This is a genomic window from Pseudomonas sp. Ag1, assembly GCF_000278565.1.
Classification (GTDB): Bacteria; Pseudomonadota; Gammaproteobacteria; order Pseudomonadales; family Pseudomonadaceae; genus Aquipseudomonas.
In genome coordinates, this window is sequence record NZ_AKVH01000080.1 from 1 (window position 1) to 57,671 (window position 57,671).

The 57,671-nt window shown below is 62.0% G+C and carries 37 protein-coding genes and 1 riboswitch (1 of these 38 running past the window's edge); of the genes, 17 read left to right on the forward strand and 20 right to left on the reverse strand.

Annotation, left to right across the window (positions count from 1 at the left end; genetic code table 11):
* Positions 1-223 precede the first annotated feature (223 nt).
* From gspE to A462_RS25000, 4 genes are all read left to right on the forward strand, one after another.
* The gene (gene gspE, locus A462_RS25015) at positions 224-1,642 is read left to right on the forward strand and encodes a type II secretion system ATPase GspE (protein WP_008432561.1); all 1,419 of its coding nucleotides are present in this window, start codon (positions 224-226) and stop codon (positions 1,640-1,642) included.
* Entirely contained in the window at positions 1,642-2,853 is a 1,212-nt protein-coding gene (gene gspF, locus A462_RS25010) for a type II secretion system inner membrane protein GspF (RefSeq protein ID WP_008432563.1), read from the forward strand. The genes gspE and gspF overlap by 1 nt, the downstream gene beginning before the upstream one ends.
* 483 nt (positions 2,854-3,336) lie before the next feature.
* Complete coding sequence (locus A462_RS25005) at positions 3,337-4,500, forward strand: substrate-binding domain-containing protein (RefSeq protein WP_008432565.1); 1,164 nt, start codon at positions 3,337-3,339, stop codon at positions 4,498-4,500.
* 201 nt (positions 4,501-4,701) lie between these two features.
* Positions 4,702-17,265: a filamentous hemagglutinin family protein gene (locus A462_RS25000; RefSeq protein ID WP_008432567.1), complete on the forward strand. Its 12,564-nt coding sequence runs from the start codon at positions 4,702-4,704 to the stop codon at positions 17,263-17,265.
* Between the two features lie 293 nt (positions 17,266-17,558).
* Here A462_RS25000 and A462_RS24995 read toward each other — a convergent pair whose 3' ends face one another.
* The 3 genes from A462_RS24995 to A462_RS24985 are packed head-to-tail and all read right to left on the reverse strand — an operon-like array spanning position 17,559 to position 20,754.
* Positions 17,559-18,479: an ABC transporter substrate-binding protein gene (locus A462_RS24995; RefSeq protein ID WP_008432569.1), complete on the reverse strand. Its 921-nt coding sequence runs from the start codon at positions 18,477-18,479 to the stop codon at positions 17,559-17,561.
* Positions 18,476-18,808 (reverse strand): (2Fe-2S) ferredoxin domain-containing protein, encoded by a 333-nt coding sequence (locus A462_RS24990; RefSeq protein WP_008432571.1) that lies wholly within the window; start codon positions 18,806-18,808, stop codon positions 18,476-18,478. The genes A462_RS24995 and A462_RS24990 overlap by 4 nt, the downstream gene beginning before the upstream one ends.
* Positions 18,809-18,819: 11 nt before the next feature.
* Positions 18,820-20,754 carry a TonB-dependent receptor plug domain-containing protein gene (locus tag A462_RS24985; protein ID WP_008432572.1) on the reverse strand — a complete coding sequence of 645 codons (1,935 nt, stop codon included), beginning with the start codon at positions 20,752-20,754 and terminating at the stop codon, positions 18,820-18,822.
* 94 nt (positions 20,755-20,848) lie between these two features.
* Positions 20,849-21,055: riboswitch (cobalamin riboswitch) on the reverse strand.
* A gap of 101 nt (positions 21,056-21,156) precedes the next feature.
* Between A462_RS24985 and lexA the strand changes: the two genes are divergently transcribed.
* From lexA to A462_RS33125, 7 genes are all read left to right on the forward strand, one after another.
* Positions 21,157-21,774 carry a transcriptional repressor LexA gene (gene lexA, locus A462_RS24980; protein WP_003210482.1) on the forward strand — a complete coding sequence of 206 codons (618 nt, stop codon included), beginning with the start codon at positions 21,157-21,159 and terminating at the stop codon, positions 21,772-21,774.
* On the forward strand, positions 21,774-22,385 hold the full coding sequence (imuA, locus tag A462_RS24975) for a translesion DNA synthesis-associated protein ImuA (RefSeq protein WP_008432576.1): 612 nt from the start codon (positions 21,774-21,776) through the stop codon (positions 22,383-22,385). The genes lexA and imuA overlap by 1 nt, the downstream gene beginning before the upstream one ends.
* A gap of 7 nt (positions 22,386-22,392) precedes the next feature.
* A complete protein-coding gene (locus A462_RS24970; protein WP_008432578.1) occupies positions 22,393-23,808 on the forward strand; it encodes a Y-family DNA polymerase in 1,416 nt (471 codons plus the stop codon).
* Complete coding sequence (locus A462_RS24965; protein ID WP_202948674.1) at positions 23,784-26,873, forward strand: error-prone DNA polymerase; 3,090 nt, start codon at positions 23,784-23,786, stop codon at positions 26,871-26,873. The genes A462_RS24970 and A462_RS24965 overlap by 25 nt, the downstream gene beginning before the upstream one ends.
* Positions 26,874-26,986: 113 nt before the next feature.
* Positions 26,987-28,696, forward strand: coding sequence for an ATP-binding protein (locus A462_RS24960; protein WP_032899010.1), 1,710 nt, complete (start codon positions 26,987-26,989; stop codon positions 28,694-28,696).
* A 165-nt stretch (positions 28,697-28,861) separates the two neighbouring features.
* Complete coding sequence (gene uvrA, locus A462_RS24955; RefSeq protein ID WP_008432583.1) at positions 28,862-31,390, forward strand: excinuclease ABC subunit UvrA; 2,529 nt, start codon at positions 28,862-28,864, stop codon at positions 31,388-31,390.
* 236 nt (positions 31,391-31,626) lie between these two features.
* Positions 31,627-31,890 (forward strand): hypothetical protein, encoded by a 264-nt coding sequence (locus tag A462_RS33125; protein WP_083853185.1) that lies wholly within the window; start codon positions 31,627-31,629, stop codon positions 31,888-31,890.
* A 68-nt stretch (positions 31,891-31,958) separates the two neighbouring features.
* Here the strand turns inward: A462_RS33125 and A462_RS24950 are convergent, their stop codons facing one another.
* Positions 31,959-32,705: a BPL-N domain-containing protein gene (locus A462_RS24950; protein WP_008432585.1), complete on the reverse strand. Its 747-nt coding sequence runs from the start codon at positions 32,703-32,705 to the stop codon at positions 31,959-31,961.
* Between the two features lie 335 nt (positions 32,706-33,040).
* Between A462_RS24950 and A462_RS24945 the strand changes: the two genes are divergently transcribed.
* A complete protein-coding gene (locus tag A462_RS24945) occupies positions 33,041-33,772 on the forward strand; it encodes a hypothetical protein (RefSeq protein ID WP_008432586.1) in 732 nt (243 codons plus the stop codon).
* A 250-nt stretch (positions 33,773-34,022) separates the two neighbouring features.
* On the opposite strand, the gene pdxR is transcribed toward A462_RS24945, so the two are convergent.
* Positions 34,023-35,624, reverse strand: coding sequence for a MocR-like pyridoxine biosynthesis transcription factor PdxR (gene pdxR / locus A462_RS24940; protein WP_008432589.1), 1,602 nt, complete (start codon positions 35,622-35,624; stop codon positions 34,023-34,025).
* Here pdxR and A462_RS24935 point away from each other — a divergent pair.
* Together A462_RS24935 and A462_RS24930 are read left to right on the forward strand one after the other, a co-directional pair.
* Positions 35,623-36,285 (forward strand): FMN-binding negative transcriptional regulator, encoded by a 663-nt coding sequence (locus A462_RS24935; protein ID WP_008432591.1) that lies wholly within the window; start codon positions 35,623-35,625, stop codon positions 36,283-36,285. The two genes, pdxR and A462_RS24935, sit on opposite strands and share 2 nt — an antisense overlap.
* A complete protein-coding gene (locus tag A462_RS24930) occupies positions 36,270-37,034 on the forward strand; it encodes a sulfite exporter TauE/SafE family protein (RefSeq protein ID WP_003210527.1) in 765 nt (254 codons plus the stop codon). Before A462_RS24935 ends, A462_RS24930 begins: the two co-directional genes overlap by 16 nt.
* Before the next feature lie 435 nt (positions 37,035-37,469).
* On the opposite strand, the gene A462_RS24925 is transcribed toward A462_RS24930, so the two are convergent.
* The gene (locus A462_RS24925; protein ID WP_008432594.1) at positions 37,470-38,669 is read right to left on the reverse strand and encodes an MFS transporter; all 1,200 of its coding nucleotides are present in this window, start codon (positions 38,667-38,669) and stop codon (positions 37,470-37,472) included.
* Positions 38,670-38,767: 98 nt separating this feature from the next.
* Between A462_RS24925 and A462_RS24920 the strand changes: the two genes are divergently transcribed.
* Positions 38,768-39,709, forward strand: a complete 942-nt coding sequence (locus A462_RS24920; RefSeq protein WP_008432596.1) for a LysR family transcriptional regulator — start codon at positions 38,768-38,770, stop codon at positions 39,707-39,709.
* Positions 39,710-39,811: 102 nt separating this feature from the next.
* Here A462_RS24920 and A462_RS24915 read toward each other — a convergent pair whose 3' ends face one another.
* The 10 genes from A462_RS24915 to A462_RS24870 all read right to left on the reverse strand — a co-directional run bounded on the left by A462_RS24915 (position 39,812) and on the right by A462_RS24870 (position 50,045).
* On the reverse strand, positions 39,812-40,612 hold the full coding sequence (locus A462_RS24915) for a GNAT family N-acetyltransferase (RefSeq protein WP_008432598.1): 801 nt from the start codon (positions 40,610-40,612) through the stop codon (positions 39,812-39,814).
* A gap of 385 nt (positions 40,613-40,997) precedes the next feature.
* A complete protein-coding gene (locus A462_RS24910) occupies positions 40,998-42,494 on the reverse strand; it encodes a methyl-accepting chemotaxis protein (RefSeq protein WP_008432600.1) in 1,497 nt (498 codons plus the stop codon).
* 283 nt (positions 42,495-42,777) lie between these two features.
* Positions 42,778-43,671, reverse strand: a complete 894-nt coding sequence (locus A462_RS24905; protein ID WP_003209726.1) for a LysR family transcriptional regulator — start codon at positions 43,669-43,671, stop codon at positions 42,778-42,780.
* Between the two features lie 81 nt (positions 43,672-43,752).
* Positions 43,753-44,805, reverse strand: coding sequence for an alpha/beta hydrolase (locus A462_RS24900; RefSeq protein ID WP_008432604.1), 1,053 nt, complete (start codon positions 44,803-44,805; stop codon positions 43,753-43,755).
* A 48-nt stretch (positions 44,806-44,853) separates the two neighbouring features.
* On the reverse strand, positions 44,854-45,798 hold the full coding sequence (locus A462_RS24895) for an alpha/beta hydrolase (RefSeq protein WP_173406085.1): 945 nt from the start codon (positions 45,796-45,798) through the stop codon (positions 44,854-44,856).
* Between the two features lie 121 nt (positions 45,799-45,919).
* On the reverse strand, positions 45,920-46,693 hold the full coding sequence (locus tag A462_RS24890) for a carboxymuconolactone decarboxylase family protein (protein ID WP_008432608.1): 774 nt from the start codon (positions 46,691-46,693) through the stop codon (positions 45,920-45,922).
* A gap of 228 nt (positions 46,694-46,921) precedes the next feature.
* Positions 46,922-47,389 carry a (R)-mandelonitrile lyase gene (locus tag A462_RS24885; protein WP_008432610.1) on the reverse strand — a complete coding sequence of 156 codons (468 nt, stop codon included), beginning with the start codon at positions 47,387-47,389 and terminating at the stop codon, positions 46,922-46,924.
* 62 nt (positions 47,390-47,451) lie between these two features.
* Entirely contained in the window at positions 47,452-48,444 is a 993-nt protein-coding gene (locus A462_RS24880) for an aldo/keto reductase (protein WP_008432612.1), read from the reverse strand.
* Positions 48,445-48,468: 24 nt separating this feature from the next.
* Positions 48,469-49,059 (reverse strand): flavodoxin, encoded by a 591-nt coding sequence (locus A462_RS24875; protein WP_008432614.1) that lies wholly within the window; start codon positions 49,057-49,059, stop codon positions 48,469-48,471.
* The gene (locus A462_RS24870) at positions 49,056-50,045 is read right to left on the reverse strand and encodes an aldo/keto reductase (protein WP_003209745.1); all 990 of its coding nucleotides are present in this window, start codon (positions 50,043-50,045) and stop codon (positions 49,056-49,058) included. The genes A462_RS24875 and A462_RS24870 overlap by 4 nt, the downstream gene beginning before the upstream one ends.
* 316 nt (positions 50,046-50,361) lie before the next feature.
* Between A462_RS24870 and A462_RS24865 the strand changes: the two genes are divergently transcribed.
* Complete coding sequence (locus A462_RS24865) at positions 50,362-51,675, forward strand: phospholipase D family protein (protein ID WP_008432617.1); 1,314 nt, start codon at positions 50,362-50,364, stop codon at positions 51,673-51,675.
* Between the two features lie 217 nt (positions 51,676-51,892).
* Here the strand turns inward: A462_RS24865 and A462_RS24860 are convergent, their stop codons facing one another.
* Positions 51,893-52,222, reverse strand: a complete 330-nt coding sequence (locus A462_RS24860) for a DUF6124 family protein (RefSeq protein ID WP_032899015.1) — start codon at positions 52,220-52,222, stop codon at positions 51,893-51,895.
* A gap of 358 nt (positions 52,223-52,580) precedes the next feature.
* Positions 52,581-53,807, reverse strand: a complete 1,227-nt coding sequence (locus A462_RS24855) for an MFS transporter (protein WP_008432619.1) — start codon at positions 53,805-53,807, stop codon at positions 52,581-52,583.
* 320 nt (positions 53,808-54,127) lie between these two features.
* On the opposite strand from A462_RS24855, the gene A462_RS24850 reads away from it, so the two are divergent.
* On the forward strand, positions 54,128-55,387 hold the full coding sequence (locus A462_RS24850; protein WP_008432621.1) for a serine hydrolase domain-containing protein: 1,260 nt from the start codon (positions 54,128-54,130) through the stop codon (positions 55,385-55,387).
* Between the two features lie 110 nt (positions 55,388-55,497).
* On the opposite strand, the gene pyk is transcribed toward A462_RS24850, so the two are convergent.
* Both pyk and A462_RS24840 read right to left on the reverse strand, forming a co-directional pair.
* Entirely contained in the window at positions 55,498-56,913 is a 1,416-nt protein-coding gene (gene pyk / locus A462_RS24845; RefSeq protein WP_003210597.1) for a pyruvate kinase, read from the reverse strand.
* On the reverse strand, positions 56,903-57,671 hold the 3' portion of the coding sequence (locus A462_RS24840) for a glycerate kinase type-2 family protein (protein ID WP_003210596.1). It continues 527 nt past the right edge of the window; 769 of the gene's 1,296 nt are visible here — the last part of the coding sequence; its start codon lies off the right edge, out of view; its stop codon occupies positions 56,903-56,905. The genes pyk and A462_RS24840 overlap by 11 nt, the downstream gene beginning before the upstream one ends.

Consider the following 57,671-nt stretch of genomic DNA (forward strand, 5'->3'; position numbering starts at 1 on the left):
GACGCCAGGTTAGCCGTCCTGGGCCAAGGATGGCCCATGACGGCGGCCCACGGTCCAAAGCCGGAGTGAGGGCACACCGAGCCCAGGCGAGGTGCCGAGTGGTGGGGCAAGAGCGTTTTGCTTACTTTTGCGCTTTTCAAAAGTGAGCCGCTGTAAGAGCGGAACCAATCGAAGCCGTAACCGAAGGAATGGATATGTACTCAACCAAACGAAGCGCAAAAGCATGAGCCTCCTGCCCTACGCCTGGGCCAAATCCCAACGCATCCTCCTCCACCCGGGAACCCAGGGCCCGACGCTGACCATCTGCCCCTCGACCCCCGGCTGGTCCATCAGCGAGGTCTACCGCCAGTTCGGCCAAACCCACCTGATCCAGGTGCGCGACGACGAACTCGACGGCCTCCTGGCCACTGCCTACGCCGACACCGGCAGCGCCGCCGCCGTCGTGGGCGCCGCCGAAAACGAAGTCGATCTCGACCGCCTCATGCAAGACATCCCCGAAATCACCGACCTGCTCGACACCCAGGACGGCGCCCCGGTGATCCGCATGATCAACGCCTTGCTCACCCAGGCCGCCCGCGACGAAGCCAGCGACATCCACATCGAACCCTACGAAACCCACTCCGTGGTGCGCTACCGCGTCGACGGCACGCTGCGTGACGTGGTGTCCCCGCGCAAGGCCCTGCACGGCGCCCTGGTCTCACGCATCAAGATCATGGCCCAACTCGATATCGCCGAAAAACGCCTGCCCCAGGACGGCCGCATCGCCCTGCGCGTGGCCGGTCGCCCCATCGATATCCGCGTCTCCACCGTGCCCACCGGCCATGGCGAGCGCGTAGTGATGCGCCTGCTGGACAAACAAGCCGGCCGCCTGCAGCTGGAAACCCTCGGCATGGACCCCGCCGTCCTGGCCAAACTCGACACCCTGATCCGCCAACCCCACGGCATCGTGCTGGTCACCGGCCCCACCGGCAGCGGCAAGACCACCAGCCTCTACGCCGCCCTGGCCCGGCTGGATGCGAGCACCAGCAATATCCTGACCGTCGAAGACCCGGTGGAATACGACCTGCCGGGCATCAGCCAGATCCAGGTCAACGCCAAGATCGACATGACCTTCGCCCTGGCCCTGCGGGCAATCCTGCGCCAGGACCCGGACATCATCATGATCGGCGAAATCCGCGACCTGGAGACCGCACAAATTGCCGTCCAGGCCTCGCTCACGGGCCATCTGGTGCTCGCCACCCTGCACACCAACGACGCCGTCTCGGCGGTCAACCGCTTGATCGACATGGGCGTCGAACCGTTCCTGCTGGCCTCGTCACTGCTCGGCGTATTGGCCCAGCGCCTGGTGCGTCGGCTGTGCCCGCACTGCAAACAGGAAGACCCGGCCGCGCCCGGCACCTGGCGGCCTGTCGGGTGCGCGCAGTGCAACCAGATCGGTTACAGCGGGCGTACCGGTATCCATGAATTGTTCTGCATCGACGACGAGCTGCGCGGGCTGATCCACCAGGGCGCCGGCGAGCAGGCCTTGAAAGCCGCCGCACGCCGCGCCGGCATGTTCAGCATGCGTGAAGATGGCGAACGCTGGGTACGCAGCGGCGCCACCGCCCCCGAAGAAATCCTGCGCGTAACACGGGACGCCTGATGAACCGATACCGCTACGAAGCCGCCGACGCCAGCGGCAAGCTGGAGTCCGGGCACCTTGAGGCAGACAGCCAGAGCGGCGCGTTTGCCCACCTGCGCAGCCGTGGCCTGACGGCCTTGCGGGTGCAGGTCGAGAACAACAACGAGCGTGCCGGCGGTGGCGGCCGGTTCAGCGCCAAACTCTCGGACAATGACCTGGCCTGGGCCACGCGCCAGCTGGCGAGCCTGCTCGGTGCGAGCCTGCCACTGGAGGCCGCGTTGAGCGCCACGGTGGAGCAAGCCGAGAAAAAACACATCGCCCAGACCTTGAGCGCGGTGCGCGCCGATGTGCGCAGCGGCATGCGCCTGGCCGATGCGTTGGCCGCGCGGCCCCGGGACTTTCCGTCGATCTATCGGGCGCTGATCGCGGCGGGGGAGGAGTCCGGCGACCTGGCCCAGGTCATGGAGCGCCTCGCCGACTACATCGAGGAGCGCAATAACCTGCGGGGCAAGATCCTCACGGCGTTTATCTACCCGGGCGTGGTGGGGCTGGTGTCCATCGGCATTGTGATTTTCCTGCTCAGCTACGTGGTGCCGCAGGTGGTCAGTGCGTTTTCCCAGGCTCGCCAGGACCTGCCGGGCCTGACGTTGGCGATGCTCAATGCGAGTGACTTTATCCGCGCCTGGGGCTGGCTGTGTTTTGCCGGGATCGTGGGTGGTTTCTGGAGCTGGCGCCTGTACCTGCGCAACCCCGTGGCACGGTTGAGCTGGCACAGCCGGGTGTTGCGCCTGCCGTTGATCGGGCGTTTTGTACTGGGCCTCAACACCGCGCGGTTTGCCTCGACCCTGGCGATTCTCGGCGGGGCGGGCGTGCCGTTGTTGCGCGCCCTGGAAGCGGCGCGCCAGACCTTGTCCAACGACCGCCTGAGCCAGTGTGTCAGCGACGCGACGGCCAAGGTGCGCGAGGGCGTCAACCTGGCTCCTGCGCTGGCGGTGGAAAAGGTCTTTCCGCCCGTGCTGATCCACCTGATCGCCAGCGGCGAAAAAACCGGCTCGCTGCCGCCGATGCTCGAACGCGCGGCGCAAACCCTGTCGCGGGATATCGAGCGTCGGGCGATGGGCATGACGGCGTTGCTTGAACCACTGATGATCGTGGTGATGGGCGCCGTGGTGTTGGTCATCGTCATGGCCGTGCTGCTGCCGATCATCGAAATCAACCAACTGGTGACCTGACTGCTGACGAAACACGATCAAAAATGTGGGAGCGGGCTTGCTCGCGAAAGCGGTGTGTCAATCAACACATGTCGCGCCTGATCCACCGCTTTCGCGAGCAAGCCCGCTCCCACATTTGAACTGCGTTTCTTCAAGACTATTTTCGCGCGCCCGACACGCGGGTCCCAACCTCGGGTTCCTCATTCTGTCATCTGCCCAACCCCACCACACGGCCCGTAACGCCTCCAGCCCGGTCCTCGAAATCCGCGCTGAAACCTCGCTGTCACCTCACCCCCAAATCGCTCAAAAGTGTGACCAAAACACCCGAGAATCTTTTTAAAAATCAAGCCGTTCCTCCCGAGGTTTTTTCCTTTAGCTGTCATCGGATGCTGCGAAATTTCATACCCATGGCCTCACCCCTGGGTACCCCCCGGAACACAGCCCGGGACCGAAGCCATAGCGTCATCTACCCCAACGTACAAACACGACGAAAGGAGCTTCTTCATGTTTAAGCGCAACGTTCTCGCGGTATCCATGACCCTCGCTGCACTGTGCTCGGCCCAGGCTGCCATGGCAGACATCAACGGCGGCGGCGCCACCCTGCCACAACCGCTGTACCAGACCTCCGGCGTATTGACCGCCGGTTTCGCCCCGTACATCGGCGTGGGCAGCGGCAAGGGCAAACTGGCGTTCCTGAACAATGACTACAGCCAGTTCGGCACCGGCACCAAGAACGTTCACTGGGCGGGCAGCGACTCGAAGCTGACCTCGACTGAACTGTCCACCTACGCCTCCACCAAACAAGCGACCTGGGGCAAGCTGATTCAAGTGCCTTCGGTCGCCACTTCGGTTGCCATTCCATTCAACAAGGCTGGTACCAACGCAGTTGACCTGAGCGTTGATCAACTGTGCGGCGTGTTCTCGGGCCGCATCACCACCTGGAACCAACTCCCGGCTACCGGTCGCACCGGTAATATCGTGGTGGTTTACCGTAACGAAGCCAGTGGCACCACCGAGCTGTTCACCCGTTTCCTGGCGGCCAAGTGCGTCAATGAGTCCAAGAAATTTGTGGTCACCACCAACTTCGCGGACAGCTTCGGCGTGCCACCAGGCGCCGTGCCTGCCGTGACCAGCCAAGGCGTGATGACCGCGCTGAACGCCGGTGATGGTCGCATCACCTACATGAGCCCGGACTATGCCGCGCCTACCTTGGCTGGCCTGGATGACGCCACCAAAGTGGCCAAGGTCGCCGGTGTTTCTCCAGCCCCTGATAACGTTTCCGCCGCCATCGCTGCTGTGCCCGTACCGGCTGCTGCCAACATCGCCAACCAGAACGCCTGGGTTCCGGTGTTTGCTGCCGCCGCCGATGCCAACGATCCAAGCGTCGTGCCTTACCCAAGCAGCGGTTATCCGATCCTGGGCTTCACCAACCTGATCTTCAGCCAGTGCTACGCCGACGCCACCCAGACCTCGCAAGTGCGTGCGTTCTTCACCCGTCACTTCGGTGCCAGCGCCTTGAACAGCAACGACAACGCGATCAAGGCCAACCGCTTCGTGCCACTGCCAGCTGCCTGGAAAGCCGCGATCACCAGCAACTTCGTTACCGCAACCAGCGCGCTGAGCATCGGCAAGTCTGATGTCTGCAACGCCATCGGTCGTCCGCTGTAACCCACGCTTTTACCGACCGGCAACACCCGATCAGCAACGGCCTGTGCCGTTGCTGATTTTTGCGTTTGCGGCTCGGCTATCAGCCTTACATGAACTTTCCATGACAGAAGTTCAGTCCCGCCCCTCGCCAACCGCCTAACTCCCATACGTGACGCACGTCGCCAGTTCCCCATGGGCAAAAACAAAGAAGGAAGCTTCCTGATGGTCCGCTGCAAACCACCGGTCAACCTGAATGCCCAAGGCCCTGGCGGCCAGACGATCCTGCGCCTCAAACCCCTGGCCCAGGCGATTGCCTTGTTCATGGTGGCAGGCAGCGCCCACGCGGCGACAGCGTTCAGCTCCGGCTGGTTTGCCGACAAGGGTGCCTCCCAGGCGGCGACAGCGGCCCGCCTCAACGGGGCGCAGGTGCCGGGGATTCCGTCGTTGAATCAGCAGGCGCGGGCGAACCAGCAGTTGTCACGTTCCATCAGCACGCTCAACAACAGTGTCGCGGCGATTGCGGCCCAGCAGGCCGCCCAGGCCGCTGGCCGGCAAGCGGCGCTCGGCCAGGTCTCGACGATTCCCGACGGCCTCGGCAAGGGCGGCTTGAAGGTGGACAACAGCCTGACCCAGGGCTGGACCAACGCCAAGGGCCCGACCCAGAGCCAGTCCGGTGGCAAGACCACGGTGACCATCGAGCAGACCGCCGACAAGGCGATCCTCAACTGGGAAACCTTCAACGTCGGACGCAACACCACGGTCGATTTCCAGCAGCAATCGAATTGGGCCGTGCTCAACCGTGTCAACGACCCCAACGCGCGCCCCAGCGAAATCCAGGGCCAGATCAACGCCCCTGGCACAGTGATGATCATGAACCGCAACGGGGTGATCTTCAGCGGCAGCAGCCAGGTCAATGTGCGCAACCTGGTGGCGGCCGCTGCCACCATCACCGATGACCAATTCACCCAACGCGGGATCTATGTGGATGCCAACGGCACCCAGCCGACTTTCACCGACGCGGCGGGCAAGGTCGAGGTGCAGCGCGGCGCGTTGATCCAGACTCACAACCCGGCCACCTCTACCGACGCCGGTGGCTACGCCTTGCTGCTCGGCTCGGAGGTCGAGAACGCCGGCAGCATCATCACCGCCAGGGGCCAGGCCACCCTGGCCGCCGGCGACAGTTTTTATATCCGCAAGGGCGTCGGCACCACCGGCAACGATCGCTCCACCACCCGTGGCAATGAAGTGGCCACCAGCCTCAAGGCCGGCAGCACGTCGGGCAAGGTCAGCAACAGCGGCCTGATCATGGCGTCGACCGGCGACATCACCCTCACCGGGCACCAGGTGCAGCAGAACGGCGTGGCCCTGGCCAGCACCTCGGTGGATACCCGTGGCACGATTCACTTGCTCAACGCCGCCAGCGACACCAGCGCCAGCGTGACCCTAGGCGAGGGCAGCACCACGGCGATCCTGCTGGACGCCAGCGGCAGCACCGCCCTCAACAGCCAGAAGGACAACGGCCTGATCAAGCTCGACGGCTTGCCTGCCAACCTGATCACCGGCCAGTTCAACAACCTCAGCGCGGTGGCCGACCGCACCGACCAGTCGCGGATCGAGATCGTCAGCGGCGGCACTGTGGATTTGCGCAAAGGCTCGATCACCCTGGCCACCGGCGGCCAGGTGGCGGTCAGTGCCGGCCAGCGCAGCCTGGTGCGTGACGGCGCGATGATCGACGTGTCCGGCGCGATTGGCGTCAAGGTGGCGATGGAAGCCAACAACATCAAGATCAACGTGCAGGGCAACGAACAGCGCGACGCGCCCGCCAACCGTGACGGCGGGCAATTGATCAACAACGATGTATGGGTCGACCTGCGGGACCTGGTGTTCGTCCCGGCCGGCACCAACGGCTATGCGACGGACCGCTGGTACACCGCCGGCGGGCTGCTGGAAGTCGGCGGTTACCTGGGCACCCAGGGCCACTCGGTCGGCGAGTGGATGGCCCAGGGCGGCACTGTGACGTTCACCGGCAAGGACGTGGTGACCCAGCAGGGTGCCCAGGTCAATCTGTCGGGCGGCACCGTCGATGTGCAGGCCGGCTACATCCGCCAGACCTGGCTCAAGGGGCCTGACGGCCAGCTCTATGAGCTGTCGAAAGCCCCCGGGGACATTCTATACGCGGGGATCTACAAGGGCTTTGAAGACACCAGCGTCCGCTGGGGCCGCAGCGATTTCTATTACAACCCGCTGGTGGCCCAGCAAAGCCGCTACGAGGCGGGCTACACCGTGGGCCGCGACGCCGGCAAGCTGGTGGTGGGCACCACCAACGCGGTGCTGGAAGGCCAGTTGATCAGCGATGTATTCCAGGGCGATCGCCAGACCCAGGCACCGAATATTAACCTTGATGGTTATCAGCAGTCACAGCAGGCCATGGCCCAGCGGGCGCAGTTGATCATTGGCCAGTACACGCCGGTGTACAACAAGGCCACCGGCACCTTGCGCTACGCCTTGACCCCGACCATCGACCAGGTGCTTATCGAGGGCAGCACGCAAAAAATCGCCGACGGCCTGGACCTGGCCACTGCGCTGCCGACCGAACGCCAGGGCAAACTGGTGCTCGACAGTGACCAGCTCAATGGCTACCGGTTGGGCGCGATCAAGGTCGGCGCAAAGCAGCAGATTGACGTCAATGGCGCACTCAAGGTGGCTGACGGCGGCGACATCACCCTGTTCGGCCCCGTGGTTTCAGTCAATGCCAACCTCACGGCCCACGGCGGCAGCATCAACGCGGGCAACCTGCTGAATCAGGTCGACCTCAATCGCTCCAATGTCGTTGGCGATGTGATTCTGCCGGGCATCGGCCGGCTCGATGTGGCCGCCGGAGTCAAGCTGGACAGTTCCGGGCGCTGGAATAATCTGGCGCTGGACCCTTCGGCCACTGATGGGGTGGCGTATATCAACGGTGGCAAGGTGTCGTTGCGCAGCTCCGGCGACGTGAACCTCGCGGCGGGCAGCCTGGTGGAAACGTCGTCCGGGGCAACCATCGGCCTGGATGGCAAAGTCCGGGGCGGCAAGGGCGGCGACGTGACCGTGGGCGCACTGGGGGCTTTGGGCCTGGGCGCCGAGATTCGCGGCTATGGCGTCAGCGCAGGCGGCACCCTGACCTTGCAGGCCAACAAGGTGCAGATCGGCCAGAGCCCGCAGGCGCCGGATGCCAAGACCTTGCAGTTGGCCGGGGATTTTTTCAACAAGGGTTTTTCGGCCTATGACATCACCGGCAACGAAGGATTGCTGGTCGCCGATGGTACTCAGGTGGATGTGAACGTGCCGGCCTACCGGCTCTCGGAGCAGGCCGCCACGACGCCGGGCGGCGGCGCTGCGGCCAGCGTGATGGAGCGCTGGACCCCGCCGCTTTACCAGGAAGACGCGAGCAAGGGCGTACTCGGCCAACGCCGTGGCGCCAGCCTGACCCTTTCCGCCGGCCACCTGGAGTCGCCTGCCGAGCAACTGCCGACAACCGCGCTGGTGGTCGGCAAGGGCGCGGTGATCAGCGTCGACCCGGGCCAGTCGATCAACCTGCGCAGCATCGGCCAACTGACGGTCGACGGCACGCTCAATGCCTGGGGTGGCAGCGTCAACCTGAACGGCCTGACCACGCGCGCGTTCGAGCCGGCCAACGCAGTTGGCCACGGCCGCTCCATCTGGCTGGGTGAAAATGCACTGATCGATGTCGCCGCCCGGGCCGCGACCGCCGTGGACAATCGCGGGAGCCAATACGGGTTGGTCCGTGACGGCGGCAAGATCAGCATCGGTGGCGAGATCAACCTGAGCACCGGCACGGTCACTGCCAGCGACCTGTTTGTGGTGGTACGCGAGGGCGCCCGGCTGGACGCGTCGGGCACGCAAGCGGTGTTGGATGTGCCGGGGCAGGGCGCAACCCGGGTGGCCAGCAATGGCGGCAGCATCAGCCTGGCGTCCAACAATGGCTTGTACCTCGACGGCAGTCTGGTAGCCCGGGCCGGCGGTGCCGGCGCAGCGGGCGGCAGCCTGAACGTAGCGCTGGACAGCCCGTATTACACCAAGAGCAGTGTCACGGATCGCGTGCTGAAGGTGCGTGAACTGGTGCTCGGCCAGACCCATCAGGCCCACACGCTCGCCGGCACCGCCGCCGACGCGGCCGACAGCCTGGAATACGGCCACGCTCGCCTGGGCGTCGACCAGGTCAGTGCGGGCGGCTTCGACAACCTGGCATTGATGAGCAACGGCCTGTTGAGTTTCGACGGCGATGTGTCCTTGAACATGGGCCAGAGCCTGCGCCTGTACAGCGGTGCCTTCAACCTCAGTGAGGGCGCGGCAGCCAATGCCCGGGTGAATCTGTCGGCACCGTCTCTGCTGCTGTCCGGCATGGATTCGCCGGCCCGGGAGTTCTACGTGAACCCGGTGTCGGTGTTGCCGTTACCCTCGCTGCGCGCCACCGAGGCGCAGTTCAATGCCAGCGGCAGCTTGATCGATGTGCGCGGCAGCGTGTTGTTTGGCAGCAAGGGCAAACTGCGCCAGGCCGACGACAGCCTGGTCGGCCTTGAGCGTCGCGGCTTTGATCAGGTCAACCTGACCAGCCAGGGCGATCTGCGCTTCCTGGCGGGTGCGAACCCGGACGGCGTGGCCTTGAGGGCCAGCACCCAGTTATTGACCCAGGGCGATATGACCTTGCGGGCGGCGCAGTTGTATCCGGCCACGGAGGTCGGTGCGCGGGTCATTGCCGGCTACCTGAGCGAATTCAACAGTCTCAACATCACGTTCGACCCGCTGCGCACCCTGACCATTGGCCGTACCGGCAACACGGATGCCGCGGTGCCTTACTCGGCATTCGGGCGCCTGCAACTGGGCGCCGCGACGGTGCGGCAGGGCGGTGTGGTGCGGGCGCCCCTGGGGTTGATCGATATCGGCAGCATGGGCAGCAGCCAGGTGCAATTGCTGCCGGGCAGCGTGACGTCGGTGAGCGGCAGGGGCCTGGTGCTGCCGTATGGCGGCACCCTGGACGGGCAGGTCTATAAGTACAACGGCAAGACCGTGACGTTTGTCGGCCAGGGCGGGCTGGTCAACCAGGACGCGGAACTCAGCGTCGGGGTGATTCTCGGCGGCCAGTCGGTGCAGGTGCAGCCTGAGGCTACCCTGGATCTGTCGGGCGGCGGCGAATTGCTGGGGGCCGGTTTCGTTTCCGGGCGCGGAGGCTCTACGGATGCGCGCTACAGCCCACTGGTGCAGTTTGGTGCCAATGGCGGTTTTGTGTTGCCGGGCCTGGGCACCAACCCGATTTACGCCATCGTGCCCGGGGTGCAGCCCGGCGCGGCACCGGTGGCGCCGGAGAAGGGCGCAGTCGATCCGTTGGTGGGCCAGCAGGTCACCATCGGCGCCGGAGTGCCGGGGCTGCCGGCGGGCACTTATACCCTGATGCCGTCCACCTACGCCTTGATGCCCGGCGCTTTCCGTGTCGAGATCAACGGCCTGGCCGGTCTCGGCAGTGATGCCGCCACCCAGCGCATGCGCAATGGCTCCTGGTCCACCGCCGGGCGCTTGTCCATCGCCAACACCGGGATCGGCAACAGCGTTGCCAGCCAGTTGATTCTGACCTCGGCCGATACCTTGCGTCGCTATTCCCAATACAACGAAACCAGCTACGCCCAGTTCGCCATGGCCGACGCTGCGAAACAGGGTGTGCCACGCCCGATGCTCGCCGTCGACGCCAAGACCCTGAAACTGGCCTTGCGGCCAGGGGGCGGCGCTGATGCGTTTTCGTTCCAGGGCATAGGCCGTTTTGAGGCCGCGGCGGGTGGCTATGGCGGCGCGGTGGCGGTGATTGATCCAGGCAAACTGGGTATTGAAGTCGTCGCGGCGGGCAGTTCCGCAACCAGCGGTTTTTCCGGCATTACCTTCAACGATGACAGCCTCAACGCCTTGGGAGCCTCGCGTTTGATGGTGGGGGGGATGACGGCAGTTACGTATGGCCAGTCCGGGAATTACATCGCCCTGGCGGGCGGTACGAGTCGGGCCAACAGCACCGTCACGCTTCGGGAAGGTGTGACGCTCGCAGCGCCGGAAGTCTTTTTGTTGAGTGACACCAACGCGATCGTCCTGGAGCAGGGCGCATCCATCAACACCATCGGCCGTGGCAAAGCCAGCTACGACGCTCGTGACGGTTTTATCTACAAAGTCACCAATATGCTGGCGGCGTCCAACGGCTTGCTCAATGTCATTGCATTCAATACGACGGTGCCCAGCGGCGGGATCAGCATCGGTGTGTGTGACACGGGCCTGTGCAGCGGGCAAACCGGGCTGTACTCCGAAGGCAGCATCGTGGCGTTGACCAACAATACCTTCCAGTTGGGCGACCAGGTGCGCTACGGCACCCGTCACCTCAACCTGGGGGTCAACACCATTAACCTCGGCAGCGCCCAAGCCCTGGCCGCTGCCGCTATGGCCAATCAGTTGCCGGCCGGCCTGACACTCACCCAGGCGCTTCTTGATCGCCTGCTCAAAGGTGATTCACAGTTCGGTGCGCCGGCCCTGGAAACCCTGCAGCTCTCGGCGCGGGACAGTTTCAACTTCTACGGCAGTACCTCCCTGGACACCTATGACCCACTGACGGGTAAGTCGCGGCTGAGCAACCTGATGCTCTCCACTCCGGCGATCTACGGTGCCGGTGGCGCTGGCGACGTGGCCAACATTCATACCGCCAACCTGATCTGGCAGGGCGCGACCACCCCACCGGGCTCGGTGATCGCCGGCGGGGCGGGCACTGGCAGCGGGCGCCTGGATATCAACGCCGAGCGTATTGAGTTCGGCTACGGCGCCTTTGCCCAGACCAACACCGTGAGCAGTTTCGATCGCCTGGCTTTGGGCTTTGCCAGCGTGAACCTCAATGCCAGCGAGCGCATTACCGCCAACCACAAGGGCAGCCTCTCGGTGTATCAGAGCCAGGGCGCCTATGACCCGGTGAAGGGCTTCCAGTACAGCGGCGGCGACCTGAATATCCTCACCCCGCTGATGACCGGCGAAGCCGGTTCGGTGAACCGCATGACCGCAGGTGGGGCGATTGATATTGCAGCGTCCGTGGGGGCGCGTGGCAAGGCCGACGGCCAGGGCGCCGAACTGTCCCTGCAAGGCGACAGCATTCGCCTGGCCACGGCGGTAGTGCTGCCCAGCGGTAAAATCAGCCTGGGCGCCCGGGGTGATGTGGTGCTGACGGATGCGGCGTTGATCGACGTGGCCGGTCGCGCCACTGTGTTCAACGATGTGACCCAGTACGGCGCGGGCGGCACGGTGCTGCTGGACAGCCGCAGCGGCAACATACTGCAGGCTGCCGGCTCGACCATCGACCTCTCGGCCAAAAACAACCAGGCCGGCAAACTGCGGGCGGTTGCGGTGGACGCGGCGGGCGGTATCGTCGACCTGCAAGGCACGATCCTCGCCGGCAGCAGTGGCTATTACGATGCGGGCGGGACCACGATGCCTTATGAGGCCGGTACCGTGGAAATCCAGGCCCAGCGCCTGGGCAGCAGCGGTTCACTGGACCAGCAGTTCGCCGACCTCAACCAGCGCCTGAATCAAGGCCAGGTGTTCGGCACACGCAGCTTCCAACTCAAGCAGGGCGACTTGACCATCGGCAATGGCCTCAAGGCCGGCACCGTCAACGTCTCCGTGGACAATGGCAGCCTGCGGGTCACCGGCCTGGTGGACGCCAGTGGCGAGCGCGTCGGCAGCATCAACCTGGCCGGCAAGCACGGCCTGACGCTGGACGGCGGCGCGGTACTCGACGCCCATGGCAGCAAGCTGCGGGTGGACAGCTACGGCAAGATCATCGACTCGCCCAACCGGGCCATGGTGGTGCTCGGCTCCGGCACCGGTCAACTGACCCTGGCCGATGGCGCACGCATCGACCTGCGCCACGGCACCGAGGCGGTCCAGGGCAATGACGGGCGCAACCGCGGCACCCTGGAACTGAATGCACCACGGCTGATCAACGTCGATGGCACCAGCAACGACATCAACATCGATGCCCATGGCCGCCTGACGATCCAGGGCGCGCGCTCGATCACCCTCAACGGCATGATCAGTTACGACGATGCGCCACTGGTCACCGATCCGACGGCCAGCGGGCGGCCTTACCAACAGATCGACCAGGCCTACCTGGATGGCAAGCATGTGCTGAGCACGGCCTTTATCAACGGTGCATTGTTCAACCAGAACCTGCTGCAAAACAAACTCGCCGGGCTTAACAATGCAACCTACGCCAATGCCTTCCACCTGCGCCCGGGCGTGGAAATCGTCAGCAAGACCGCGGACGGTGACCTGGTGGTGCAGGGCGATCTGGACCTGTCCGGCTACCGTTACGCCAGCCTCAACCCCAACAGCCAGAAAACCTCGGTGTATGGCTCCGGTGAGTCGGGCAGCCTGACCCTGCGCGCCGGTGGCGACCTGAATATTTACGGCAGCATCAACGACGGTTTTGCGCCGCCACCGCAGACCGTCGATGACAAGGGCTGGGTGTTGTTGCCGGGCATCGACTTTACCGGCGGCACGATCATCGTGCCGGGTAACGGCATCACCCTGGCGGACGGCACGACCTTCCCGGCGGGCACCGTGCTCAACTACGACCTGCCGATCAAGGCCGTGGGCGTGGCCGCCGGTACGCGCTTGCCGACCCGGGCGACGCTGAACCAGGACCTGACGCTGCCTGCCGGTACGGTATTGGCCGCAGCGGTGTTCGACAGCGCGGGCAATGTGCTGTTTGCCGCAGGCACGTTATTGAGCCAGGCACACACCCTGGCGGCCGGCTCACAGCTGGACGCCGGCAGCCTGCTGACCCAGGACACCCGGCTCGGGGCGCTGACCTGGCCCAAAGGGGTGCCGTTGCCGACGAACTACGAGGCGCTTAACCCGACGCAAAACCACGTGACCCTCAATGGCGACATACCGCTGCCGCGCGGCGCGTTGATTCCTTCCGGCACCAACGTCAAGTTGCCGGGCGGGGCTGAGTCGGTGGCGTTGCGCCCGGAAGTGGCGGGGCGCCAGGGCAAGCTGTGGGCCCTCTCGCCGATGCTGGCAGAAGGTTCGCAATCCTGGTCGCTGCGGTTGGTTGCAGGTGCTGACACCGAGGCGGCCGACAGCCGCATCCTGCAAGCCCATCCGCGCAGCGGCGACCTGCGTTTGGCTGACAGCCACTACGGCATGTTTGCCAAGGAGATGCCCGCCAAGGGCAAGTTGACCTGGACCGCCTTCGCGGTGGAGGACTTTGCGGCCAATGGGGTGGTGGTCAAGGAAGGCGACCCGATCGACCAAAAGATCCTCGATGATTTCGGGCTGGGTTCGATTGATGATTTCTGTGGGGGCAATCCGGCGTACTGCGCCGTGAAAGTTGGCTATGTCTGGACCGAATTCGGCGCCAAGGACCTGGCGGACAACGGGATTATCGTCACCGTCGGAACGCCGATCGAGCAAAGCATCCTGGACCAGTTCGGTATCCCGTCCATCGATGAGTTCTGTGCAAGCTCGCCCGCCTACTGCCAGGCCCAAAGCGGCAAAGAGTATGCGGCGACCCCCTCCAGCAGCCGTTTCAGTGTGATTCGCACCGGTACGGGCGACCTCGAACTGCTCAGCGCCGGCGACTTGAGCATGGACTCCCTGTACGGGGTCTACACCGCCGGTACATCGTCCACTGCAACCGGTGCCAGCGACCCCTACAACCAGCCCAAGGCGCTGAACAGCGCGAAGACGGTGCTGAACGATACCAACAGTTATTTTGAACAGTTCGTCAACGGCTCATCTGACAGCCTGTACCGTGCCTGGTACCCGGAGGCAGGGGGGAATTTGAGCGTGAACGTGGGGGGCAACCTGACGGGGAATATCCTGGGAGGCGTCTTCAACCCAAGTCGGCCCAACCCCCTGGATAACGGCATCGACTCCGCCGATGTGGCCAACTGGCTGTGGCGCCAGGGCAGCGGCACGGTGAACACCGGCGGGCAGGCGCAGCCGACGGCCTGGTGGATCAATTTCGGTAGCTATACCGCCAACGCCTCCAAGGCTGATGCGTTCGTCGGGTTTACCGGTTTCGGCACCCTCGGCGGCGGTGACGTGGATGTACAGGTAGGCGGGGATGCCGGTGTGCTTCGGCGCATGGACGGCAACCCAATGTCGGCCTCTGCCAACCCGCGCAGCCAGGGGCTGGTGCTGGCGGTCGGCAGTACCGGGCGGGTTGCCGGCGATGGCAGCCTGCAGTTGACGGGCGGTGGTGATCTGCGGGTGCGTATCGGTGGCGCCCTGAACCCTGGCAGCGTGGTTGATGTAAACGATCAGAACGGCCAGTTGGTGAATATCCGGGGCAATGTCCAACTGCAAAGTGCGACCACGGGCCGGATCGACCTGACCTACGGCAGCAACAGCTCTGAGCAGAGCCCGGGCGAAACCCGCGCATTCGATCCGTTCCAGGCGACCCGTGGTCGGGCAGTGGGGGGTATCACCCTGGTGCCGGGGGATGCCACATTCAACCTGACGACATTGGGTGACCTGGTGCTGCAGCAAGTGATTGACCCGGGCCGTGTCGTCCTGCTGAACAACTCATCGTTTACCCGTGGCGGGACGAGTGGGACCGGCGAAAGTTGGTTCTCGTTGTGGACCGGTCACACGGCAATCGACCTGTTTTCAGCGGGGGGCAACTTGACGCCATCTGTCTCCGCCGCAGCGTCCGACCTGGCAACTGTCTACCCATCGATCGTTCGAGCGACGGCGGCTGGCGGCAGTATTTATTACGGTAACGCCGTCCTGGGGTACCAAGCCGATACGAGTCCGATAAATGCCTTGGTGCTCGCCCCCGGTGCCAGCAGCCAGTTGCAATTCCTGGCCCATGACTCGATTTATGCGGGCGGTATGTTTGTCACGCCTTCCGGGGCCGACCCCAGCATCATGGCCACACCTTGGCGGCCGGCGTTCGTCGGGACCATTGATGGTCAGGTGGTTGTCGATGGCAACAATCTGTCGGAAAACGGTAGCTCGCCGGGTTCCCTTCCGCGGCCTCTGTTTGCCTTTGGCTCCGCCACGGCGTCGGCAGCCGCTTACGCGCCAACGGAACCGGCGCGGTTCTATGCCTTGACCGGCGATCTGGTGGGGGTCAGCAGCGGCCGGACCCTGACGTTCAATTCTTCCCCCTCGTTTTTGCATTCAGGGCAGACCTGGTACGAGGGTAACGGGCCAGTTTGGATGATGGCGGGGCGAGACATTGTCAGCAGTGGCAGCCGTTTTAATACGGCCCCTGGTGCGGTCAGCGAGCAGTCGACCGGCAACCTGTTCATCCACAACAACCCCACTGACATCTCCATCGTCTCCGCCGGGCGCGACATTCTGTACAGCAACTTCCAGGTTGCCGGTCCTGGCCTGCTGGAAGTGACGGCGGGCGGCAATATCCTGATGTCCGGGCGTGACCCGGCGAAGGGCGGCGAAGTCAGCATCACCAGCCTGGGCCCGGTGGTCGCGGGCGACAACCGCCCTGGCGCAGGCATCGTCATGCAAGCTGGCGTCGGCCCCAACGGCCCGGATTACCGGCGCTTTGTCGAGGCCTACCTGGACCCGGCCAACCTCGTCCAGCCAGGCGAAGCCCTGTCGATCCAGGGCGGCAAGGTCGCCAAGACCTATGAGAACGAACTGGTCACCTGGCTCGCCGAGCGCTTCGGTTTCGTCGGCACCCGCGAGCAGGCCCGCGCGGTTTACGCCGCACTGCCCGCTGAACAGCAACGGGTGTTCGCCCGTGATGTGTACTTCGCCGAACTCAAGGCTGCCGGCCGTGAGTACAACGCGGTGGGCGGTGTGCGCCAGGGCAGCTATGTACGGGGGCGTGCGGCGATTGCCGCGCTGTTCCCGGACAAGGACGTGGCCGGCAACCCGATCACCTACAAGGGCGATATCACGTTGTTCGGCGGCTCCGGTGTACACACCAATTTCGGTGGCTCGATCCAGATGCTCACCCCGGGCGGTGGGCAGACCTTCGGCATCGAAGGCGCGGCACCGCCGTCCACCGCCGGTGTGATCACCCAGGGCGCCGGCGATATCCAGCTGTATTCCATGGGCAGCATCCTGCTGGGCCAGAGCCGCATCATGACCACCTTCGGTGGCTCGATCATGGGCTGGTCCGGCGAGGGCGACATCAACGCCGGTCGCGGATCCAAGACCACCGTGGTGTACACGCCGCCCAAGCGTGTCTACGACAACTGGGGCAACGTGACCCTGTCGCCGGCGGTGCCGAGCACCGGGGCGGGGATTGCCACCTTGAACCCGATTCCCGAAGTGCCGGCCGGAGACATCGACCTGATCGCCCCGCTGGGCACCATCGATGCGGGTGAGGCGGGGATTCGGGTCTCGGGCAACATCAACATTGCCGCGTTGCGCGTCGTAAACGCCGCCAACATCCAGACCCAGGGCAAGTCGTCCGGGGTGCCGGTGTCGGCGGCGGTAAACACCGGGGCCATGACCTCGGCGAGCGCAGCCGGTGCGGCGGCGTCCCAGGCGGCGGAAGATGCCGCGCGTAGCCAGCAGGCGGCGGCCAAACAGGGCCGGGCGTCGATTGTCACAGTGGAAGTGTTGAGCTTTGGCAGCGAGCCAGTTGAGCGCAAGCCGGAGGACGGGCAGAAGACCTCGGGCTACAACCCCGACAGCCCGGTGCAGGTGCTCGGCGCCGGACCGTTGAGTGACCAGGCGCGGGCGCGGTTGACGGATGAGGAGCGCCAGCAGATCAGCTTGTAGTTTTAGAAAAGGACCTCTCGTTGTATTTGGGGCGATCATTGATCGCCCCTTTTTTTCGTCTTGGGGGCCCGGCTTTCCCAGGTGGGATGGTGGTGCGGTCGAGCCGGTAGTCACTGAGGCCGGGATGAGTGATATCTCGGCCACCAAGTGCGAGCTCTATCACCCTGATCTGTCAGGCCAGGAGCTGGAGGCGATTAAAAGTACGAAGCGCTCAGCATTGGAAACCTGCAGCGTTTCACAACTTTGGTCGGTGGCATGGACTGAGTAAATTGGTCAGGCGCTTCGCTCGTGAATTATTCAGCCAGTTGTTTGAATTGCCTCGCCAACTCCAACACGACTCGGCCGCTATTCGCGGTGGGCACCAAATGGGTAAAGGGAATATCGATCATCCGGTTCTCCCGCACCGCCCGCAAACGCGACAGCACCGGGTCGGTGGTCAGCAACTGACGTTTGCGGCTGGCCGGTGACCACAGAGCATCTGCCAGCAAAATCACATCCGGGTCACTCATCAGCAGGGTTTCGCTGCTCACGGTGACGCGGTATTGGTTGATCCCGGCAAATAAATTGCGCGCACCAGCAGCCGCCACCAACGTGGTGACAAAACCACGCCGACCCTCGCTGTCCAACCCGTTGACCTCACTGTCCAGGTAAAACACCGACAGCGGTTTACCCTCACCAGCCAGCGCCTGGGCACTGGCCAGGTCGGCGTCCATGGCATCGCTCAACGCCTGCGCCCGTGGCTGTTTATGCACCAGGGCGCCAAGGGTGAACAGGTCGTTGCGGATATGCCCGAAGTAATCCAGCGAATGCCCGTCGCACGCCGACTCCAGCAAGTACGACGCCACTCCGTTGCCTGCCAACCCTGTGCGGGAAGTAACGCCGGCGCCAAATGCAGTGGCGAATCCACCGACCACCAGATCCGGTTTCTGCGCATAGAGCACTTCGCTGGACGGGTACTTGGACGCAATCACCGGCACGCCGAAATACTCGCCGTGTCGGTGGGCCACACCGTTGTCATCCAGATAAGCCACGCCCACCAATGCGGGACCGACATCCAGCGCCAATAACAGGTCGGCTGCATGCTGGTTGAGGGCCATGATGCGCGAGGGCGGTGAGTGGGTGGCCGTCCAGTCCTGGTTGCAGTTGCGATAACGGTCCGCCAGCGCCAACGATGGGCAGAGCAGGGCGCCCAACAGCAACCACGAGGCTTTCATGGGCGCTCCTTGATCAGCAGATCCTCGACGACTTCGCCGCCCACCAGATGCACTTCCACCAGCCGTTGCACATCGTCTTTGTTGTGCACGCCGTACCAGCAAGTGTCCGGGTACACCGTCACGATTGGCCCCAGGTTGCACGGGAACTGGCAGTGGGTGCGTGTCAGCAGCACGCCGCCAGGCTTTTCGATGCAGTCGTGTTGCAGCAGGTGGCGGCGCAGGGTTTTCCACAGTTGCAGCGCGCCACGCTGGGTGCAGCGCGGGCCGGTGCACAGGAACACGTGACGGGCGTGGTCAGGCACATGGGACCAGTCCGGATGAGTTTCCACGGGCGTACTCATCAGAAGCGATACGTGTAGCGTACTTCGGAGGTGAACGGCCGCCCGAGGTTGTCGACGTTGCTGGCGCGGCTGGTGACGTAATCGCGGTCGAACAGGTTCTCTACCAGCAGGCTCACGCGGTGTTGGTGGGCGTTGTCGAGGTAGCGATAGGCGTCGGCATCCACCACGGTGTAGTTACCGTACTCGACCTTTTTCGAGCTGACGATATCGCCGATGTAACGCACGGCGGTACCGACGCCCCACAGGCGGTCCGCCGATTCATAGCCGACCCGCGAGCGGGCGAAGAAGCCCGGGATATCGTTGATGGTGACACCCGCACGGGACTCGGTGAGGTTGCGGGTCATGTCGGCCTGCACGCGCCATTGTTCATTGAGCTGCAGCTTGGCGTCGGCCTCGAAACCACGCATCTGGATCTGCCCCTGGCCGTTGACCCACTGGACATCGTCCAGGGTGATCAGGTCGGTGATCTTGCGTTTGAACAGCGTGACGCTGGCGCTGAAGTCCCGGGCCAGCAGGCTGCCCTTGTAGTCGACGCCCAGTTCGGCGTTGCGGCTCTTCTCCGGCTTGAGGTTGCGGTTGCCTTTTTCATCGTCTTCGTTGACGAACAGTTGCTCGGCATTCGGCAGTTTGTAGGCAGTGCCGTATTGGCCGCGCAGGGCCCAGTTGTCGTTGAGGTCGTAGAGCGAAGTGAGCATGCCGACGGTGGCGCTGTCGCCGCCGCTCATGGCTTCGTGGCGTACGCCGATGCTCGGGTGCCAGTTCGGCAGGGCTTCGATAGTCGGGCGCAGTTGGGTGTACAGCGCGTGGGCCTGGGCCTTGTTGTCGTCGATGATCAATACATCGTCCTGGCCCTTGAACCACTGGTTATCGGACCCGAATACCAGCACGTGCTCGCCGGGCAGCACGGCCTTGCCTTCGGCCTGCACGCCCCAGTCGGTGAAGCCCCAGTAGTCGTTGTGGTTGATGGCCCGGGTGCCGCCGCCTTCGATATTGTTGATGCGGGTATAGCGCGTGTCCCAATCGTTGATATGCCCTTTGACGAAGTAGCTCAGGCGCTCGTTGAGGGTTTGCTCGAAGGTCGCCGTAGCGATTTGTTGTACGCGGTCGTTGGTGGTCTTGTGGTTGTCCACCGGGCGGGCGAAATCGAGGTTGGCGTCGGCGTACTGGTAAAACAGCTCAAGGCGCGTGCCATCGCCAAACGACTGGATCGCCTTGGTGCCGAAGGTGGTGACTTCGTAGGAGCGTTTCTTGTCGCTGACGTTTTTCATGTCGCGGTTGCGAAACGGCTGGTAGCCCTCGGAGACGTTGCGGCTGACGTAGGCCAGCAAGCCAAGATCGCCGAAACCGTTGTTGAAGATCTTCTCGACCCGGGCATCGCCGGTGGTGCCGCCGAAGGTGTCGGCACCCAGGTTCACCTCGCCGGACGCCTCGCGGGTTTGCGGGCTGCGGGTAACGATGTTGATCACCCCCGACACCGCCTGGGTGCCGAACAGCAGGCTCTGGCCACCCTTGAGCACTTCGATGCGCTCGATGGCGTTGGCGGGCAGGGTGTCCAGGTACAGGCCGCCGTACAGGCGGTTGTTCAGGCGCACGCCGTCCAGCAGGATCAACGTGTCATCGTTGCGCCCGCCCAGCAGGGAATAGGTGCCGTAGTCGAACGGGCCGTTCTTGGGGGCCACGTACAGGCCGGGGATGAACATCTGCATCACGCGCGACACATCGGCGGCGGGGCCGGCGCGTTCGATCTGTTCGCGGGTGACGAGCTCGACCTTGCTGCCGTACTGGGCCATGTCGGCCACGGTAGTGGATTCCACCGACGGTGCGGAAATGATCTGCTGCTTGAGCTCAAGGGGAGGGTCGTCGGCCAGCAGCAGGGGGCTGAACAGGCAGCCGAGCAGCAGGCTGGGCACGGACGTATTGTAAGGTCGAATCATAGTCTTCTCGGAAAAGTATCTTTCGCGAAAAGCACGCACGAGTAGGCACCGAGCACACGCCAATACCGGCCCATGCCCGCCCACCGCAGGATTTTGCCAAACAGAATTCCAGGCCGGTCTCCGGGCTCACGCGTATGGACACCTTCACCTTCCCATGGCGCGCAGGCCACAGTGGTGTGTCGAAGGGGTCACGCGTCTACCGTTGCGGGGGCAGCACCGGACTGGCTCGAAAAGAGCGGCACCGGTTTCCCGTTTCACCCCATGCACGGCGGCATGAGGCACCTGAAACAGGCCGGCATCTGAACATTCGAAAGACCGTTCGTCAACTTGGCGGGTACTTTTCCGGCGGTTGCCAGGGAAGCGACTGACGGATATTGCCAGAAAATTCCCACAGGAGTACAAATGTACTCCATGAAGAATCTAACGCCCCGCCGTACCGCCATCCTGACCTTTATCCGCGACCGTATCGCGCAGCAAGGCCAGTCCCCCAGCCTCGCCGAGATCGCCGAGGCGTTCGGCTTTGCCTCCCGCAGCGTGGCGCGCAAGCATGTGCTGGCGCTGACCGAGGGCGGCTTTATCGAGGTCAACCCCAACCAGGCGCGCGGCATCCGCCTGCTCAATCAACCGGCGCGGCCGGAGCTGTTGGATATTCCGGTGCTCGGCCGGGTGGCCGCCGGTTTGCCCATTGGCGCCGATGCCGAAGTGCACAACCGTCTATTGCTCGACCCGGGCATGTTCGCGAAAACCCCGGATTACCTGCTGCGGGTGCAGGGCGATTCGATGATCGAAGATGGCATCCTCGATGGCGACCTGGTAGGCGTACGCCGCAGTGCCGAGGCCTTGAACGGGCAGATCGTGGTGGCACGCCTGGACGGTGAAGTCACCATCAAACGTTTCGAACACGTGGGCGAGCGCGTGCGCCTGCTGCCGCGCAACCCCGCCTATCAACCCATCGTGGTGCGGCCCGATCAGGACCTGGCCATCGAAGGGGTGTTCTGCGGCCTGGTGAGGCAAGGCTGATGGGCGCCGTCGTTGCACTGGACTCGCTGTTCAATGGCGGCCGGGTCTGGAAAGGCCGGCCCGCCGCGCCGCCGGCCAGCGTCCATCCCACCGGGCTTGCGGCCCTGGATGCGGTGCTGCCCAGCGGTGGCTGGCCGGAAGCGGCGTTGAGCGAAATCCTGATGGCGAAGGAGGGCGTGGGCGAGTTGCAGCTGGTGTGGCCGACCCTGGCACGGTTGGCGGCGGCCGGTGAGCGCATCGTGCTGGTGGCGCCGCCCTACACGCCGTACCCCCACGCCTGGCAAAACGCCGGGGTGGATGTGCGCCAGCTGTCAGTGATCCAGGCCGATGAACGCGATGCCTTGTGGGCAGTGGAGCAATGCCTGCGTTCCGGCAGCTGTGGCGCGGTGCTGTGCTGGCCGCGCAAGGCCGATGACCGCGCCTTGCGCCGCTTGCAGGTGGCGGCGGAAACCGGCCAGACCCTGGCCTTTGCCTGGCGCTCCTTGAACGAGGCCATCAACCCGTCACCGGCCGCGTTGCGCCTGGCGGTTGAGGCGAGCCCTGCGCAAGTGCGGGTGCTCAAGTGCCGGGGCGGCCTGGCCCATCCCGCGCCCATTGCGCTTGGGCACTGAGGTTGGCATGCGCTGGGTGTGTATTGTGTTCCCGCAATTGGCGCTGGACGGGGTGCTGCGTTCGCGCCCCGAACCGGACCAGCCGTTGGCCCTGCTGGCCGGCACGCCGCAGCGGCGGGTGCTGCAAACCGTCAATGACGCCGCGCGCAAACTCGGCCTGCGCCCCGGCCAGTCGCTGACGGCGGCCCATGCCTTGACCAAGGCTTTTGCCTGCGCCGAATACGACCCGGCGCAGATCGAATACTGGCAGCAGTTTCTCGCCGCCTGGGCCTACCGTTTCAGCTCCCAGGTCAGCGTGTTCTACCCACGGGCGTTGCTGTTCGAGATCGAGTCGAGCCTGGGCCTGTTCGGGCCCTGGCCGTTGCTCGAAGCACGCTTGCGCAAGGAGCTGACCGAACTGGGGTTTCGTCATCGCATCGTCGCCGCGCCGAACCCGGCGGCGGCGCGGATATTGGCGAATGTCTACGACGGCCTGGCCGTGGCCGATGAGCAATACCTGCAACACGCCCTGGCACCGATCCCCATCGACCGCGCCGGCCTCGACCCGCAAGCTGCCAGCGCATTGTCGCGCATGGGCTTGCGCACCCTGGCCCAGGTGCAGGCGTTGCCTCGGCATACCCTGGCCCGGCGCTTCGATGCTGCGCTGCTCAAGCACCTTGATGCACTGTGCGGCCAACGGCCCCTGGCGCTGGCGTTCTACCAGCCGCCGGACCGGTTTGATGTGCGCATCGAGCTGAATTTTGATGTGTTGTCCCACCAGGCCTTGCTGTTTCCCTTGCGCCGTTTGACTGGCGATCTGTCGGCGTTCCTGTGTGGCCGCGACAGTGGCGTGCAGCGCTTTGACCTGCACCTGGAACACGCGGCCGAGCCCGACAGCGTGATCAAGGTCGGACTGCTCAGCGCCGAGCGTGACGCGGCGATGCTGTTCGAACTGGCCCGTGGCCGCCTGGAGCAAGTGCAAGTCACCTCGCCGGTGCGCGGCTTTCGCCTGGTGGCCGAGGACCTGCCGGTGTTTGTGCCCCAGCGCCAGGACCTGTTCGACGAGCGCCCGCAACAAACCCTGCCGTGGGAACAACTGCGCGAACGCCTGCGGGCGCGGCTGGGGGATGAAGCGGTGCAAGGCCTGCGGTTTCACGCCGACCACCGCCCCGAATGCGCCTGGCAAGCCGGTGCCGACACTCGCCCGTGTACCCCCTCAAATAACGTGCAGCGCCCGGGCTGGTTGCTGCATGAACCGACGCCTCTGGCCGAGCAAGGTCTACACATCCTGATGGGCCCGGAACGCATCGAGTCCGGCTGGTGGGATGGTGCCGATGTGCGCCGCGATTACTACCTGGTGCGCACCCGCGCCGGCCAGCAGGGCTGGGCTTACCGCACCGTGGGCGAAAGCGGCACGCTGTGGCTGCAAGGCTGGTTTGCATGAAGTACGCGGAGCTGCACTGCCTGTCCAACTTCAGTTTCCAGCGGGGCGCCTCCAGTGCCCGCGAGCTGTTTGAACGGGCCAGGCAGCAGGGCTACGAAGCCCTGGCGATCACCGATGAATGCACCTTGTCGGGCATCGTCCGTGCCTGGCAGGCAGCCAAGGAAGTCGGGTTGCCGCTGATTATCGGCAGCGAGATGCGCCTGGAAAACGGCCCCAAGCTGGTGCTGCTGGTGGAGAACCTGGAAGGCTATCAACACCTGTGCCGGCTGATCACCATCGCCCGTCGCCGTGCGGAAAAAGGTCACTACCGGTTGCTGCAGGAAGACTTCACCGCGGTACACGGCTTGCTCGCGTTATGGATGGTCGAAGACACCGATACCCAGGCCCATATCCAATGGCTGCGCAGCACCTTCACCGATCGCCTGTGGCTGGCGGTGGAACTGCATTGCGGCCAGAACGATGCCCGTCACCTTGAGCAACGCCTGAACCTGGCCGCCAGCCTGCACCTGCCGGCGGTGGCCTGCGGCGATGTGCATATGCATGTGCGCGGTCGCCGTGCGTTGCAAGACACCATGACCGCAATCCGTCACCACGTCCCGGTGGCCGAAGCCGGCGCGCGCCTGCATCCCAATGGTGAACGGCACTTGCGCAGCCTCGATGCATTGGCCGCGCTGTACCCGGCGCACTTGCTGGAAGAGTCCCTGAACATTGCCCGGCGTTGCACCTTTGACCTCGGCCAATTGCGCTATCAATACCCCAGGGAGTTGGTACCTGAAGGCCAGGATGCAAAATCCTGGTTACGCACCTTGACCGAGCAAGGCATCACCCAGCGTTGGCCGAAAGGGGTCGACGCCAAGACCCTCCAGCAGATCAATAACGAACTGGAACTGATCAGCGACCTCGGCTACGAAAGCTACTTCCTCACCGTACACGACATTGTGCGCTTCGCCCGCAGCCGTTCGATCCTGTGCCAGGGCCGTGGCTCGGCGGCCAACTCGGCGGTGTGTTTTGCACTGGGCATCACCGAGATCGACCCGAGCCTGACGAGCATGTTGTTCGAGCGCTTCCTGTCCCGCGAACGCAACGAGCCGCCGGACATCGACGTGGACTTCGAGCACGAACGCCGCGAAGAAGTGCTGCAATACGTCTTCCAGCGCTACGGTCGTACCCGCGCCGCGTTGACGGCGGTGGTCAGCAGCTACCACGGCGCCGGCGCGGTGCGCGACGTGGCCAAGGCCCTCGGGTTGCCGCCGGATCAGGTCAACGCCCTGGCCGACTGTTGTGGGCGCTGGAGCGACGAAGCACCGCCCCTGGAACGCTTGCGCGAAGGCGGTTTCGACCCCGACAGCCCGGTGCTGCGCCGGGTGCTCACACTCACTCAGCAACTGATCGGCTTCCCCCGGCACCTGTCCCAGCACCCCGGCGGCTTCGTGATTTCCGAACACCCGCTGGACACCCTGGTGCCGGTGGAAAATGCGGCCATGGCCGAGCGCACCATCATCCAGTGGGACAAGGACGACCTCGACGCCGTGGGCCTGCTCAAGGTGGACATCCTCGCGCTGGGCATGCTCAGTGCGATTCGCCGCTGCTTCGACCTGCTGCGCCGCCATCGCAACCGGGACCTGAGCCTGGCTTCGGTGCCCAAGGAAGATGCGGCAACCTACGCGATGATCAGCAAGGCCGACACTATCGGCGTGTTCCAGATTGAGTCGCGGGCGCAGATGTCGATGCTGCCCCGCCTGCGACCGGAAAAATTCTACGACCTGGTCATTGAGGTCGCCATCGTGCGGCCGGGGCCCATCCAGGGTGGCATGGTGCATCCGTACCTGCGGCGGCGGAACAAGGAGGAAGAAACCACCTACCCATCGCCGGAACTCAAGTCCGTACTGGAGCGAACCCTGGGCATCCCGCTGTTCCAGGAACAGGTCATGCAGATCGCCATGGTCGCCGCCGATTACACACCCGGCGAAGCCGACCAACTGCGCCGTTCCATGGCCGCCTGGAAACGCCATGGCGGCCTCGAACCCCATCAGCAACGCCTGCGCACCGGCATGCTGAAAAACGGCTACAGCGAAGCCTTCGCCGCGCAGATCTTCGAGCAGATCAAGGGTTTTGGCAGCTACGGTTTTCCCGAGTCCCACGCCGCCAGTTTCGCCTTGCTGACCTATGCCAGTTGCTGGCTCAAATGCCATGAACCGGCAGCGTTCGCCTGCGCCCTGATCAACAGCTGGCCCATGGGTTTCTACAGCCCCGACCAGATCCTGCAGGACGCCCGTCGCCATCATTTGCAGATCCGCCCGGTGGATGTGCAGGCCAGTGACTGGGATTGCAGCCTTGAGCCGATCGAAGGCCAGCAACCGGCGATTCGCATGGGCTTGCGCATGATCTCCGGGTTTCGCGAAGAGGACGGCCGGCGTATTGAAACGGCGCGCCAGGCCCGGGCGTTTTTTGATATTGCCGACTTGGGCGAGCGTGCCCAATTGGACACTCGCGCCCAGGAACTGCTGGCGGATGCCGGTGCCTTGCGCGGCCTGGCCGGGCATCGGCACCGGGCGCGTTGGGAGGTGGCCGGGGTGCAGAAACAACAGGGCCTGTTTGCCGGTATCGCCAGCCCGGAAGAGGCGGTGGTGGAGCTGCCGCAACCGACAGTCGGCGAAGATTTGTATGCCGACTACGCCAGCGTCGGCACCACCCTGGGCCCACACCCGTTGGCGCTGTTGCGCGATGAACTGCGCGCGCGGCGTTGCCGCAGTTCCAGGGAATTGCTGCAGGTTGAGCATGGCCGCAACGTCAGCGTCGCCGGCCTGGTCACCGGTCGACAACGCCCTGGCACGGCCAGCGGCGTTACCTTCGTCACACTGGAAGATGAGTTCGGCAATATCAATGTGGTGGTCTGGCGCGATTTGGCCGAGCGCCAACGCCAGGCGCTGGTGGGCTCGCGGTTGCTCAAGGTGGATGGCCGCTGGGAGGCGGTGGGCGAGGTTCGGCACCTGATCGCCGGGCGCTTGACCGACCTGACCCCGTTGCTGTCGGGCATCAGTGTGCGCAGCCGGGACTTTCGCTGAGCCGGCCCTTGCTCCTTCCTGCCGGCATAAGCAATATGCGATGAAACCAACCGCCACTGCCGGGCTCAAAGTTTTCATTGCCGCCCACCTTTTATCTTTTGCAGAGCCGACCGATGCAGTTTTTATCCAATACCCACGGCTGTGAGGGTTGGGCTGGGGAAATGGCCCAGAGGATTCGTGCTTTCGATTGGTCCACCACCGACCTCGGCCCGATGAATGCCTGGCCCTCCAGCCTGACCAGCGCGGTGCAGATGATGCTGGCATCGCCCATGCCCATGGTGATGCTGTGGGGGCACGCCGGTTACATGATCTACAACGACAGCTATTCGGTATTTGCCGGCGGTCGCCACCCTTATCTGCTGGGTGCGCCGGTGGAACTGGGCTGGCCGGAAGTCGCCGACTTCAACCGCAATGTGGTCGACACCTGCCTGGCTGGCGGCACCTTGTCCTACCGCAACCTGCCCCTGGAACTGTTGCGCGACGGCCGCCCGGAAGAAGTCTGGATGGACCTGTATTACAGCCCCGTGGCCGGTGACGACCAACGACCGGCCGGGGTCCTGGCGATTGTAGTGGAGACCACCGAACATATGATCTCCGAGCGCCTGCGCCAGGAACTCACCCACAACCTGGAGCAGCGCGTGGCCGCGGAGGTGCAAGCCCGTTCCGCCGCCGAGGAACAGTTGCGCCAATCACAGAAGCTGGAAGCCATTGGCGGCCTGACCGGCGGCGTGGCCCACGACTTCAATAACCTGCTGCAAGTGGTCTCCGGCAACCTGCACCTGCTGGCCCGGCATGAACCGGACAACCCCCAGGTGCAGCGCCGGGTCAGCGCCGCCATCGCGGCAGTGGAACGTGGGGCCAAACTGACCTCGCAACTGCTGGCCTTCGCCCGTCGCCAGCCATTGTCACCGGCGGTGTACAACCCGCTGCGCATCTATGAAGGCCTGGGCGAGTTGCTGCAGCGGGCGCTGGGAGAAACCATCCACATTGATGTGCAGCTGCCCCAGGATCCGTGGTGCATTAACGTCGACCGCAACCAACTGGAAAACGCGCTGCTCAACCTGGCGATCAATGCCCGGGATGCCATGAAAGGCGAGGGGGTGATTCGGATCACCGGCGAAAACATCATCCTCAACCCTCCGGATTGCGCCGGTAAAAGCATCAACCCCGGTGAATACGTGCGCCTGGCCGTCGCCGACAGCGGCGCCGGCATGTCACCAACGATCCTGGCACGGGCCTTCGAACCGTTTTTCACCACCAAGCCGAATGGCCACGGTACCGGCCTGGGCCTGAGCATGGTGTTTGGGTTCGTGCGCCAAAGTGGCGGGCATGTTGAGGTCGAGAGCGTGGAGGGCAGCGGTACCGTGGTGCAGATGTATTTCCCGCGCAACCTGGGAGAGCCGGAAAACCACGATGCGCCCGTCGAGCTCACACAACCCACCGGCGGCCATGAGACGATCCTGGTGGTTGAGGACAACGAAGGCGTACGCGCGGCCGCGGTGGAATTGCTCGAACAATCCGGCTACACCGTGCTCACCGCCGAAGACGGCGACCGGGCCATGCTGATGCTCCAGGCCGGCCTGCAACCGGACCTGATCTTCACCGACGTGGTGATGCCGGGCCGGGTCAAAAGCACCGACCTGGCCGAGTGGGCGCGCAGCCAAGTGCCGGCGATAGCGGTGCTGTTTACCTCCGGGCATACCCGCGACATTCTTTCCAGCAACCACCTGCTGGGCAACGACATTCACCTGCTGAGCAAACCCTATGGCCCGGATGACTTGGCGCAACGGGTGCGCTCGGTACTGACCTCCCGAATGATGTGACGAATGAAGATCCAGCCAGCAACACCAAACCACTGTGGGGGCCGGGCTTGCCCGCGATGGCGGAGTGTCAGGCACCCCATCTGGTAACTGGCACACCGTCATCGTGGGCAAGCCCGGCTCCCACAGTTGATCTTCACTGCCTTGAACACACCGATAAGGTTACCCATGACTTCCCAGCGCAACCTGCCACCAGACACCTCACTCACCTCCCAACGCCCTGGCTTCGTGCGGGTGCGGGGTGCACGGGAACACAACCTGCGCAACGTCGACGTGGACATCCCCCGCGACGCCCTGGTGGTGTTCACCGGCGTGTCAGGCTCCGGCAAGTCCTCGCTGGCATTCTCCACCGTCTACGCCGAAGCCCAGCGCCGCTACTTCGAATCCGTGGCGCCCTACGCCCGCCGCCTGATCGACCAGGTCGGCGTACCGGACGTCGACGCCATCGAAGGCCTGCCGCCCGCCGTGGCCCTGCAACAACAGCGCGGTACACCCAGCACACGTTCATCAGTGGGCAGCGTCACCACCTTGTCCAGCCTGATCCGCATGCTCTACTCCCGCGCCGGCAGTTACCCGGCGGGGCAACCGATGCTGTACGCCGAAGACTTTTCCCCCAACCTGCCCCAGGGCGCCTGCCCGCAATGCCACGGCCTGGGCCGCGTGTACGAAGTGACCGAGGCCCTGATGGTGCCCGATCCTTCCCTCACCATCCGCCAACGCGCCGTGGCGTCCTGGCCGTTGGCATGGCAAGGCCAGAACCAGCGCGACATCCTCGTCACCCTGGGCTACGACGTCGACATCCCGTGGCGCGACCTGCCGAAAAAACAGCGCGACTGGATCCTCTTCACCGAAGAAACCCCCACCGTACCGGTGTACGCCGGCTTCACACCGGCCCAGACCCGCGACGCCCTCAAACGCAAACTCGAGCCCAGCTACCAGGGCACCTTCACCGGCGCCCGCCGCTACATCCTGCACACCTTCACCCACTCCCAAAGCGCCCTGATGAAAAAGCGCGTGTCGCAGTTCATGCAAGGCAGCCCGTGCCCGCTGTGTGAAGGCAAACGCCTGAACAAGGCCGCGCTGTCGGTGAAGTTTGCCGGCGTGGACATTGGCGAACTGTCGCAAATGTCCCTGCTGCAACTCGCCGAACTGCTGCGCCCGGTGGCTGAAGGGCAGGGCGATAAAAAGCTCTCCGTGGAAAAACGCCTGGCCGCCCAACGCATCGCCCAGGACCTGCTCGAACGCGTCAGCACCCTGACCGACCTCGGCCTGGGCTACCTGGCCCTTGAGCGCAGCACACCGACCCTGTCCTCCGGCGAACTGCAACGCCTGCGCCTGGCCACCCAACTGGGCTCGCAACTGTTCGGCGTGATCTACGTGCTCGACGAACCTTCCGCCGGCCTGCATCCCGCTGACGGCGAAGCCCTGTTCGCCGCCCTCGACCGCCTGAAGGCCGCCGGCAACTCACTGTTCGTGGTGGAACACGACCTGGAAACCATGCGCCGCGCCGACTGGCTGATCGACGTCGGCCCGGCTGCCGGTGAACACGGCGGCCAAGTCCTGTACAGCGGCCCACCCGCCGGCCTCGCGCAGGTCGAAGCCTCGCAAACCCGCGAATACCTGTTCGCCGAAAAACGCCCGGTCAGCCAACCACCGCGCCAACCCACCGGCTGGCTGAGCCTGGAAGGCGTCACGCGCAACAACCTCAACGACCTCAGCGTGGACTTTCCCCTGGGCTGCTTCACCGCCGTCACCGGCATTTCCGGCTCGGGCAAATCCAGCCTCGTCAGCCAGGCGCTGTTGGAACTGGTAGGCGCAGGCCTGGGCCGCGTGATGGAAACCGAAGACGAACCCAGCCTCGAAGACGACGCCCCGCAAACCAGCGGCGGCCGCATCAGTGGCGGCCTGGAACACATCCGCCGCCTGGTCCAGGTGGACCAGAAACCCATTGGCCGCACACCGCGCTCCAACCTCGCGACCTACACCGGCCTGTTCGACAACGTACGCAAACTGTTCGCCGCCACACCCGCGGCGAAAAAGCGCCATTTCGACGCCGGGCAATTTTCTTTCAACGTCGCCAAAGGCCGCTGCCCGAACTGCGAAGGCGAGGGTTTTGTCAGCGTTGAATTGCTGTTCATGCCCAGCGTGTATGCGCCATGCCCGACGTGCCACGGGGCGCGGTACAACCCGGAAACGTTAGCGATCAAGTGGGAAGGGCTGACCGTCGCCCAGGTGCTGGGGCTGACGGTTGAACAGGCGGTAGAGGTATTTGCCGAAGAGCCGGGTGTGCTGCGCTCGCTGCAAGTGCTGCGGGATATTGGCTTGGGTTATTTGCGCCTTGGCCAGCCAGCCACGGAGCTGTCGGGCGGGGAAGCGCAGCGGATCAAGCTGGCGACCGAGCTGCAACGCAATGCCCGGGGCGCGACGTTGTATGTGCTGGATGAACCGACGACCGGGCTGCATCCGCGGGATGTGGATCGGTTGTTGAGCCAGTTGAATCATCTGGTGGAGGCGGGGCACACGGTGATTGTGGTGGAGCATGAAATGCGCGTGGTGGCCCAGAGTGATTGGGTGATTGATATCGGGCCGGGTGCCGGGGATAGAGGAGGGAAGGTGGTGGTGAGTGGGACGCCGCAGAAGGTGGCGAAGAGTAAGGGGAGCCGGACTGCGCCGTTTTTGGGGCGGGAGTTGGGCTGAGTTTTGCTCGACGTGCGCCAGGTTCGCCGGCAGCTTCGTGATTGCCCGAGCGTTCGGTAGACTGCCCCGATTTTTTCTGATTTCCCCATCTTGTGAATAAATGGCCCTATGAGATACGTCGAAAATGGATCTTTTATCGATCCATTTCTCTTCTTATAGTCGACCAACGCCCCAAGCAATTAACAGCGGTCATTAGTTCTGCTGTGGGGTTAGGTTTCTCATTTGCGGAAGTTGATATGAATTATAAAAACGGCTCTATCGGTATCGGAGTGTCTGCACTTTTAGTGCTGTCAGTTCTGCGTTTGTCCACTAACCAACCCCCAACCCGGGAAGAGTTTGTAAAGTATCCATCTCTCCGGCAGAAGTGGTTCACGATATGCGACGCTCGCAGCAACCTTGCCGAGCTCAATGATGAAGGCTGCAAGCATTTACGCGAATGGCAGGCGGCCACCAAATTTCCCGTACTGGACAATTTGATGAATCAAAACCTGGGTAAATAGCTGGCGGCCATATGACTTTTTCAGTTGGCTGGAGCATCCAGCTGAAATCCGGAAGTCATCATCGCCCCCTACCTGCGCCCCTCAATGCTGCGTACCAACGCCCCAAAAAGCTCACCCTGCGGCATCTTGCTCAAGGGAATATTCACCTTCTCGAACCACTCCCGATCCGCCTCTGGGTGCGGGCCGCTCAGCACCACTACCCCGTTTTCATAGGTGTAACGCGCTGCCGCCACATCACCATTCCGGTAGGTCGCAATGGTTGAAGAAGGCGAGGTCGCGTCAGGCTTGGGGAAGTAAGGCCCATCCTGATAAAAGACGCTATCGGCTTTCCCATCCCACACAACCTGCACCGCCGCGTCCGCAATGCCCGCGACCTCAAACCCAGGCCTGCCCGCCTCTGAATCAAGGTCGTAGGGTATCAGGCCAAAATTGCTGTCATCGGCCAGATAAGCGCCCATGCACAGCCCCAGGTAGCGCCCACCCTGGGCGACAAAGTCACGAATGGCCTGCACCCGCGCATCCCCCAAACTATCAAGCGCCGCAGGGATGTCCTGACCGCCACCAGGTTGAACGTAGAGGTCATAACGAGCGAGGCTTTGCGGCGTGATGTCGATCGATTCATCGGCACCTACAAAGTCAATCTGCGCATTCGGGCGGACGCGCAGCAGGGCTGTTTTGACATTCTCTGAACATCCCTCGCAGCCCGCCGGGCCTCGGTAGATAGCGACATGGGCGATGGGGGTCGCGGCGTGCACTGAGGAAGGAAGCAGTGTGAAAAACGCAAAAAGCGTCGCGGCGATGGCGTGCAGATTCATGGTTGTAGAGTCGTCTTAGAGCTGATTGGGTCCGATCGGACTTTGTGATTCGAAGCCTAAAGCCAATAGCCACTTGAAGGAGTTAACATTTGTAAAACGGCTAGAAAAAATCGAGATTTATGATCGCAACGACGGTTTTCCCATTGAAATTTATGGGTTTTCCTTTAGTGCGCATAAATATCGAAGAGAGCGTTTCTTCCATTTTCAATCCCCGGAATTTTTCAGGCCCTTTGAGTCAGCTCTCGGCCATGCGCGAATGCTATCGGCCAATAGCACACACTCAAGTATCGACTATGCTTGGAGCGATTCAGCCCTGTACCTGAAGGATCTAAACAATGGGGTACCTTGTCGTTGCTCACGCGATGAATGTGAAGCCGGAGTTAGAACCACTTTCTACGTTGCCGGTGAGCATTGGTTGGTCATTGCACCAGGATGAAAACGCCACGTCGTTCTACTTAGACACGTTCAAGGCTGGCGAAGAACGGAAATGGCCCTTTACGTCTATGCCACCCATCAAGGATGTACCGCTTGAGCTCCCTCAAGAATTGGCAGCGCTATCGCGGATATACAAAGTGCTTAAGGATGCTCAGCTAGCCGACTACTTCAAGAGAGCTTTCCTGAATGTGAATTTAGCGCTGAGTAAAAGCCTTCAATTACACGTTTGCAGCTTTTGCACGGATGACGACGGGCTGGATTTTGTGTGTGTATCGTCGAATGGTGAACTGCAAAGACTGCGTTGCGTTTGCGGTGATCTGGATATCACCTACAAGCTTGGCACGGTCATGATCCAGCCGCTTCTGATAGATGGGGTTGAAGGCACCGACGCAAGTGGTCTGCATGACCCAGAGAACGGCATTCACGTCTTGAGTCGGAATATAACGCCCTCATCGTTACTGCATGCGGTGGCTTCAGCAGAAACCACTCGCTTTCTACAAGCAGAAAGCCCCCCTCTGGGTCTAGGTAGCTTCGATGGTCTGGACGTCGCACCGGTAAAGATTGCAGGCTCTAAGATCGCCTCGCTGAAGCCTGAGGTGGTTGCTCAGAAAGCGTGGTGGAGGCGGTGGTAGTTGTATCGACGACTTCGACCCAAGCCAGGAGGTTTTCCGGGGAAAAGTAGCCAATTATCAGCATCGAAAAATTGGGGCCGATAATGGGGGCCAATTTTCAAAAAGCTACCCGTCACGATGGGCTGCAATCGGCCAATAGCGGTCCCTCCGTCCAGAACCATTTTCCACCCTTAGCAGTCACTCAAGCCGACCACTTTTTCTTATTCGCCTTATCTCTACCTTGTAAATTTGCTCGTGTTCGAGCCGCATATTAGATGACATAGTCATCCACTGATCCGGACCGAGCCCCAAGCTCTTCAACCTCCCGAACCACCGTGCCAAGAATGCCGATCCCTTCATGAATCTGCTGCGTTGTCAGGCCGGCATAGCCCAAAATGAGCCCTGCCGGTCGCTCGTATTCTACCGACGTGGGTTCGGCAAACAGCGGCGAAAGCGGATATACGCCAACCCCGCGTTCGAGCGCTATCGCCTGCAACGTCGGCTCATCCTGAGCGCGAAGCGCGGGTAGCGTTAATACGCCGTGTAAGCCCGCCGCCATGCCGGCCAGTTGCCCATATTCCGCCAGATGCTGTTCAAAAGCCTCCAGTAATGCCCTTCGCCGCAGTTCATTTTCCCGCCGCAGGCGGCGAACGTGACGCTCATAGGTTCCACTTTCGATCAATGAGGCGAGCACGTTTTGCTCCCAGCGCGGTGAGTGTCGATCGGTCAGCCGTTTTGCTTCACGGAAAACGTGAACCAACTCGCGTGGAAGAACCAGATAACCCAACCTGAGTTGCGGTGAGAGTGCCTTGGAGAACGTTCCGACATAAATGACGCGAGCATCTGCGTCCATGGATTGCAGTGCGTCGATGGGCCGCTGGCCATAGCGAAACTCGCCGCCGTAATCGTCCTCAATGATCCACGCGCGATGTCGCCTCGCCCAACTCAGCAGTTCGAGGCGACGTGCGACAGGAAGCACCGCACCCATTGGAAACTGGTGCGACGGAGTGACAAAGGCCAGGCGCACGCGATCACCTTCCGGCAGAGCACTGGTATCCAGTCCAGAGGCATCGACGGGTATGGGCAACGCCGTCGCGCCCGTGGCCTCAAAGCAATATCTGGCCATGCGGTAGCCAGGCTCTTCGAAGACGAATGCATCTTGCGGGTTCAGCAAAAGCCGGGCGCACAGGTCAAGTCCTTGCTGCGAGCCATGCACGACGAGTATTTGATCCGCATCGCACGCCAGACCGCGTGCGCGTCGCAGATAACCTTGCAGCGCATTGCGCAAGCGCTCTTCCCCTTCGGGGTGGCCGTAAGCGAGGCTCGGTTGACGCTTGACTAGTTCGGAACGGTAGGCGCGCTGCCAACCCAGCGCCGGAAAATCCCTGGTAGCGACCGAGCCGTACCTGAAATCGATGCGGGCTTGGGGTGACGCCATGTTGTACGGCTTCATGATGGCCACTCGTTGCCCGTAAAGGGAAAGCACTGGCGGCAGTTCCTTTTGCTGCGCCGAGTCCCCTTGGGCATGCCCGGATTGAGTGCTGATTATGCTCGCTACCGTGGCGGCCTTGCCCACTGATGTCAGGACAAAGCCTTCGGCCGCCAGTTGCTCGTAAGCCGCCGTTACCGTGGTTCGCGACACGCCGAGTTCGGCCGCGATTGCCCGCGTCGACATGAGCCTCGTGCCGGCGGCAAGCGTGCCGTCTTCTATCTGCGCGCGCAGCCTGGCATAGATCCGACGTTGCGCGCCGCGGGAAAATGCATCCGGATTGGCTGAAAACTGGCCCATGGAAAAACCTCGAAACTGGCACTTTCGATGATGCAGGTCGTGGTCGACATTATGGACTCCCAACAATCCGTAGTGAAATCCCATGTACATTCCCGAACACTTCGCAGAGCACCGCCCGGAACAGTTGCACCGAATTATCCGCGACAATCCGCTGGGCATCCTCGTGACTGAGGGTGAATCCGGCATGGATGCGGACCACATTCCCTTTGAACTCGATACCGGCCACGGAACATACGGGCTGCTGACCGCTCATGTGGCCCGCGCCAATCCTGTGTGGCAACGTTGCGCCGGCGGCACGCCTGTCATGGTGATCTTCAGGGGGGCAGAAGGCTACATTTCGCCCAACTGGTATGCGTCCAAGCACGAAACGCATCGCCAGGTTCCCACATGGAACTACGAGGTGGTGCATGTGCATGGCGTCATGCGCGTGATGTCGGAAGAAAAGCTCCTGCGCCGCACCCTGGCCCAGCTGACTCGCCACCAGGAGTCCAAGGAGATCAAGCCCTGGAAGATGGGCGATGCGCCGCGTGAATATCTGGACGAGATGGTGTCGAGAGTTGTCGGTATCGAGATCGAAATGCAGTGCGTTGAATGCAAGCGCAAGCTCAATCAAAACAAGTCGCACGCTGATCGCTTGTCTGCGATCGCGCACTTGCGCGAGCGCGGGCACGTTGAGCTTTCTTCGATAATGCTGGCCAACCTTGAGCAGCCGGATCAGGGGGCAGCACCGTGGACCTTGAGTTGACCACCACCACGATTCTGGTGACCTTCGCCGGAGTTTTTTTGATCTGCTTTATGAAAGGTGCCTTCGGTGGAGGCTTCTCCATTGTCGGCATTCCGCTGCTGTCGCTGGTGATGGATCCGCTCACAGCCGGCGGACTGCTAGCGCCGTTGTTTATCGCGATGGACCTGTTCGGCCTGCGTTACTGGAAGCCATCCACTTGGTCTAAACCCGACCTGGTGCTGTTGTTACCAGGTCTGATTGTCGGCATCGGTGTCGGCTATCTACTCTTTCGCGTCATGGATCACCGCGCAGTCGCGTTAGTGATGGCGGCGGTTACCCTGATTTTTGTCGGCCTCTGGTTCAAAACCGGTGGGGAAATCAGGGTCAGCCAGCGCTCATCGCTCAAGGCGGTGTCCGCAGGCGTCACCTCTGGGATCACGACTATGGTCGCGCATTCTGGTGGGCCACCATTAGCGATGTACCTGTTGCCGCTCGGTCTAAGCAAGAAAACCTATGCCGGCACCACCAGCATGTTCTTTACCGTAGGCAATCTGCTCAAGGCAGTGCCTTGGCTGCTGTTAGCCAGGCCCACCGGTAACGTGCTAAGCCTGATGGTCATCTGCCTGTTAGCAGTTCCAAGTGGTGTCTGGCTGGGCTGGCGACTGCACACCAAGCTGGATCAACGCCAGATGTACCTTGCCTGCTACTGCCTGCTCGTAGTCACGGCGGTAAAACTTCTGTGGGACGGCATAAGTGGCTATATCGTCTGAAAATGCCTCACCACTATGAGGCCCAACGTTACGGCTATTATCCGATTGGCTGCCAACGGAATGTTAGCAGTCAGAGGCCGTTCAAATGGCCTGTGACCCCACGATGCTCTGCTCGGCTAGGCGTGCTTCATCGAGCTAAAATTAGCGCCTGAGGACTTCGTCAGGGTAGTAACCGAGCATCTGAACTGGACGCAGATACTCAGACGGCGCTCCGAACAATTTAATCGAGCTGCTTAGAGTGACGAAGTTGAGATTGAGCGGCGGCGTAATATCACCGGCATTGCGTGCCGTGGCTTGAGCCTCATCGAGTGCCTCTGAGATGCTGTTGATTGCAGCTCCGGAACACTCCGAGGAAGGCATCACACAGCATTTGTGTGAACTGGCTTGCCTGCATTTTGGCTGAGCCGAATTCGGACTAAGCGGCAGTAAAACCGGTCAGGGCTTGGACAAGCTCCTGAACCCAGCTTGGCCACCCACCTTAACAACCAACCAGGCCAGCAGCACCAATGCCAAGGTTGCCCAGGGGATCGATCCCACGCCTGTCGTCTCAAGCAGTACACCGCCCACTACGGCACTGCCCGCAAACGCGAGGTTCAGTACGGTCACCAGCATCGACTGAGCCACATCGGCACCGTCGGCAGCAGCATTCGCCAAAGCTGTCTGTAGCAGGGTCGGTGCACCGCTGTAACTCAGGCCCCAGGCAGCCATCGCCACATAAACCGCTATGGCAGGCAAGCCACCCAACGCCAATGCCAGCGATACCAGCGCAAACCCGGCCAGGCTCAACAGCACCAACCGCCGCAGCCAGCGGTCAATCAATAGCCCAGTGAGCCAGATACCCACGAGAGCCGCAATGCCGAACGCAAGCAATGCCTGCTCGACCTGTCCATCCAACCCAACCGATGCCAGGAATGCCGCAATATAGGTGTAGAGCATGTAATGAGCCATGATCCACAGCATAACTACCGTCAGCACCGGTCGCACGCCTGGCCTGGACAAAACATGGCCCAGGGACAAGCGCTGACCAGCCCGTTGCCCGGCAAAGTCAGGGACATTCAGCCGAATCCAAACCATCAGCGCCAGGCTCAACGCCGCTAGCAGCCCGAACACATTGCGCCAACCGATCTGCTCACCCAGCCATGCACTCAGTGGTACGCCCAGCGCCAAGGCGACGGGGATACCCAGCATAGCCACTGCCATCGCGCGGCCTTGCAAGGGCGCGGCGACCATGCGTCGCGCGTAACCGGCCAACAGGCTCCACGCCACACCAGTGGCGACCCCGACGATCAGGCGCGCAACCAGGGTGAGGGCAAAATACGGCGACAAGGCAGTTACCGCGTTGCACAAACAGAACACCCCCACTGTCAGTAATAACACAAGGCGCCGTGGCCAACCTTGCAAGGCCAAGGTCAAGGGAACGGCCGCCAGCCCGGAACCGAGGGCACACGCGGTGACCCATTGCCCCGCCCATGCCTGGGAAACCTCAAACGTGTCGGAGATGTGTGGCAACAGGCCGGCGGGTACGCTCTCGTTGGCAGTGGCGATAAAACTCGCGGTGGTCAGGGCCAGTAAGCCAGTGATAGGTAGTTCTGAGGACGGCGGGGGGTTGGGTTGAATCGATTCTTCGCGGTTCATGAGCTTGCTCGAAAAACAGGTGAGGCCTGATTGTGATGAAGTGTCTGTGATTTGATAATTGGTCTAGAATTTGATGCTTAATCAAATCTGGATTGAAGATGGCCACTGATCGATTGGGGGACATGCGCTTGTTCGTTGAGGCTGCCGACCTCGGCAGTCTTTCAGCCGCTGGACGCAAGTTGGGGTTGTCGCCGGCGGCGGCCAGCGCACGGTTGCTCAAGTTGGAGGCGGCGCTGCATACCCGCTTGTTTGATCGCACAACCCGTCAACTGCGCCTGACTGATGAAGGCCGGTTCTATCTGCAGCAATGCTGGGTCGCCTTGCGCGCCATTGATGAGGCGGAGGCAGGGTTGCAGGCGAGTCAGCAGGAAGTACGCGGTAAAGTCCGTCTGTCTGCCTCTACTGACTTTGGCCGTCACCTGCTTAATGACTGGCTCGAGACCTTTTGCGCGCAGCATCCGCAGTTGAAGGTGGCGCTGACCTTGTCGGACGCTATGTCTAACCTGGTACAGGACGATGTCGACCTAGCCATTCGTTTCGGCCCACTGCGTGATAGCTCGTTGATCGCCCGGCAGCTGGCACCCAACTGGCGGGTGCTTTGTGCCTCGCCGGACTACCTGGCGAGCCACGGCGAGCCGCAGACGCCGGCCGAGCTCACCGGGCATAAATTTATTCTGCTGGTGACTCCGGCGGGTCCTTTAAACACCTTTCATTTCAGGGTGGACGGCCAGACATGGAACCACAGTGTGCCATTGGAAAACGCCTGGGAAACCAACGATGGCGCCGTGGCACGTGCTTGGGCATTGGCCGGTCATGGCATTGCACGCAAGACCATTTGGGACGCAGCAGCGGATATCCGTGCCGGGCGGTTGAAGGTGCTGCTGCCTGACTATTGCGTAGCAGAAGCTGGGGTGTTTGCGGTGCTGCATGGCAATCGGTACCGAATTGCCAGAGTGCGGGTCCTGTTGGACTTTCTGGTGGAGCGTTTCAAATGTGCCACCGAGGAACTTCTGCGCGACGTCGATGTGCCGAGGTTTTAAATGAATATGAACAGCTCTGGCTGACTTACCATTTTCGCCATAGGCGCAGCAGCTTTTTACATCTACCGTTCGCACAAGCGGAAGGTAGATTACGAATCTGTTTCAACCATCTGCCAAGCGGTACAGCGCCTGAGCATGAGACGCCGCCAGCCCAATGCGCTGCAAATTGCGGCGACTCTGCGAACTTGGAAGCGCAGTTGCAGCAATCACCAGGCTGCCGTGCTTCCTTGCTTGCTCTATCCGGTGAGATATCAGCGCTCCATGATAGCCCAAGCCTCGTGCATTTTTTCGAGTGGCAGCCGTGCCCAGGTAGGCAACGCCATTGCTGGCCAGGTACATCAACGCGCCTGCAACGACTTGCCCATCAGCTTTAAGGACGTAGATTTTCAGGCGTTCATTCGACATCAGTCCTGCAAAACAAGCCTGGCTCAACTGACGATGCTCTGGCTTGGTATGAAAGCCACTCGCATGAACTGCCGCGAACTCCGGAAGAGAGTCTGAAGTGGCCTCTTCGATGTTGAATAATTGGGGGGTCAACACCGCATCCTCGATGGGGCACGCAAGCTGCAGATGCGTCCACCCCCTCAAACGCTCGAATCGCTCCTCACCCACAAAAGCGAATTGCTCAAACGTCGAGGCTTTCCCGATAAGGGGCGTTACTGTTGAATACTCCGCTGACTCCTTGAGCAAGCTCAGCAGTGAAAGGGGGTTGCCGGTGCTGTCACCGTAGATACGATTGAACATCGGGCTAGGTGTTGCCTTCACCTGAAAGCACGGAAAGGCCCCATTGGAAAACACACGAGCACCAAAAGGATTTCCACTAACCCGCGATAAGCTCTCAACGCGGGAACACAAGTACTCGCTTTCTGCGGCTTCGATGGCATGCGCCCATTCAACATCCATGTGCATCGTCTCTTTGCAAGATTTCCAGGGAAGGTAGCGGTAAATCAACCCCTACGCACCTGCGAGGGCAGTGAAATAGATTGTCGGGCCAATGGGAGAAGTTTGGGCATCTGCCACAGAAGAGACATCGCTTGGCTTGTAGATAATCGACCCGGCTGCGTACATGCTCAAAGCCAATCCGATGTGCGATGACTTGATGGAAGAGGCAAGCCGCTATGCGTTATCCGGCCCACGCTCAAAATGAACACGGCACGTCCAAATAAAGGAGCAGAAAGGGCCCGATTCATTTGATTGAAACCCGATCTGCCCGTAGCGACGCTCACGCCTGGACTAACAATCCGCGTCAGAAGCAGCGCTTGAATCAAGCACCGGCCCATGCTCCCACTCACTGATGAAACCGGCGCCCCAACGCATCCAACCGCACCGCAATCGGCGGTAACCGCTCACTGCTCCTGGCCAGCGTCTCCACATCCTGCGCCGTATTCTGCGCGATGCTCTGCACCGACTGCAGCCGCCCGACAATCTCCACATTCGCCGTGGATTGCTCACGGGTGGTCGACACAATCCGCCCATTCAACTGATCGATCTGCGAAATATCATTGCCCACCGCCCGCAGCATCTCCACCGCCAACTGACTGTCCTCCACGCAGCGCTCCACGCCCTGGCGACTGTCGTGCATGGCCTCAACCGCTTGCCGGCTGCCGTGTTGCAACCCTTCAATAATCGTCTTGATCTCCTGGGTCGACACCGCCGTGCGTTGCGCCAGGCTGCGTACCTCATCGGCGACCACGGCAAACCCGCGCCCTTGCTCACCCGCGCGGGCGGCTTCGATGGCGGCGTTGAGGGCCAGCAGGTTGGTCTGGTTGGCGATGCTGTTGATCACCTCCAGCACCGAGCCGATCTGTTCGGCTTGCACGGCCAGCCCTTCGACCGTCTCGTTAGTGTCGTGGAGGCGGGTGGCGAGTTGGGTGATTTCCAGCTGGGCGCGGCCGACGCTTTCCTGGCCACGGATGATCTGCTGGCTGGCTTGCCCCGCGTGCTCGACGGCATGCTCCACGTGCACGGCAATATGGCCCATGGCATCTTCCAGGCGCTGCATGGAACCGGTCATCTGGGCGATTTCCGCCAGTTGGTGGCGCGCGCCTTTTTCCAGGGTGCCGCTGGCGTGAGCCAGCTCCTGRCCSAGTTGGCCGAGGCCGTGGGAGTCRCGGGCGACGCCGTCGATCAGGCCGGTGATCTGGGTCAGAAAGTGATCGAAACGGGTGGCAAGGGAGACATGSACTTTTTCCGGACTGCCCTTGACGGCCTCACCGCTGAACTGCGTGGTGACGGCGAGCATTTTTTCRAGCATTTCCTGGCTTTCTASCGCTTCKGWCTGGCTGTGCACCGCGAGGTAGAGCAGGGCGACCGTCTCCATCACCACGTAGAACGCGTGGAYGAAAATCATGCTCCAGCCGCCGTGATGCTCCATCACAAACACCGGGAAACCCTGRTGCTGCAAGGCATGAAACACCACGTGGTGTACCGCGATGGTGACAGCGGCCACCAGGATAGGCAGCCAGTCGCGGTAGAACGTCAGCACCGCCAGCAGCGCGAAGATACCGAAGTGCGATTCGATGACACCCTGGGCCTGGTTGATGTGCAACGCCGCCATGACCATCAGGCCGACGCCAAGGGCGCAACGCATCAGGCGGGTGCCGCCGATGACGCGATAGGCCARGGTCAGCACCACGCTGGTGCCGSCGCCTATGAARAGCGCTTGAAGCAGCGTGTCGTGCCAGAACGCCAGGCCCAGGGAGAAGAGGGTCATCAGCCAGATCAGGGCGAGCATGATGCGGTCGGCTTTGCGGTAGTGCTCGATGAAACGGGCTTGGGCAGGCATTCACTCGTACTCCATGTGGACGGGCCGGGGTGAGGCAAGCWTGCGACGTGCCATACGRGCATGCKGGGAGCGAATCGGGTGTRGGGGAGCGGGGGKKGATTGRTGGTAGGAGGTTATCGGCGKTTTTGGGTGGGGCTTTAGGGGGGATAAGCCAGAAGCTGCTTGTTACGAGGGGCAGCAATCGGCTTGCAGCCGGTCGCGCCCGACGCAGTCGATCAAAATCATCTGCTCATTCACGGTTTGAGGGGGCGGGAAAAATTCAGACGCCTTGAAGGTCGATGACTCAGCTCTTGTAGAGTAACGCCTCAACTACAACGCCAAACGCTGACGAATGTTCACGGCGATTGGGGTAGTAGAGATGGTAACCGGCAAAGGGTTGGCACCAATCTTCCAACACCCGCACAAGGCTACCGTCGGCAAGCTCCTTCGCCACCATGTCCTCTGGCAGGAAAGCCAAGCCACATCCCGCCACGGCCGCACGCAGAATGGGCACGCTGCTGTTGAATGTCCATTGGCCTTCGACGCGGGCCTTGAGTTCGTGGCCATCCTTTTCGAAATCCCATTGCATCAGGCTGCCGTGAGTCGGCAGGCGCAGGTTGATGCAGTTGTGCGCCGCCAGATCTCTCGGTTCCATCGGGTAAGGCCGCTGCTGGAAATACTGCGGTGAGCCGACAACGGCGATGCGTAACGATGGCCCGATCGGCACGGCGATCATGTCCTTGGCCACCTGGTCACCCAGTCGAACACCAGCGTCATAGCGCTGCGCGACGATGTCGGCGAGGGCGTAATCGACGGTGATTTCGACCTTGATGTCCGGGTAGTCGGGCAGCACCTTCAGCAGCTTCGGCCAGAGAATATTGTTCGCCGCATGCTCGGACGCCTGAATCCGTACATTGCCGGCGGGGGTGTCGCGAAACTCGCTGACGGCAGCCAGTTCCAGTTCAATTTCTTCAAAGCGCGGCGCCATCGCTTGATACAGGCGTTGGCCCGCCTCCGTTGGTGAAACACTGCGCGTAGTCCGCGTCAGCAAGCGCACGCCCAGCCGGGTTTCCAGTGCCCGCAGAGTGTGGCTCAGCGCTGACTGCGAAACGCCCAGTTGCGCGGCAGCACGGGTAAAACTGCCTTCGCGGGTGATGACCACGAAGGCTTGCAGGTCGTTGAGATTGGGGCGGGACATTGATGAGAACCTCTCATGAGGAGCGCGTGATTATTCCATGAAAGCAGGTCGCGCACGGATGTGCGACCCTTGGCGCGCTGATCACAAGGTGCGTGCGTAAAAATCCGTCAGTTTGCCGATCGCCGCATCGACATAACGCGGCACCCAGTAGGTTTCAATGTGGGTGGCGCCATCGATGATGAACACTTCCTTGTCGGTGGTGCCGGCGGCTTTGGGAAACGCATCCTGAGTCATGTACAGGCTGTCGGCCTTGCTGCCGGCGATCATCAGCAACGGTTGATTGATCAACTCGATATGGTCGGTGGCGTCGAAACGCATCAGGTCAATAAGGCTGCTGGTGGTGTATTTGAAGGTCGAGTTCGGGTGCGCGTGGGTTTTCCAGTAGTACTCATAGCCTTGGCGATACAGTTCGAAAGGCAGTTTGGCAGTCTGCTCATCGGTGAGGTTGGCATCCCCCGTATACAGCACCGCGCCCCCCGCTGCTTCTTGCGCGCGGGCTGCTGATGCCTGTTGCAAACGTTGCTGGATGCTGTCCAGTTGCGAGTCGCTGTAGCCGTTGCGGCGTACTCGACCCGAGTTGAACATGCTCACCGTTGCCAGGGATTTGAAGCGTTTGTCGGTTTGCGCCGCCGCCAACGAATAACCACCGCCGCCACAAATGCCGAGCAGGCCCAGACGATTGTCATCCACGCCAGCGAACTGGCTGATGAAATCGGCCATGCCGTGAATGTCTTCGATGCGATACGCCGGTTTATCGATGCTGCGCGGCTGACCACCGCTGGCGCCCTGATAGGCCGCATCGGCCGTGATGGTGATGTAGCCCTGTTCGGCGAGGCGCTGGGCATACAGACCGGCGACTTGCTCCTTTACGCCGCCATTTGGATGCGCAACCACCACGGTCGGGTAGGTCTTCTTCGCGTCGTAGTTGGCAGGCGTGTAGACGTTGGCGGCGATGTCCAGACCGTTGAGCTTATAGCTGACCGGGTGGATGTTGACCCTGCCCGGTTCGTTGCGGGTGATCGCGCCGTCGTAGGCGAGGGTGAATGGGTTCTTCTTGTAGTCGGCGGCCAAGGCTTCGCCTGCCGAGAGGCCGACCAATGCCGACATGAACGTGGCTTTGAGGGTGTTCTTCACGTGAAGCTCCTGAGCAAAAAAAGGACGGCAGTTGCGAAAGTATTTGGGTCAGTCCAGCTGTTTTTCTTTGAGGAACTGCGCGACCAGGTCAGCGATCTGCACGTTGTTCAGATCCGACATGGGGAAATGGGTATTGCCGTGAATGCCAATCTCCGGCAGGTGTATCAGTCGCACATCACCGCCATGGCGATTGACCGCGTCACGCCAGAGCCGGGCCATTTTCAGGCGTGCGCGCCAACTGTCCTGAGCGGGCAGATCGACTGCCTGTTCCGGGATGTTGTCGCCGTACAGGATCAGAATCGGAATGCGCGTCAGTGCCATGAATTGCTCCATCGGCACCGCTGCGCCTTGCACCGTGTCGAACGCGCTGGGGATCGGCGCCGGCACTTCACCGTCAGCAAACACGAAACTGCTGCCCGGTTCGAACGCCACGATGGCTTTGACCTTGTCGTTCTTGATCGCCGTCAACCAGCCCGGCCCGCCGCCCTGAGAATGGGTAAACAGGATGCCGGGGCCGATTTTGTCGAACAGCGCCGACACACCATCGGAGACCACGCCCATGTCAAACGGCCCGGTGTTCGGTGTCATAGCCCTGAAAAACTGCTCGCGGGTCTGGGCGTCCTGTGCCACTTGCACGCCGTTGAAGTAGCGGGGCCAAAGGCCGATACGGAACTGGTTGAACCACAGTTGTTCGTCCGGCACAGGCTTGATGGTAGTCTCGACCATGCTGCGCCCGGCATCACCACGCCGGGGTTGATCGATCAGATAGACGCCGTAGTGGCGGCGCAGAAAGATGTTCTGAAAACCCTCGCGACCATCGGCGGTGGTTTCCCAGGTCTTGGAAAACTGACCTGCGCCGTGCCACATGACGATGGGCAGTTTTCGCGCGTCCACCGGGATTTGATAGAAGGCGTAGGCGTGGTCACCGTGGTAGGTCTGACCGTTGGGCGTCATCGGTTGGCGCGGGTTGAAGGTGCCCGGTGCCGTGGTCATCGTTCCGCCGGCGGCGAAGCTGCCTTGTTTCTGGATCAGCAGCGGGCCTTCGGAGTGGTTCGCGCAGGCCGCCAACAGGCTCAACAGCATGACGCTCAGCAGACGTTTTGCAGTTCTCATGTCACTTCCTCGACGCCGCGAGGGCTTGGACCAGCGCTGCGTTGGCCCGCTCGGCAGTCTGTGCATCGCCATGCTTTTTCAGCAGTTCGGTGACTAGGTGCAACTGTGCTGCGCTGAGCCCGACGCGCAGGCTCGCCGCCATGTGCGAGCGCAACTGAGGCTCGACCCCCGGCGTCGCTGCCAGCGCTCCGACAGTCGCCAATTCGCGACTTTGCCAGTCGAGGTTGTCGCGCTCGAAGATGTCGCCGAACAGGTGCGTTTGCAGGAACTGGTTGATCACTGGGGCGAACTCGAACACCGGGCCTTTGACCGGGGCGCCGGAGATTTTCGTTTGATTCGCCGTACCCGCTGCCAATAGCTCATCCCCCACCGGTATCACCCGGCTCGGCTCACGCCCCGGCGCATCGTCAAGGCCGCGTTGTTTGCGCGCCTGCACCACGGTCATCAATTCATTCAAGGCGTTGAGGCTGCGCGGGAAGCCGACGTAGGCGTAGAGCTGCACGAGGACTTCGCGGGTTTCGCTAATGGTCAGGCCGGCACCAAGCCCTTGGTTGAGCGCCGTGTTGAGGTTGGGCATGTCGCTGGTCGCCATGAACGCCGCGATCAGTGGAATGGCTTGTTGCTGGCTCGACAAGCGGGCTGCGCTGGCGGGTGTGCTGGTCATGGTGGGCGAAGCCTCGGCTGCTTGAGTGGTGACGCTGAACATCGCCCCGACGCTCAGGCAGAGCGCCATGAGTGTGGGGAGGGCAGTGCGGTTGCGGGTGTCAGTGATCATCGTGAAGGGCTCCATCCATTGCGGGGCGCTGCGGTGTTGCTGGATCGTAAGGAGGATGGTTGTGGCGATTAACCCGGAAATAGCGCATGGACTCATGAGCAGAACTCATGAGTCGACGTGCGATAACCGCTGGAATCCCGGTGCGGGCAGGTTGTTACGGGGCATTGAGGTTACGTGGCGGTTCGCCGCGAACGTGCCGGTCGAGCAGCTTCGACACATTCCGTAACTTTATTGGCCGGCGTATTGCGCCTCCGAGACCTGCTCCGCCCAGGTGACGGTCTTGCCATCCTCGGCTTCAGCGATGGCGATGTGGGTCATGCCGTTGCTGGCCGTGGCGCCGTGCCAGTGACGGGTGTTCGGTGGAATCCAGACAGTGTCGCCCGGATGGATCTCCTGACGCGCGCCACCCTCTTGCTGCACATAGCCGACGCCGGCAGTGACGATCAGCGTTTGTCCCAGCGGATGGGTGTGCCACGCCGTGCGTGCGCCGGGTTCGAAGGTCACCGTGCCGCCACCGATGCGCGCGGGCGCTTCACCTTTGAACAGGCCATCGACGCGTACAGAGCCGGTAAAGTTTTCCGCTGCGCCCTTGATCGAAGGCTGGGATCCGTTCGGCGTAACGCGGATTTCGCTGGCGGCCTGGGACTCTGCCGCCATCAGTGACAAAGCAACGAGTGGCGCAATCAATCGGTTCATCGGATGAGTTCTCCGGTCAGACAGAGAAAGCGACGCCGCACATGGCGCCGCGTCGGGCAGACTCAGAGTCCGGTCATTTTCAGTGCCGACTCCGGCAGACGTTCGCCGTGCACCCGAATCTGTGCCATCTGTTCGTTGATCACGCGCAGATCGTCGCCGTTCAATTGCAGCTCGACCGCGCCCAGGTTTTCTTCCAGGCGATGCTGTTTGGTCGTGCCCGGTATCGGCACAATCCACGGTTTCTGTGCGAGCAACCAGGCCAGTGCCACTTGCGCCGGCGTGGCGTGTTTGCGTTGCGCGACGGCTTTCACCACATCGACCAACGCCAGATTGGCCCTGCGCGCTTCAGGGGAAAAGCGCGGGACGAAATTGCGGAAATCGCTCGCGTCGAACTGCGTGTTCTCGTCGATCTGACCGGTGAGGAAACCGGCGCCCAGCGGGCTGAACGGTACGAAGCCGATCCGCAGTTCTTCCAGCACGGCTAGCAGTTCCAGCTCCGGGCCACGCCAGAACAGCGAATATTCGCTTTGCACCGCCGTGACCGGTTGCACCGCGTGGGCCCGGCGAATGGTTTCCACACCCGCTTCAGAAAGGCCGAAATGCTTGACCTTGCCCTCGGCGATCAGATCCTTGACGGTGCCGGCCACGTCTTCGATGGGCACCTGGGGATCAACGCGGTGCTGATAAAACAGGTCGATGCAATCGGTGCGCAGACGCTTCAACGCCGCTTCGGCCACGGCGCGTATATGCTCCGGGCGGCTGTTGGTGCCGCCGCCACGTGCGCCGGTGATCAGGTCGATATCGAAACCGAACTTGGTGGCGATGACGACCTGCTCGCGGATCGGCTGCAAGGCCTCCCCCAGCAGCTCTTCATTGGCGAACGGGCCATACGCTTCGGCGGTGTCGAACAAGGTGACGCCTTGCTCGTGGGCCGAACGAATCAGCTTGATCATGCTGGCTTGGTCGGCTGCCGGCCCGTAGGCCGACGTCATGCTCATGCAGCCAAGACCCAAGGCGGACACTTCCAGGCCATTACCCAACGTGCGGATTTTCATGGAGTTACTCCGTACAGAATTCGATTAGTGCGTGAGAGGATGATCTTTCAGCCAGCCGTTCACGCGTTCCATGGTCTTGCGCTCCTGCTCACCCTCCATCACAAAACCTTCCAGCACTTTGGCCTTCGGCGCATGCTTGACCAGCACACGGCGGCTGTTGCCCAGGCCATATCCACCATGGGTGTTGAAGGGGATGAGGGTCTTGCCGGTCAGTTCGTGGGCGCTGAGGAATGCGCGCACGATCGGCGGGGCGGTTTCACCCCAGATCGGAAAGCCGAGATAGATCGTGTCGTAGTCGCTGAGGGCGTGAACCGTGTTTTGCAGCTCGGGTTCGAAGCCACTGTCACGTTCCTGGCGCGCCTGTTCCACGGTTTGCAGATAGTCCTCGGGGTAGGCGTGGGCGGGGCGAATCTCGAACAGATCGGCACCCAGTCCACGCTGGATCAGCCCGGCGACCACGCGGGTATTGCCCGAGCGCGAGAAATACGCGACCAGAATCCGCGAGCCCGAACGCGGTGTTTCACTGGCGCCTTGCGCGTCGGCGAGCGACAGCAGCGGGGCGCTGGCCAGTGCGGCGATGACCGTGCGCCGCAGCGGATCGTGATCGGTACTCATCGACCGACGCGCGCCTTGAGAGCCTCGGGATAGCGCTCGCCTTCGATGCGGATCTGCGCCAGCGCGGTATCAATGGCCTTGAGTTCGGCAGCGTCGAGGGTGATGTTCGCGCCGCCGAGGTTTTCTTCCAGGCGATGCAGTTTGGTCGTGCCCGGAATCGGCACAATCCACGGTGCCTGCGCGAGCAGCCAGGCCAGCGCGATCTGGGCCGGTGTCGCTTGTTTCTGCGCAGCAATCTGACGGATCAACACCACCAGACCCTGATTTGCCTGCAGCGCCGACTGGCTGAAACGCGGGACGATGCTGCGGAAGTCGTCACTGCCATAAGTGGAATCGGCCGACACCGTGCCGGTGAGAAAGCCTTTACCCAATGGACTGAACGGTACGAAGCCGATGCCCAGCTCCCAAAGGGTCGGCAGGATTTCCAGCTCAGGCTCGCGCCACCACAGCGAGTATTCGCTTTGCAGCGCCGTGACCGGCTGTACCGCATGGGCGCGACGAATGGTTTGCGCGCCTGCCTCCGACAGGCCGAAGTGCTTGACCTTTCCTTCGCTAATCAGGTCTTTCACCGCCCCGGCAACGTCCTCAATCGGCACGTCCGGATCGACGCGGTGTTGGTAGAGCAAATCGATGTAATCGGTCTTCAGTCGACGCAACGAACCCTCGACGGCTATTCGAATACGTTCGGGCCGGCTGTCCAGAGCCTGTTTTGTATTGTCGGTGCCGACGGCGAAGCCGAATTTTGTAGCGATCACAACCTGGTCGCGAACTGGCGCCAGCGCCTCGCCGACTACTTGCTCATTGATATAGGGGCCGTAGAATTCGGCGGTATCGAAGAACGTGACGCCTCGTTCAACGGCTGAGCGGATCAGTGCGATGGCTTGCTCGGTATCCGTGGCCGGGCCATAGCCATGGCTCAGACCCATGCAGCCGAGGCCGAGGGCGGATACTTCGAGTGAACTGTTGCCGAGTGTGCGTTTGTGCATGTTGATCTCCCGTTGGGCGTGGGGAGACAGTAAGCGCGCTAACGACTGAGGACTAGACGGGTAAATCGGCAAGGCTTCATGAGGTTTGCTCATCAGTCCCGGAAGAGGGGCGGTGGCGACTGTCGAATGAAGGCTTGCCTCACGGTAGGCCATCACCGCTCGTACACAAAAAATCTGACACTCTCTTGATCGTTCGCTTTTGGCTGTTCTCTGCCGATCAAGGTTACAGCCTGTGATGGTCAGCTGCGCCGGCGGTATACTGGAGGGATTCCAATATACCCCGCGCCTCGCGCCCAGGCAGACCAGGGACGGTTGAATGATCCGCATCAGAACCAATTTGGCTCCTCGATGGAATCGGCAGATCCGAGAAGCCACCACGCCTCTGACAGTGCTGTCCCCCTACATCACAGAAAACAGCACGCTTAAGCTCTTGGCCAACAAGCAAGCAACGTTTTACACACGGTTCGAGGTAAGGGACTTCGTCTGTATGGCGTCAACAATCGCTGCCTTCAAGCTGTTGCTCATCAACAAGTGCATGATTTACGAGGTGAAGGACCTTCATGCGAAAGTCATCATGGACGAGGCTGACTTCGTCACACTTGGCAGCCAGAACCTTACCTTCAGGGGGGCCTCGAAAAATAAGGAGTTGAGTGTTTGTTTCGATAACAGTAAAGCCAATTCTTGTGAGCGAGTTCGGAGCGTGGTCAATGATTGGATTGACGACCCGGATCTGGAATTGATCGACTGGGCCAGGGTGTTGCGGATGGAGAAGGATGTTCGCTTAGCCAAAAAGGCTTTCGAAGAATTCAACGAAGCGATGTCCAAGATTCAGGGTAAAGCCGATACCTACCAAGCCAAGCGAGTCCAGGTTGCTCGGGATCAGCAGGAACAAGAGAGAGCTGCACGAAAGGCTAAGAACCTAGCTGCAATTGGTGCTGCCGTTCGGTCTGGCGCACCTTCCGGCACGAAATACACCGGAACAGTAAAGCCATCTGAGGGCTCTGCACGACTGAAATTTGATGCGAAGGTTGACCTGCTCCAGTGGACCAGGAAGAACGGCATCGTGCTCCCCCGGATGATTAAGTCGAGCCGTTGCCTATGCGTGCTCAATCAACAGAAGGTCGGCTGGGCAAGGCTTGCGAGCCAACAAATCACGAAATTCGCTCAAAGCATGACCATTGGTGGGATTCTGCCTAAACCGTTCGATCGGGTGGATGTGACACTCTCCGTCACCCCAAAAGATCTTGCTCGGGCGCCTTCCGACACGACTCTTGTTGCCATCTTGAAGAACGAGAACGGGACCGAACTGTGCATGGTCCCGGTTCTCTACTCAATCGACGAGATCAGCGTTCTCGACACGCTAGGACCCAAGCGAAAGCCGTCGGGTAAAAAGCTCAAGCCAATCGAGCAGCTCAGAACCGATCTGAAGAGGTGGATTGATAGCAATAGGGCTGACTTTGAAAGCCTACTTAGCCGCCACATCACCAGTACTACCCCTCTGAAGAAACGGCTCGATGGGGTCAACGCGGATGTGTTTTTTGAGGGAATGGATACGGTGGTCGATGTGACAATGGTCTTTAAAGGGCGCAACGGTACAAAGCCCATTCTTGTCGCGACCACCAGAAGCTGAAATCCCACACCTGCCTGACATCAGTGGAGTGTCCGTTTGGAGTCGAAAACGGCGTTTCGTAATGGCGGCAAATGGCCTGAAACCGCTATTGAGCGCAGCATGAGCGGCGACTTACTCAACTAAAGCGACATCGTCGTCGCTGAGCCGCCGTAGATGCCTACAGCGCCTCGGCGATCAGTCGATTGAGCTAGTTGAGTAGCCTGGACAGCGTCCGGTTTCAGCTAGACGGCACCTCCCGATCCATCAACTTACCCATCAACAGCACCCCCAACTCACTGAGTTGATGAATAGCCAACGCCACATCACGGTCTTTCCCGCTCAGCTCGTCCGACAGATCAAGCAGCAACGCGCTGACCGAGGCAAAGGTTTCATAGCTATTGGTAATCAGACTTTCACTGCTGGCATCAGCAGCCACACTGAACAGCGCACCCGACGGCGGGGCGGTTTTGGCGGAGGAGGGATTGAGATAGTGATCCAAGGCACGTTGCGCGGCTTGGTTGAGTTTCAAATCGGGAGATCCCGGAGGATTCGGCGTTACCTTGAACATATCAGTAGTTTTCCTGAGCAGGGCCCTCACCACGTCGCTACTAAACGAAATGGGGTGGCGGCTGTACGCAGGTTAGTAGACCGGGGAAACTACAAAAGCCGGCGCGTCCGAAGACGCCCTGCGCACAGCCACCATCAAGCACAGACAAGAAGGTCTGATAGATGCTGCTTATGCACTTGCAGTTAACCTCGGGCTACTAAACCCGATCACTGAGTTTTCAGCGACCGAGCAACCTTAGAGACGCCCACCCAGGTGCACAAGCCGGCGGATTCTGACGCAACTGTAGGCAATGGAGCAAGGTGCGGTGCTCACTGCCTCCAGCCACGGGACTGAATTCAATCAGTCCCGTTTTCCTCGATTAAGCAGGCTGAGCCGCCAGGCTATTACTCACCTTGCGCCCCAACACCAGCACCGTCACAAACCCGGCGCCCACGAACGCGGTCGCCAAACTCAACAGCACCGACGTCCCCATCTTGTCGACAATCTGCCCGCCAAAGAACGAACCCACGGCAATGATCACCTGGAACAACGCCACGAACAGCGGCATGCCACGCTCCACATCCTTGGGCGCAACCACAAACATCCAGATACTCGCGCACGCCGGGAAGGCACCGAAAGCAAAGCCCCACAGGGCGATCAGCATTACTGCGCCGCTCATGCCGGTGGCGAAGTAGGGGAACAGGGCGGTGCTGGTGCCGATCATCAGGGCCACCAGCAGCAGGGTGTGGCGCACGCTGCGGTTGGCGGCGAAGCCGGCGAAGACGTTGCCCATTACGCCGGCCACGCCGTAGAGCAGCAGCAGGGAGCCAATGGTCGGGCCGTCGAAGCCGGAGCTGTTTTTGAAGAACGGGGCGACGTAGGTGTACGCGGCAAAGTGCGCCAGGCCGATCAGCAATACGGCGATCAAGCCAACCCGGGCTTGTGGGTTGATGAACAGGGCCGGCAGGTCGGCGATGCGAATGGCTTTTTCCGGTTCGAGGCGCGGCAGCAGGAACATCTGTGCCAGCAGTACCGGTATGCCCACCAGTGCGGTGACGAGGAAGGTCATGCGCCAGCCCATCAGGCCGCTCAGCCAGGTGCCGACGGGCACGCCGAGGACGGTGGCCAGGGTCACGCCCATCATGATGATCGAGGTGGCTTTCGCGACGCCCACGCCCTTGGGCGCCAGGCGGCCGCTGAGGGCGATGGCCGTGGCCCAGAAGCCGCCGATGCTGATGCCCAGCAGTACGCGGCCGAACAGCAGCAGGCTGAAGTCGCTGGCGTAGGCCACCACCATGTTGGCGATGATCATGATCAGGGTCAGGCCGATCAGCAGGTAGCGACGGTCCATGGCGCCAATGCCCACCGACAGCAACGGGGCGGCGAGGGCGGCCATGATGCCGGGCAGGGTGACCATCAGCCCGGCGTGGCCGGCGCTGATGCCGAGGTCGGCGGCGACGTCGTTGAGTACGCCTACCGGCAGGAACTCGCTGGTGACCAGGGCGAAGGCGCCCACGGCAACCGAGAGTATCGCCAGCCACTGCTGCAGGACGGTTTGTTGGTTATGTTCGGGGAGGCCGCTAGGGGCCCGGCTTGCGCTTGGCATGGTGTCGGGTTCCGGGAGGATATTTCGCCTGAGGACAGACGGGAGGGAGAAAGTGGAGGCGATTATAGGAATGGGTTTTGGTAAGCCAATAGGCGACCGGTTCGATAGTAATCATCAGTCTCGTTGATAAGACTGCCTGCGTAGAGCGTTTTCTTCCGTGTAGACCCTCTCGATTGCCCATGGCCCGACTCCGCGCGTAATCCGGCCCGATCCCGCGCGCCAGAAAAAATCCCCCGCTGCATCCTGAGCCTAGGCATGTCGGTTTTTGCTGATGTGCCGAAGCGTTTCAAGGCCGATCAAACAATAATAAAGAGGTGCTTATGCCCGTGCTTCATCGCTCTTCATCCCTGGTTGAACGCAGCGCGCTTCATGTGTTGGTGTGTGCGTCGACACTTGCGCTGTCGTTAACCGCCTGCGCGGCCACCCCGGATCCCGCGAAGCCTTATCCCCATGCACAGGAACCGATCGGCGACGTGCAGGCCATCTATGACGGCAGGCTCAGCGAGGACTTGGCGGTCACTACCTTCCGTAATACCGACCGGTTGTTCCCGACGCGCACGATCAAGGCGGGCGGCCATCCGTTCCCGTTACCCCGTAGCAGCCAGCCACTTGGGCCGGTTGCCTTTGACTACAAAGGCAAGCATTACAGCCTCGATGACTACGTGGCGATCAACCGGGTAACCGGGCTGTTGGTGCTCAAGGACGGCAAGATCGTCGATGAGCGTTATGAAAAAGGCAACACCGCCGACACCCGGTGGATGTCGATGTCGGTGGCCAAGTCCATCACCTCGACCCTCGTAGGCGCGGCGCTGCAGGACGGCTCCATCAAGAGCCTGGATGACAAGGTCACCCGTTATTTACCCGCGTTGGCCGGTAGCGGTTATGACCAGGTCACCGTGCGCCAGATCCTCTCCATGCGCTCCGGGATCAAGTGGAACGAGCAATACACGGACCCTACCTCGGACGAGCGCCACTTGATCAAACTGCGCAGCGAGCAAGTACCGGGGTCGCTCCTGAAATTCATGGCCAGCCTGCAAACGGCGGCGCCGCCTGGTACGCGCACCAACTACAGCACCGGTGAAACTCAAGTGTTGGGGCAACTGGTGAGCGCTGCGGTGGGCAAGCCACTGACGCAATACCTGAGCGAGAAGATCTGGGCGCCTTACGGCATGCAAACCGATGCCAAGTGGTGGCTCGACGGCCTCAATGGCAATGAAGTGGGCGGCAGCGGTATCAGCGCGACGCTTGAGGATTACGGGCGTTTTGGGCAGTTCGTGCTTAGCGGAGGCAAGGCCGGTGGGCAGCCAGTGTTGCCTGAAGGCTGGTTGAGTTTTGCCAGCGCGACTACGGGTTCAGATGCGGCGTACGGTGACTTTGCGTCCATGTGGTGGCCAGGTTGGACCGACGCTTCCAAAGCGGATAAAGCCTTTACGGCGGCCGGTACGTTTGGTCAGTACCTCTACATCAATCCGACCAGGAATGTGGTGATTGTGGTGTGGCAGGCGCAGACCAAACCCACGGGTGGCAAGGTGATCGACGATATGTTTGCCTTTGATGCGGTTGCCAAAGCGCTTCAATAACCGCGAAGTACCTGTGGCGAGGGAGCTTGCTCCCGCTGGGGCGCGCAGCGGCCCCAAAAGATGGGCCTGCTGCGCAGTCCAGCGGGAGCAAGCTCCCTCGCCACAGGGGATTAGATCAATGTCTCGATCCGCAACGAATTGGTCGACCCTGGCTGCCCGAATGGCACCCCAGCAGTAATCACCAACGTATCCCCACGCTCCGCCATACCCTGTGCCTGGGCAATCTCCAACGCCGTGGAACACACCTCATCCACCTGCCGCAGCCGATCGTTCACCACCGAATGCACGCCCCACGCCACGCTCAAGCGTCGCGCCGTCGACAGGTTCGGTGTCAGGTTCAGAATCGGCACCGCCGGCCGTTCCCGCGCCGCCCGCAAGGTGGAGCTGCCCGACTCGCTGTAGTTCACCAGCACTGCCACCGGCAGGATGCTGCTGATACGGCGGATCGCACAGCTGATGGCGTCCGACACCGTGGCATCCGCCTTGGGCCGGCTGACGTCCAGCTGGGTCTGGTAATCCGGGCCATTTTCCACCTGGCGAATGATCTTGCTCATCATCAGCACGGCCTCCAACGGGTATTCACCGGAAGCGGTTTCCGCCGACAGCATCACCGCGTCCGCCCCTTCCGCCACTGCGTTGGCCACGTCGGTGACCTCGGCACGGGTCGGCGCCGGGGAGAAGCGCATGGATTCAAGCATCTGCGTGGCCACCACCACCGGTTTACCCAACTGGCGGCACACACCAATGATGTCCTTCTGGATTTGCGGCACGCTTTCCGCCGGCACTTCCACCCCCAGGTCGCCTCTGGCGACCATGATCGCGTCGCTCAGCTCGGCGATTTCCTGCAGGCGCTGCACCGCCGAGGGCTTCTCGATCTTGGCCATCAGGAACGCCTTGTCGCCGATCAACTCGCGGGCTTCGCGGATGTCTTCCGGGCGTTGCACAAACGACAGCGCCACCCAGTCCACTCCCAGCTCCAGGCCGAAGCTCAGGTCGCGGCGGTCCTTGGCGGTCAGCGGGCTGAGCTCCAGCAATGCCTGGGGTACGTTCACGCCTTTACGGTCCGACAGTTCGCCGCCGTTGAGCACGGTGGTGTCGATGGCATCGGCGTGCTTGGTGATCACCCGCAGGCGCAGCTTGCCGTCGTCCAGCAGCAGGTCCATGCCGGGCTGCAGGGCCGCGATGATTTCCGGGTGGGGCAGGTTGACTCGCCGCTGGTCACCGGGTGTCGGGTCGAGGTCCAGGCGCAGGGCCTGGCCGCGAATCAGTTGCACTTTTCCTTCGGCAAAACGCCCCACCCGCAGCTTCGGCCCTTGCAGGTCCATCAGGATGCCGAGGGGATAATTGAGCTGGCGCTCCACCTGGCGAATCCACTGGTAGCGTTGGGCGTGGTCGGCATGATCGCCATGGCTGAAGTTCAGGCGAAAGATATTCACCCCGGCTTCCACCAGCTCGCGGATGTCGTCGATGCTGTCGGTGGCCGGGCCCAGCGTGGCGAGGATCTTGACCTTCTTATCAGGCGTCATGTTCAGGGGACTCTCTTTCAGGGCTTTCAAGAATCAGAATGGCGCGGAAATCGTTGACGTTGGTGCGGGTCGGCTCGGTGATGATCAAGCCGTCGAGGGCCGCGAAGTAGCCGTAGCCATTGTTGTTGTCCAGCTCGTCACTGGCGCTCAAGCCCAGGGCTTCGGCGCGGGCGTAGCTGGTGGGCGTCATGATCGCGCCGGCGTTGTCTTCCGAGCCGTCGATGCCGTCGGTGTCACCCGCCAGGGCGTAGACGCCGGGCAGGCCCTTGAGGCTGTCGGTGAGGCTCAGCAGGAATTCGGCGTTGCGTCCGCCACGGCCATTGCCGCGTACGGTGACGGTGGTTTCGCCGCCGGAGAGGATCACGCAAGGCGCCGCCAGGGGTTGGCCGTGCTGGATGATTTGCCGGGCGATACCGGCGTGCACCTTGGCCACGTCCCGCGCTTCGCCTTCCAGGTCGCCGAGGATCAGCGGGCTGAAACCGGCCTGGCGGACTTTCACCGCCACCGCTTCCAGGGATTGCTGCGGACGGGCGATCAGTTGGAAATGGCTACGGGCCAGCACCGGGTCGCCGGGCTTGACGGTTTCCGACTCCGGGCTTTGCAGCCAGGTGCGCACCGACGCCGGGATTTCAATCTGGTAGCGCTTGAGAATCGCCAGCGCCTGTTGCGAGGTGCTGGGGTCGCCGACGGTGGGGCCGGAAGCGATGACCGTGGCCTGGTCACCCGGCACATCGGAAATCGCGTAGGTGTAGACGGTG

What these genes read in the sequence shown, in the direction of transcription:
- gspE (WP_008432561.1), top strand. Translation starts at nt 224, where the DNA reads ATGAGCCTCCTGCCCTACGCCTGGGCCAAATCCCAACGCATCCTCCTC.
- gspF (WP_008432563.1), top strand. Translation starts at nt 1,642, where the DNA reads ATGAACCGATACCGCTACGAAGCCGCCGACGCCAGCGGCAAGCTGGAG.
- A462_RS25005 (WP_008432565.1), top strand. Translation starts at nt 3,337, where the DNA reads ATGTTTAAGCGCAACGTTCTCGCGGTATCCATGACCCTCGCTGCACTG.
- A462_RS25000 (WP_008432567.1), top strand. Translation starts at nt 4,702, where the DNA reads ATGGTCCGCTGCAAACCACCGGTCAACCTGAATGCCCAAGGCCCTGGC.
- A462_RS24995 (WP_008432569.1), bottom strand. Translation starts at nt 18,479, where the DNA reads ATGAAAGCCTCGTGGTTGCTGTTGGGCGCCCTGCTCTGCCCATCGTTG.
- A462_RS24985 (WP_008432572.1), bottom strand. Translation starts at nt 20,754, where the DNA reads ATGATTCGACCTTACAATACGTCCGTGCCCAGCCTGCTGCTCGGCTGC.
- lexA (WP_003210482.1), top strand. Translation starts at nt 21,157, where the DNA reads ATGTACTCCATGAAGAATCTAACGCCCCGCCGTACCGCCATCCTGACC.
- imuA (WP_008432576.1), top strand. Translation starts at nt 21,774, where the DNA reads ATGGGCGCCGTCGTTGCACTGGACTCGCTGTTCAATGGCGGCCGGGTC.
- A462_RS24970 (WP_008432578.1), top strand. Translation starts at nt 22,393, where the DNA reads ATGCGCTGGGTGTGTATTGTGTTCCCGCAATTGGCGCTGGACGGGGTG.
- A462_RS24960 (WP_032899010.1), top strand. Translation starts at nt 26,987, where the DNA reads ATGCAGTTTTTATCCAATACCCACGGCTGTGAGGGTTGGGCTGGGGAA.
- uvrA (WP_008432583.1), top strand. Translation starts at nt 28,862, where the DNA reads ATGACTTCCCAGCGCAACCTGCCACCAGACACCTCACTCACCTCCCAA.
- A462_RS33125 (WP_083853185.1), top strand. Translation starts at nt 31,627, where the DNA reads ATGAATTATAAAAACGGCTCTATCGGTATCGGAGTGTCTGCACTTTTA.
- A462_RS24950 (WP_008432585.1), bottom strand. Translation starts at nt 32,705, where the DNA reads ATGAATCTGCACGCCATCGCCGCGACGCTTTTTGCGTTTTTCACACTG.
- A462_RS24945 (WP_008432586.1), top strand. Translation starts at nt 33,041, where the DNA reads ATGGGGTACCTTGTCGTTGCTCACGCGATGAATGTGAAGCCGGAGTTA.
- A462_RS24935 (WP_008432591.1), top strand. Translation starts at nt 35,623, where the DNA reads ATGTACATTCCCGAACACTTCGCAGAGCACCGCCCGGAACAGTTGCAC.
- pdxR (WP_008432589.1), bottom strand. Translation starts at nt 35,624, where the DNA reads ATGGGATTTCACTACGGATTGTTGGGAGTCCATAATGTCGACCACGAC.
- A462_RS24925 (WP_008432594.1), bottom strand. Translation starts at nt 38,669, where the DNA reads ATGAACCGCGAAGAATCGATTCAACCCAACCCCCCGCCGTCCTCAGAA.
- A462_RS24920 (WP_008432596.1), top strand. Translation starts at nt 38,768, where the DNA reads ATGGCCACTGATCGATTGGGGGACATGCGCTTGTTCGTTGAGGCTGCC.
- A462_RS24915 (WP_008432598.1), bottom strand. Translation starts at nt 40,612, where the DNA reads ATGGATGTTGAATGGGCGCATGCCATCGAAGCCGCAGAAAGCGAGTAC.
- A462_RS24905 (WP_003209726.1), bottom strand. Translation starts at nt 43,671, where the DNA reads ATGTCCCGCCCCAATCTCAACGACCTGCAAGCCTTCGTGGTCATCACC.
- A462_RS24895 (WP_173406085.1), bottom strand. Translation starts at nt 45,798, where the DNA reads ATGACCACGGCACCGGGCACCTTCAACCCGCGCCAACCGATGACGCCC.
- A462_RS24890 (WP_008432608.1), bottom strand. Translation starts at nt 46,693, where the DNA reads ATGATCACTGACACCCGCAACCGCACTGCCCTCCCCACACTCATGGCG.
- A462_RS24885 (WP_008432610.1), bottom strand. Translation starts at nt 47,389, where the DNA reads ATGAACCGATTGATTGCGCCACTCGTTGCTTTGTCACTGATGGCGGCA.
- A462_RS24880 (WP_008432612.1), bottom strand. Translation starts at nt 48,444, where the DNA reads ATGAAAATCCGCACGTTGGGTAATGGCCTGGAAGTGTCCGCCTTGGGT.
- A462_RS24875 (WP_008432614.1), bottom strand. Translation starts at nt 49,059, where the DNA reads ATGAGTACCGATCACGATCCGCTGCGGCGCACGGTCATCGCCGCACTG.
- A462_RS24870 (WP_003209745.1), bottom strand. Translation starts at nt 50,045, where the DNA reads ATGCACAAACGCACACTCGGCAACAGTTCACTCGAAGTATCCGCCCTC.
- A462_RS24865 (WP_008432617.1), top strand. Translation starts at nt 50,362, where the DNA reads ATGATCCGCATCAGAACCAATTTGGCTCCTCGATGGAATCGGCAGATC.
- A462_RS24860 (WP_032899015.1), bottom strand. Translation starts at nt 52,222, where the DNA reads ATGTTCAAGGTAACGCCGAATCCTCCGGGATCTCCCGATTTGAAACTC.
- A462_RS24855 (WP_008432619.1), bottom strand. Translation starts at nt 53,807, where the DNA reads ATGCCAAGCGCAAGCCGGGCCCCTAGCGGCCTCCCCGAACATAACCAA.
- A462_RS24850 (WP_008432621.1), top strand. Translation starts at nt 54,128, where the DNA reads ATGCCCGTGCTTCATCGCTCTTCATCCCTGGTTGAACGCAGCGCGCTT.
- pyk (WP_003210597.1), bottom strand. Translation starts at nt 56,913, where the DNA reads ATGACGCCTGATAAGAAGGTCAAGATCCTCGCCACGCTGGGCCCGGCC.